The 42,399-nt window shown below is 45.6% G+C and carries 43 protein-coding genes and 2 tRNA genes; 21 read left to right on the top strand and 24 right to left on the bottom strand.

Going from position 1 to position 42,399, the window contains the following annotated elements; genetic code table 11:
- Positions 1 to 68 precede the first annotated feature (68 nt).
- A complete protein-coding gene (gene fdhE / locus B0187_RS08110; protein WP_078237365.1) occupies positions 69 to 983 on the top strand; it encodes a formate dehydrogenase accessory protein FdhE in 915 nt (304 codons plus the stop codon).
- A gap of 43 nt (positions 984 to 1,026) precedes the next feature.
- On the opposite strand, the gene B0187_RS08105 is transcribed toward fdhE, so the two are convergent.
- Positions 1,027 to 1,878, bottom strand: a complete 852-nt coding sequence (locus B0187_RS08105; RefSeq protein ID WP_078237364.1) for an acyl-CoA thioesterase — start codon at positions 1,876 to 1,878, stop codon at positions 1,027 to 1,029.
- 74 nt (positions 1,879 to 1,952) lie between these two features.
- Entirely contained in the window at positions 1,953 to 3,473 is a 1,521-nt protein-coding gene (locus B0187_RS08100) for a phosphoethanolamine transferase (RefSeq protein WP_078237363.1), read from the bottom strand.
- A 100-nt stretch (positions 3,474 to 3,573) separates the two neighbouring features.
- On the opposite strand from B0187_RS08100, the gene pyrH reads away from it, so the two are divergent.
- Complete coding sequence (gene pyrH, locus B0187_RS08095; RefSeq protein ID WP_078237362.1) at positions 3,574 to 4,287, top strand: UMP kinase; 714 nt, start codon at positions 3,574 to 3,576, stop codon at positions 4,285 to 4,287.
- Between the two features lie 78 nt (positions 4,288 to 4,365).
- Complete coding sequence (gene frr / locus B0187_RS08090; protein WP_078237361.1) at positions 4,366 to 4,923, top strand: ribosome recycling factor; 558 nt, start codon at positions 4,366 to 4,368, stop codon at positions 4,921 to 4,923.
- A 100-nt stretch (positions 4,924 to 5,023) separates the two neighbouring features.
- Here frr and metX read toward each other — a convergent pair whose 3' ends face one another.
- Positions 5,024 to 6,100 carry a homoserine O-acetyltransferase MetX gene (metX, locus tag B0187_RS08085; RefSeq protein ID WP_281247605.1) on the bottom strand — a complete coding sequence of 359 codons (1,077 nt, stop codon included), beginning with the start codon at positions 6,098 to 6,100 and terminating at the stop codon, positions 5,024 to 5,026.
- Positions 6,101 to 6,243: 143 nt separating this feature from the next.
- Between metX and B0187_RS08080 the strand changes: the two genes are divergently transcribed.
- The 4 genes from B0187_RS08080 (at position 6,244) to rng (ending at position 10,087) form a co-directional block, all read left to right on the top strand.
- Positions 6,244 to 6,969 (top strand): SanA/YdcF family protein, encoded by a 726-nt coding sequence (locus tag B0187_RS08080; RefSeq protein WP_425432443.1) that lies wholly within the window; start codon positions 6,244 to 6,246, stop codon positions 6,967 to 6,969.
- A 129-nt stretch (positions 6,970 to 7,098) separates the two neighbouring features.
- Positions 7,099 to 8,100 carry a nucleoid-associated protein YejK gene (gene yejK, locus B0187_RS08075; protein ID WP_078237359.1) on the top strand — a complete coding sequence of 334 codons (1,002 nt, stop codon included), beginning with the start codon at positions 7,099 to 7,101 and terminating at the stop codon, positions 8,098 to 8,100.
- A gap of 61 nt (positions 8,101 to 8,161) precedes the next feature.
- A complete protein-coding gene (bamE, locus tag B0187_RS08070; protein WP_078237358.1) occupies positions 8,162 to 8,503 on the top strand; it encodes an outer membrane protein assembly factor BamE in 342 nt (113 codons plus the stop codon).
- Between the two features lie 105 nt (positions 8,504 to 8,608).
- The gene (gene rng, locus B0187_RS08065; protein WP_078237357.1) at positions 8,609 to 10,087 is read left to right on the top strand and encodes a ribonuclease G; all 1,479 of its coding nucleotides are present in this window, start codon (positions 8,609 to 8,611) and stop codon (positions 10,085 to 10,087) included.
- A gap of 71 nt (positions 10,088 to 10,158) precedes the next feature.
- Here rng and B0187_RS08060 read toward each other — a convergent pair whose 3' ends face one another.
- From B0187_RS08060 to B0187_RS08030, 7 genes are all read right to left on the bottom strand, one after another.
- Complete coding sequence (locus tag B0187_RS08060; RefSeq protein WP_211272718.1) at positions 10,159 to 10,476, bottom strand: HigA family addiction module antitoxin; 318 nt, start codon at positions 10,474 to 10,476, stop codon at positions 10,159 to 10,161.
- Between the two features lie 14 nt (positions 10,477 to 10,490).
- Positions 10,491 to 10,796 carry a type II toxin-antitoxin system RelE/ParE family toxin gene (locus B0187_RS08055; protein WP_078237355.1) on the bottom strand — a complete coding sequence of 102 codons (306 nt, stop codon included), beginning with the start codon at positions 10,794 to 10,796 and terminating at the stop codon, positions 10,491 to 10,493.
- A gap of 195 nt (positions 10,797 to 10,991) precedes the next feature.
- Positions 10,992 to 11,843 carry a translation elongation factor Ts gene (gene tsf, locus B0187_RS08050; protein WP_078237354.1) on the bottom strand — a complete coding sequence of 284 codons (852 nt, stop codon included), beginning with the start codon at positions 11,841 to 11,843 and terminating at the stop codon, positions 10,992 to 10,994.
- Positions 11,844 to 11,948: 105 nt separating this feature from the next.
- Positions 11,949 to 12,659, bottom strand: a complete 711-nt coding sequence (gene rpsB / locus B0187_RS08045) for a 30S ribosomal protein S2 (RefSeq protein ID WP_078237353.1) — start codon at positions 12,657 to 12,659, stop codon at positions 11,949 to 11,951.
- A gap of 248 nt (positions 12,660 to 12,907) precedes the next feature.
- Positions 12,908 to 13,180: a GNAT family N-acetyltransferase gene (locus B0187_RS08040; protein ID WP_078237352.1), complete on the bottom strand. Its 273-nt coding sequence runs from the start codon at positions 13,178 to 13,180 to the stop codon at positions 12,908 to 12,910.
- A complete protein-coding gene (locus tag B0187_RS08035; RefSeq protein ID WP_078237351.1) occupies positions 13,170 to 15,164 on the bottom strand; it encodes an ABC transporter permease in 1,995 nt (664 codons plus the stop codon). The genes B0187_RS08040 and B0187_RS08035 overlap by 11 nt, the downstream gene beginning before the upstream one ends.
- Before the next feature lie 77 nt (positions 15,165 to 15,241).
- On the bottom strand, positions 15,242 to 16,276 hold the full coding sequence (locus tag B0187_RS08030; RefSeq protein ID WP_078237350.1) for an ABC transporter substrate-binding protein: 1,035 nt from the start codon (positions 16,274 to 16,276) through the stop codon (positions 15,242 to 15,244).
- A 241-nt stretch (positions 16,277 to 16,517) separates the two neighbouring features.
- Here B0187_RS08030 and B0187_RS08025 point away from each other — a divergent pair.
- Both B0187_RS08025 and B0187_RS08020 read left to right on the top strand, forming a co-directional pair.
- Positions 16,518 to 16,593, top strand: a tRNA-Gly gene (locus tag B0187_RS08025).
- Positions 16,594 to 16,608: 15 nt separating this feature from the next.
- Positions 16,609 to 16,682: transfer RNA gene (locus B0187_RS08020), tRNA-Cys, on the top strand.
- Positions 16,683 to 16,938: 256 nt separating this feature from the next.
- Here B0187_RS08020 and fbp read toward each other — a convergent pair.
- From fbp to msrB, 3 genes are all read right to left on the bottom strand, one after another.
- Positions 16,939 to 17,946: a class 1 fructose-bisphosphatase gene (gene fbp, locus B0187_RS08015; RefSeq protein WP_078237349.1), complete on the bottom strand. Its 1,008-nt coding sequence runs from the start codon at positions 17,944 to 17,946 to the stop codon at positions 16,939 to 16,941.
- A gap of 111 nt (positions 17,947 to 18,057) precedes the next feature.
- Complete coding sequence (locus B0187_RS10380; protein WP_245797022.1) at positions 18,058 to 18,294, bottom strand: excalibur calcium-binding domain-containing protein; 237 nt, start codon at positions 18,292 to 18,294, stop codon at positions 18,058 to 18,060.
- A gap of 247 nt (positions 18,295 to 18,541) precedes the next feature.
- Positions 18,542 to 18,937 carry a peptide-methionine (R)-S-oxide reductase MsrB gene (gene msrB, locus B0187_RS08005; protein WP_078237347.1) on the bottom strand — a complete coding sequence of 132 codons (396 nt, stop codon included), beginning with the start codon at positions 18,935 to 18,937 and terminating at the stop codon, positions 18,542 to 18,544.
- A 228-nt stretch (positions 18,938 to 19,165) separates the two neighbouring features.
- Between msrB and gap the strand changes: the two genes are divergently transcribed.
- From gap to B0187_RS07970, 7 genes are all read left to right on the top strand, one after another.
- Positions 19,166 to 20,185: a type I glyceraldehyde-3-phosphate dehydrogenase gene (gap, locus tag B0187_RS08000; RefSeq protein ID WP_078237346.1), complete on the top strand. Its 1,020-nt coding sequence runs from the start codon at positions 19,166 to 19,168 to the stop codon at positions 20,183 to 20,185.
- A gap of 86 nt (positions 20,186 to 20,271) precedes the next feature.
- Complete coding sequence (gene tgt, locus B0187_RS07995; RefSeq protein WP_078237345.1) at positions 20,272 to 21,420, top strand: tRNA guanosine(34) transglycosylase Tgt; 1,149 nt, start codon at positions 20,272 to 20,274, stop codon at positions 21,418 to 21,420.
- A gap of 55 nt (positions 21,421 to 21,475) precedes the next feature.
- Positions 21,476 to 21,988 carry a hemerythrin domain-containing protein gene (locus tag B0187_RS07990; protein WP_078237344.1) on the top strand — a complete coding sequence of 171 codons (513 nt, stop codon included), beginning with the start codon at positions 21,476 to 21,478 and terminating at the stop codon, positions 21,986 to 21,988.
- Position 21,989: 1 nt separating this feature from the next.
- The gene (locus B0187_RS07985; RefSeq protein WP_078237343.1) at positions 21,990 to 22,211 is read left to right on the top strand and encodes a sulfurtransferase TusA family protein; all 222 of its coding nucleotides are present in this window, start codon (positions 21,990 to 21,992) and stop codon (positions 22,209 to 22,211) included.
- A 171-nt stretch (positions 22,212 to 22,382) separates the two neighbouring features.
- A complete protein-coding gene (locus tag B0187_RS07980) occupies positions 22,383 to 23,000 on the top strand; it encodes a hypothetical protein (protein WP_078237342.1) in 618 nt (205 codons plus the stop codon).
- A gap of 31 nt (positions 23,001 to 23,031) precedes the next feature.
- Entirely contained in the window at positions 23,032 to 23,232 is a 201-nt protein-coding gene (locus tag B0187_RS07975; RefSeq protein WP_078237341.1) for a hypothetical protein, read from the top strand.
- Positions 23,232 to 23,612 carry a hypothetical protein gene (locus tag B0187_RS07970; protein ID WP_078237340.1) on the top strand — a complete coding sequence of 127 codons (381 nt, stop codon included), beginning with the start codon at positions 23,232 to 23,234 and terminating at the stop codon, positions 23,610 to 23,612. The genes B0187_RS07975 and B0187_RS07970 overlap by 1 nt, the downstream gene beginning before the upstream one ends.
- A 37-nt stretch (positions 23,613 to 23,649) precedes the next feature.
- On the opposite strand, the gene glnE is transcribed toward B0187_RS07970, so the two are convergent.
- The 5 genes from glnE to B0187_RS07945 form a co-directional block, all read right to left on the bottom strand.
- On the bottom strand, positions 23,650 to 26,514 hold the full coding sequence (glnE, locus tag B0187_RS07965) for a bifunctional [glutamate--ammonia ligase]-adenylyl-L-tyrosine phosphorylase/[glutamate--ammonia-ligase] adenylyltransferase (RefSeq protein ID WP_078237339.1): 2,865 nt from the start codon (positions 26,512 to 26,514) through the stop codon (positions 23,650 to 23,652).
- 335 nt (positions 26,515 to 26,849) lie between these two features.
- Complete coding sequence (locus tag B0187_RS07960; protein WP_078237338.1) at positions 26,850 to 27,146, bottom strand: YciI family protein; 297 nt, start codon at positions 27,144 to 27,146, stop codon at positions 26,850 to 26,852.
- 11 nt (positions 27,147 to 27,157) lie between these two features.
- A complete protein-coding gene (gene yciA / locus B0187_RS07955; RefSeq protein ID WP_078237337.1) occupies positions 27,158 to 27,598 on the bottom strand; it encodes an acyl-CoA thioester hydrolase YciA in 441 nt (146 codons plus the stop codon).
- Positions 27,588 to 28,136, bottom strand: a complete 549-nt coding sequence (locus tag B0187_RS07950) for a septation protein A (RefSeq protein WP_078237336.1) — start codon at positions 28,134 to 28,136, stop codon at positions 27,588 to 27,590. Before B0187_RS07950 ends, yciA begins: the two co-directional genes overlap by 11 nt.
- Positions 28,136 to 28,864 carry a hypothetical protein gene (locus B0187_RS07945; protein WP_078237335.1) on the bottom strand — a complete coding sequence of 243 codons (729 nt, stop codon included), beginning with the start codon at positions 28,862 to 28,864 and terminating at the stop codon, positions 28,136 to 28,138. The genes B0187_RS07950 and B0187_RS07945 overlap by 1 nt, the downstream gene beginning before the upstream one ends.
- A gap of 145 nt (positions 28,865 to 29,009) precedes the next feature.
- On the opposite strand from B0187_RS07945, the gene yfbV reads away from it, so the two are divergent.
- The gene (yfbV, locus tag B0187_RS07940) at positions 29,010 to 29,444 is read left to right on the top strand and encodes a terminus macrodomain insulation protein YfbV (protein WP_078237334.1); all 435 of its coding nucleotides are present in this window, start codon (positions 29,010 to 29,012) and stop codon (positions 29,442 to 29,444) included.
- Here the strand turns inward: yfbV and ubiG are convergent.
- Entirely contained in the window at positions 29,439 to 30,152 is a 714-nt protein-coding gene (ubiG, locus tag B0187_RS07935) for a bifunctional 2-polyprenyl-6-hydroxyphenol methylase/3-demethylubiquinol 3-O-methyltransferase UbiG (RefSeq protein WP_078237333.1), read from the bottom strand. The genes yfbV and ubiG overlap by 6 nt on opposite strands.
- 150 nt (positions 30,153 to 30,302) lie before the next feature.
- On the opposite strand from ubiG, the gene gyrA reads away from it, so the two are divergent.
- Entirely contained in the window at positions 30,303 to 32,993 is a 2,691-nt protein-coding gene (gene gyrA / locus B0187_RS07930; protein ID WP_078237332.1) for a DNA topoisomerase (ATP-hydrolyzing) subunit A, read from the top strand.
- Between the two features lie 105 nt (positions 32,994 to 33,098).
- On the opposite strand, the gene uvrA is transcribed toward gyrA, so the two are convergent.
- On the bottom strand, positions 33,099 to 35,927 hold the full coding sequence (uvrA, locus tag B0187_RS07925) for an excinuclease ABC subunit UvrA (protein WP_078237331.1): 2,829 nt from the start codon (positions 35,925 to 35,927) through the stop codon (positions 33,099 to 33,101).
- Between the two features lie 158 nt (positions 35,928 to 36,085).
- Here uvrA and ssb point away from each other — a divergent pair, with 158 nt between their 5' ends.
- From ssb to B0187_RS07910, 3 genes are all read left to right on the top strand, one after another.
- Positions 36,086 to 36,613, top strand: a complete 528-nt coding sequence (gene ssb, locus B0187_RS07920) for a single-stranded DNA-binding protein (RefSeq protein ID WP_078237330.1) — start codon at positions 36,086 to 36,088, stop codon at positions 36,611 to 36,613.
- A gap of 96 nt (positions 36,614 to 36,709) precedes the next feature.
- Complete coding sequence (yjgA, locus tag B0187_RS07915; RefSeq protein ID WP_078237329.1) at positions 36,710 to 37,240, top strand: ribosome biogenesis factor YjgA; 531 nt, start codon at positions 36,710 to 36,712, stop codon at positions 37,238 to 37,240.
- Positions 37,241 to 37,242: 2 nt separating this feature from the next.
- A complete protein-coding gene (locus B0187_RS07910; protein ID WP_078237328.1) occupies positions 37,243 to 37,590 on the top strand; it encodes a SirB2 family protein in 348 nt (115 codons plus the stop codon).
- Positions 37,591 to 37,655: 65 nt separating this feature from the next.
- Here the strand turns inward: B0187_RS07910 and rnc are convergent, their stop codons facing one another.
- From rnc to lepA, 4 genes are all read right to left on the bottom strand, one after another.
- Entirely contained in the window at positions 37,656 to 38,330 is a 675-nt protein-coding gene (gene rnc / locus B0187_RS07905; RefSeq protein WP_078237327.1) for a ribonuclease III, read from the bottom strand.
- A 199-nt stretch (positions 38,331 to 38,529) separates the two neighbouring features.
- Positions 38,530 to 39,405 carry a signal peptidase I gene (gene lepB / locus B0187_RS07900; protein WP_078237326.1) on the bottom strand — a complete coding sequence of 292 codons (876 nt, stop codon included), beginning with the start codon at positions 39,403 to 39,405 and terminating at the stop codon, positions 38,530 to 38,532.
- 217 nt (positions 39,406 to 39,622) lie between these two features.
- Positions 39,623 to 40,480 (bottom strand): DMT family transporter, encoded by an 858-nt coding sequence (locus B0187_RS07895; RefSeq protein ID WP_078237325.1) that lies wholly within the window; start codon positions 40,478 to 40,480, stop codon positions 39,623 to 39,625.
- Between the two features lies 1 nt (position 40,481).
- Entirely contained in the window at positions 40,482 to 42,275 is a 1,794-nt protein-coding gene (gene lepA / locus B0187_RS07890) for a translation elongation factor 4 (RefSeq protein ID WP_078237366.1), read from the bottom strand.
- Positions 42,276 to 42,399 lie beyond the last annotated feature (124 nt).

Genomic DNA, 42,399 nt, shown 5'->3' with positions numbered 1-42,399 from the left:
TAATATACAAGGGGGCAAACAAGCGGTAAAATTTCCGCAAAAATTCACTAATCAAAAAAGAACAAAAAATGAGCATAAAAATCCTTCCCGAAAACGAAATCAAACAGAAAGCCAGTTCCTTTGAACATCCGCCTTTGCTGTTTGCCAACCCGAAAAACCTCTACCACCGCCGTGCTAAACGCCTGCGTGAGTTGGCGAAAGAGAATCCCTTTGGCGATTATCTCGAATTTTGTGCCAATTTGGTTGAGGTGCAACTGGATCTATTACAAACCCCGATTGCGGATTATTCGGCGGAAATCACCGCTTGCGTGGCTCAGTCGGGTGGACACAAACCGCTCAATGCGAAAAACTTCAAGCGGTCTGATGAGTGGCGAAAATTGCTGTTTGCGTTGATCGAGAAATTTAAACCTTACGCCAACGATCAAGTGCTAATTAGCTTGGAAACCCTTGAAAAATGTTCCGCCAGCGAACTCAACGCCTACGCCGATGATCTGCTGCACGAGCGTTTTGAACTCGTGCCGACGGATAAAGCGGTCTTTATTTGGGCGGCTCTCTCGCTCTACTGGACGCAACTCGCCCAGCAGCTACCTCGCCAGACCCAAACGGAAATCGGCGAACGCCACACCTGCCCTGTGTGCGATGCTGCCCCGATTGTGAGCGTAGTGCATTTCGGCGAAACCCAAGGGCTACGCTATTTGCATTGTGCCTTGTGCGAAAGTGAGTGGAATATGGTGCGAGCCAAATGTTCCAACTGCGAACAGTCGGGCAAGTTGGATTATTGGTCGCTCGATAGCGTGGAAGCCGCCGTCAAAGCGGAAAGCTGCGGCGATTGCGAAAGCTACCTCAAAGTGCTTTATCAAGATAAAGATCCCCACGTTGAGCCAATCGCAGACGACCTCGCCACCCTGTTCCTCGATGCGGAAATGGAACAAAAAGGCTTGGCGAGAAGTGGGTTAAATCCATTTTTATTTAGCGTTGCATAAACAAAAAGGGCGAATGTCGATTCGCCCTTTCGCTTTTTGCCGATTAACGTTCTTCCCGAATCAAGCCCTCTTGGGCGTAACTCGCCACCAAATTTCCTGTGGAATCAAAGGCTTCCCCTCGCACAAAGCCCCGTGCATTGCTTGCCGAACGGTTTTCCACTGCACAAAGTAGCCACTGATTAAAATCAATCGGACGATGAAACCAAATGCTATGATCGAGGGAAGCAATCCGCATTTTCGGCTGTAAAAAGCCCCGTGCGTGGGGGTGCAAGGCGGTCGGCAAGCTATGAAAATCAGAAAAATAAGCAAACAGACATTGTTGCATTTGCGGATCAGCCACCTCGCCATTCGCTTTCGCCCACACCACTTGTTCCGCTGGCAATTTCTGCCCGAAAAACGGATTATTCGCATATTTCACCCGCACATCAAAGGGGCGAGGCTGGCTAAACTTCTGTTGCAGTTCAAGGGGTAGCTTTTCCGCTAATTTTTGTAGTAACAGATCTTCCGAAATCAACTGCTCGGGTGGATCAACTTGTGGCATTTCCGCCTGATATTCAAAGCCCTGCTCTGCCCCTTGAAAAGAGATCATCGCCCGAAAAATCACCTGCTCGCCCTGCATCGCATCTACATTGACAAGACTAAAACTACGCCCCTCTCGCAACAGTTGCGTGCGATATTCCACAGGTTGAGCCAAATCCCCCGCTTGCAAAAAATAGCCGTGCATTGAGTGAGCCAACCGCCCCGCTTCAACGGACTGCCCCGCCGCCGACAACGCCTGCCCCAGCAACTGCCCCCCGAAAATATGCGACAACCCCAAATCTTGGTTCTGCCCAATAAAACAGCTATCCGCCACTTTTTCCAAACGCAATAAATCCATCAACTTTTGTAACGCCATTTGCTTTCCTCTCTCATAAAATAATGTAATTTTTCAACAACAAGCGGTCAGATTTCTCAAAATTTTTGGGGATCTTACCGCTTGTTTGGAACCACCACCGCAGGGTCAAGTGGGGTGTCGATTTTGTCGATGAAGCGATTTAATCCGTAATCATCGGGATCGGATTGGTTGCTGAATAGATCGGCGGTTGGGTTTAGGTGTGGGTTTTGAATGCCGATCCAGTTGGCGATGCCGTCCGTGAAATTTAGCCCTGATTTGAACACCTTATAGTTTTTGCGTTCCGTATCATCGCTGGATGTTTTAAACAGGGGAATATCGTAATGCAGCTTACTTTTGCCGCTATTTTGCAGCACGATATTATCTTCGCTGATTTGGTGGGATAAGCCGTGATCCCCCACATAAATCATCGAAAATGACCGCTTGTTTTGACGAAGTTCGGCATAGAGTTTCGCCAACATTTCATCGGTTTTTTTGATCGAGGAAATGTAACAATTCAAATTGTAATATTTTTTGTCGATCTGGCTTTCGTCAAAGATTTTTGGATAATCTGATACCCGATCACAGGTAATCGGGTGCGAGCCGTAAAGATGCACCACAATAAAGCGTTTGCCGTTGGTGGGCTGTTTTAGCACTTGGGCGAATTTCGGCAACAGGGCGAAATCGCTGATGTTTTGGTTGAGGGAATCCCCCGCTTTGGTAAAGATTTTTTCATCGCTTTTGTTTGCCAGCGAGGAAATTGGGGTGTCAAACTCGCCCAAATAGCCTTGGTTGGAAAGCCAAATGGTTTTGATCCCTGCGGATTTGATTAAATCCACCAATGCCATTTCATAATTGCCCTCCCATTTTTCGGTGTTGGGTTTAGTGAGCATTAGTTTAAGCGAGGCAATAGTATTTGTGCCACCTGCTTTCAAACCGTCAATCAAAACGCCGTTTGCCGAACTCATAAAAGGGGTGTTTTCAATCGGGTAGCCATAGGCGTGGTGGTAATCTTTTCTGGCACTTTCGCCGATCACTAGCACATAATCATCATAGCGAGCTTGTGCCGAAAGGGTGGATTTGCCCCATTTGGATTCGATGGTTAAATTGTTGAGTACCGCTAACTCTTTTTTAACTTTCATTCCCTCACTGTATAGGGTGCGGGGCAATTCCCCTGTGGCGGAAAAGGCAAAATAAAAAACGCCACAAGCCAATACAAACAATGGCAATAATGAGGATTTCGGGGCAATGCCCTTGCCAAATTTTCGACAAAATCCGACCGCTAGCAAGATAGCAATCGCTGCCACATAATTTTTCAAGGGTAATTGGGTTAGAAATTCTCTACTTTCTAATAAATCCGTAGCAAAAATTGAGGCGATGTAGGCGTAGGTCGGTTGCCCGAAAGTTAAGCCGACTGGGGCGTAAAAGGCGTGAATGATCGAAATCGGCAATAAAATGCCCCAAAAGGTCAATCTAAATTGAGAGAGGACGATAATCATTACCGCAAAAAGTAAGGTGTCGAAATAGTTCGGCTTGCCAAAACCTGTGCCGAGTAACATCAAATGACTTGCGATCAACGCAAGCACAAACGCAAAAATAAAGGTGAGAGATTTTTTCATTTTGTTGGTCTTTTCGCCAAATAGTAAGAAATTATTTATAGAAAGGGGAAGTTTCCTCTATAATAACGCAATTTTGTTTTTATCCAAACAGGGGAAATCTATGAGTCAGCCAATTTACAAACGAATTTTATTAAAATTAAGCGGTGAAGCCTTGCAAGGCGAGGAAGGTTTTGGGATCGATCCAACCATTTTGGATCGTATGGCTCAGGAAATTAAAGAATTAGTCGAAATGGGCGTGGAAGTGGGCGTGGTGATCGGTGGCGGTAACTTATTCCGTGGGGCGAAACTCGCCAAAGCAGGAATGAACCGTGTGGTCGGCGACCATATGGGAATGCTCGCCACCGTAATGAACGGCTTGGCGGTGCGTGATGCCTTATTCCGTGCCGATGTGAACGCAAAATTGATGTCGGCGTTCCAATTAAACGGCATTTGCGACACTTACAACTGGTCGGAAGCGATCCGTATGTTGCGTGAAAAACGTGTGGTGATCTTCTCGGCGGGTACGGGTAGTCCGTTCTTTACCACCGATTCGGCAGCGTGCTTGCGTGGGATTGAAATTGAGGCGGACGTGGTGTTAAAAGCGACCAAAGTGGACGGCGTGTATGATTGCGATCCAGCCAAAAATCCAGATGCGAAACGCTACAACAGCCTTTCTTATGCGGAAGTGATCGAGAAAGAGTTGCAAGTGATGGATTTGGCGGCGTTTACGTTGGCACGCGATCACAATATGCCGATCCGTGTGTTCAATATGGGCAAAGCTGGGGCGTTGCGTAACGTAGTGCTTGGTACGGACGAAGGCACAACAATTTCTTAATTTTTAGGCTAGGAAAAATCGGGGGATTTCGGTACAATTCCGCCCGATTTTTCTGTTTTTATCTTGAAAGGAACGACAATGATCAACGAAATTAAAAAAGATACGCAAGAGCGTATGGAAAAAAGCCTTGAAGCGTTCAAGGGACACATCTCAAAAATCCGCACAGGGCGTGCACAACCGAGTTTGTTAGACGGTATTCAAGTGGAATACTACGGCTCGCCAACCCCACTTCGTCAAGTGGCGAACGTGGTGGCGGAAGACGCACGCACCCTTGCGGTTTCAGTGTTCGACCGTTCGCTCATCGGTGCGGTGGAAAAAGCGATTTTAACCTCTGATTTAGGTTTAAATCCGTCATCGGCTGGCACGACTATTCGTGTACCACTTCCACCATTAACGGAAGAACGCCGTCGTGATTTAATCAAAATCGTAAAAGGCGAAGGCGAGCAAGGCAAAGTGGCAATTCGTAACGTCCGCCGTGATGCTAACGACAAAATCAAAGCCTTGTTAAAAGATAAAGAAATCAGCGAAGACGAAGAACGCAAAGCACAAGATGAAATCCAAAAAATCACCGATGCTTTCATCAAAAAAGTGGATGAAGTCTTAGCGGATAAAGAAAAAGAGTTGTTAGAGTTCTAATCAATTTTCAACTCATATCCAACTCAAATAAAAAGCCTGAATTTTTCAGGCTTTTTATTTTTCTAAAGTAAGAGGGTAGATCTTAAAATTTTCCCCCTTGCTATTCCACCAACGCCTTTTTAATCATCGGCTCAAAAAAATCATAATCCACCAAAAAGGAATCGTGGCCGAAGTTGGAATAAAATTCGTGATAATCCACCGCTACCCCTGCGTTTTCAAGGCGTTGGCGGCTTTTGTGTAGGTCAATTTGTTTGAATAGTTGATCGCTAGTTACCCCAACGAGGGTGTATTTGGCTTTAATCCGTGCCAATGCCGTTTGTTCGTTGGGGTAGCCGAGGGCGGGATCGTAAAGATCCAAGGCTCGCAATAAACGCAAATAGCTGTTGGCATCAAAGCGATCCAAAAATTTTAGCCCTTGATAGCTGAGGTAGGATTCCACTTGAAAATAATCGCCCCACACGTCCGTTTGTTGTTTGGTTTCCCGCCCAAAAGCACGAGCCAGCTGCACATCGGTGCGATAAGTGAGCATTCCCAACATTCGGGCGATTTTTAAGCCGTTGGACGGCGGTTGACGATCATAATAGTCGCCACCATAAAAATGAGGATCGTTGATAATCGCCTGCCGCATCACGTGGTTAAAGCCAATCGCTTCGGCACTCAACGTTAAGGAAGAACAGAGATTGATGATCCGCTCAACTTGATCGGGGTAGCTAATCCCCCATTGGGTGGCTTGCATTCCGCCAAAAGAACCGCCCACCACCGCATACAAATGGCTAATCCCCAGATGATCTAACAGGGCTTTTTGCACCTGCACAATGTCTTGCACCGTAATGGTTGGAAATTGGCTGCCGTAGGGCTGTTGGGTTTGCGGATTGATCGAGGCAGGGCCTGTCGTGCCTTTACAGCCGCCCAACACGTTGGAACAGATAAAGAAAAAGCGATCCGTATCAAACGCCAATCCCGACCCAATAAAATCCTGCCACCACCCTTTTTCGCCACCCGCCAGATAGGGTTCGGCATCGCCCGTTAAAGCGTGGCAGAGCAAAATCGCGTTGCTTTTATCGGCGTTTAACGTGCCGTAGGTTTGGTAAGCAACGTCAATCGGCGAGAGCGATCCACCCAAGGCTAATTCAAGGGGGAAATCGGTAAAGAGGGTTGCCAGTTGAGCCATTGAGATCCTTGTGCTTGCGAAATTTTGCGAAATCTAACCGCTTGTTATCATATAGCCACAAGTTTACGAATGTGATCCGCTTTGTCAAGCAAAATTTAGACGGCTAGACGGCTAAAAATTTAACGCTTGCAATTTTTGCTAACTTCGCTATGCTTGACACGTTTTTAGCTCGTAAAAATCATTCTCACTTAATGACCGATCAAACGCCACAATCTTTATCTTCCTCTCGTTTTACCAAATGTAAAAAGATCAGCCTATGGTTGATGAAATGGGGATTTTTTGCGGTTTGTGGGCTATTTATCACGATGCTGTTGATCGACCAAATTACCAGTTATTTAGTACGAGATAAAATTTACACCGATATTGAAAAACTTCCCACCAACAAATATGCCGTGGTGCTAGGCACGGCGAAATTCTATACGCAAGGCTCGCCGAATCTCTATTACAAATATCGCCTAGAAGCCGCCCACCGCTTGATGAAAGCGGATAAGGTGGAATATCTGCTCGTGAGCGGCGACAACCGCACCCCTTACTACAACGAACCGAAAACGATGACCAATGATCTTCGCCGAATGGGGATTGAAAATCGCCTTATCAAGCAAGATTTTGCGGGCTACCGCACCCTTGATTCGATTGTGCGAGCGGATAAAGTTTATCAAGTGCAACCCTTTACCATTGTCAGCCAAAAATTCCATTGCGAACGTGCCTTATTTATCGCCAAATACCACAACATCAACGCCGTTTGCTATGTGGCGGAATATCCGCAGGGCTACATCAAAGTGCGGTTGAGAGAATTTTTCGCCCGCACGGGAATGGTGCTGGATTACCTACTCGGCACCAAACCTGAAACCCTAGAAGATCTCAAATCGAAATAAATACAAAAAAGGACGCCAGCGTGGTGTCCCTACGGTAGGGACGCGATGTTCGCGTCCCAATGCAAGGGGTAGGATTCTGAAAAATTTCGCCCTACCCAACCATTTATCTTTATTACTTTAATTAAAACTATGAGCATCAACGTTACTGAAATTGTTTTACACCAACTACACCAAACCAACAGCGAAACGCCTGAACTCAACACGGTGCTACGCGAAAATCTACTCACGGTAAACCACGAAGTTGAGCAGATGATGTTGCAACTTCATCAGGCTTACCAAAGCAAAGCCAAAGCCTATGGGGTGTTTAAGGAAGAATCTGTGTTCGCCCAGCAGCTTAACCGCCTGTTGGAACAAGAGACGGATTTCCTGCCGTTCAGCCATAGTTGTGCCAAGATGTTGGCGACAGAATTGGCGAAATATCCGTTCGCATCGGGCGGCACTTTTATCCTCTGTCGTTACAACTTTTTGGCAACGGATTACCTCTTTATCGCCTTGATCGACAGCCGTGCCTCAATGTTGGTGGACGAAAAATTAGAAATTCAACGCACGGAATATCTCGATATTGCACAATACGATATTGCCTGCCGAATCAACCTCACGGAATTGAAAATTAACGCGCAATCTAACCGCTATCTCACGTTCATTAAGGGGCGTGTGGGGCGGAAAATTGCCGATTTCTTTATGGATTTTTTAAGTGCCGAAGAGGGTTTTAATCCACAACTGCAAAACCAAACCTTGTTGCAAGCGGTGAGCGATTATTGCGAGCAAGGCGAGCTAAACGCCAGCCAAACCCAAGCGGTGAAAAAACAGGTGTTTGATTATTGCAAAGGGCAAATCAACAGTGGCGAAGAAATTGCGTTGAGCGAACTTTCGGAAAACTTGCCGACCTTAAACGAGCAAAATTTTGCGGATTTTACCCAATCGCAAGAATATGGTTTGGAAGAAAACATTCCCCCTGTTCGCAACGCCCTGAAAACTTTAACCAAATATTCAGGCTCGGGCAAAGGGGTAACGATCAGCTTTGACGCAGAATTATTAAGCCAACGTATCATTTGGGACGAACTAAATGACACTTTGACAATCAAAGGATTGCCTGCGAATTTGCGTGATCAACTCGAACGTAATAAATAATGGTATTTTGGGGCGAATTTCGGTATGATTCGCCTAATTTTTATTAACAAAAGGTTAATTTATGAAAAAGAAATCATTACTGGCAATCGCCCTACTCGCCCTTAGCGTAACGGGCTGTTCCACCGTGAAAAAAGTGGTTTACCGCATTGATGTGCCACAAGGCAACTACCTCGAACAAGATCAAATCGATCAAGTGAAAGTGGGAATGACCCGTGAGCAAGTGCAATACTTACTCGGCACGCCTGTTCTCAAAGATATGTTTGAACAAAACCGCTGGGATTACGTTTTCATCAAACGAATCGGCTACGAAAATCCTGTTCAACACACTCTTTTTATCTACTTTGATAAAAAAGGGTTAGTAAGCGACATTCAATTAGACAAGCCGATCACCCCTGCCAACTAATTTGAGGCAACCACAAGCGGTCTGATCAGCGTGATTTTTATAAATTTTCGCTTATCAGACCGCTTGTGTTTATCTATTTTCTACCCTTTGGTAAAAGGACAAAAAATGTGTAACTGCACGGAATTGTTGGTTAATGTTACCCCGAGCGAAACACGGGTGGCGTTGGTCGAAAATGGCATTTTGAAAGAACTTCACATCGAACGAGAAGCGAAGCGAGGGATTGTCGGCAACATTTACAAGGGCAAAATTACCCGTGTGCTACCCGGTATGCAATCCACCTTTGTCGATATTGGGCTGGAAAAAGCCGCCTTTTTGCACGCTTCCGACATTGTTTCCCACACCGAATGTGTCGATGAAAACGAGAAAAAGCAGTTTGTCGTCAAAGACATCAGCGAATTAGTGCGAGAGGGGCAAGATATTGTGGTGCAAGTGGTGAAAGATCCCCTCGGCACCAAAGGGGCGAGGCTCACCACCGACATTACTCTACCCTCTCGCTACCTCGTGTTTATGCCCGAAAATAGCCACGTTGGGGTGTCGCAACGGATCGAAAGCGAGCAAGAACGCAACCGCCTCAAAGCTCTCGTTGAGCCTTATTGCGATGAATTGGGCGGTTTTATCGTGCGAACCGCCGCCGAAGAAGTGAGCGAAGAAAGCCTCTATCAAGACACGGTTTTCCTCAAACGTCTTTGGCGAAAAATTATGGAACGCAAGGCAAAATACCCTTCCAAATCAATGCTTTATGGCGAGCTTGCCCTCGCTCAACGGGTGTTGCGAGATTTTGTCGGCACGCACATCAATGCGGTGCGGATCGATTCCAAAATGACCTTTGAACAGGTGCGGGAATTTCTCAACGAATTTATGCCCGAATTGACCGATAACGTCTATTTATACAGCGGCACGCAACCGCTGTTTGACGCTTACGGCGTGGAAGAGGGCATTCAAAAAGCCCTTGATAAACGCGTGAATTTGAAATCGGGCGGTTATTTGATTATCGAACAAACCGAAGCGATGACCACCATTGATATTAACACGGGGGCTTTTGTCGGGCATCGCAACCTCGCCCACACGATTTTCAACACCAACATTGAGGCAACCCAAGCTATCGCCCACCAGCTACAACTGCGGAATTTAGGCGGCATTATCATTATTGATTTTATTGATATGCAAGAGGAAGAACACCGCCAGCGGGTGTTGCAATCCCTGCAAGAAGCCTTGAAAGGGGATCGGGTCAAAACCAACGTAAACGGCTTTACCCAACTCGGCTTGGTTGAAATGACCCGCAAACGCACCCGTGAAAGCCTTGAAAGAGTGCTTTGCTGCGACTGCGAAGCCTGCAAAGGACGTGGCACAATCAAAACCTTGGAAACGGTTTGCTACGAAATTTTACGCGAAATCGTGCGAGTGCATCATCTATATAGCACCGAAAAAATCCGTGTTTACGCCGCCAAAAACGTTGCCGAATACCTGATCAACGAAGAACGCCACGCTTCCCTCGCAGAGCTGGAAGTCTTCATCGGCAAAAAAGTCGAAATCAAAATCGAACCCGACTATCATCAAGATCAGTTTGATGTAGTGGTAATGTAAAAACAAGCGGTGAGATTCTGAAAAATTTTCATTATCTGACCGCTTGTTATTATATTGAGCGTAGAGGGAATTTATGCAAAAGTAGGGAAAGCAACTTGGTGGGCAATCTTCACTTTTGCAAGGCTTTGCTGAAAGCGTGAATTGTGGCTGAGTTCCCACATATCCACCGCCGTTTGCAGATTGAGCCAAAATTCAGGTGTGGTATCAAACGCCTTCGCCAATTTAAGCGCCATTTCGGGGGTAAGGCGTGTGTTGTTGTTAATAATGGCACTTGCCGTATTGCGATGTACATCAAGAATTTCGGCTAATTCACCAATTTTCAGGTTAAGCGGTTCAAGAAATTCCGCTTGTAAGATTTCACCAATAGGGGTGGGTTTACGTTGGGTGATGTTCATTGTTACCTCTATAAATCGTAATTGTGTGGGTCAAGGTATAAATCTGACAGTTGATTCTCTTCAAACTTGAAGATTAACCGATACTGCTTATTCACTCGGATTGAATAGTATTTGTTCTCTTTGGGTTCGAGTAATTCGAGCCGATTAGCTGGCGGTGAACGTAAGTCATTCAGGTTTTCCGCTGCGTTAATCATATCGAGTTTTCGAGCGAGAACATTGGTGAGATTTGTCGGAATCATTCGACTGATTTCACCGTATTGATAGAAACGGTAAAGGGCTTCGTCTCGAAAATGTTTGACAGTGAGGTTAAACATTGGGTTGATTACAGAGTAAAAGATGGTTTTATTTTAGTGTAAATGGTTGCATAGTGCAAGTGTGCAAAAACTTTAAATTTCCCTTCGTGTGAGGTGGATACTGGATTGTGGGAATGGATGCTTGTTTGTTCAAAAATGAGGCAATAAAAAAGCAGGCATTCGCCTGCTTTTTTGGTCTTTCAATGAGAGAAAGAATTAAGCGTTTCCGCCAGTGATTTTCGCTACTTCTGCGGCGAAATCTTCTTCCACTTTCTCGATACCTTCGCCCACTTCTAAGCGGATGAAGTTAGACACAGAGGTGTTTACTGATTTTAAGTAGCTGCCTACTGATTGTGATGGATCCATTACGAACGGCTGACCCGTTAATGAAACTTCGCCAGTGAATTTCGCCATACGGCCTTCAACCATTTTCTCTGCGATTTCTTTTGGTTTGCCAGAGTTCATTGCGATTTCGATTTGGATTTCACGCTCTTTTGCCACCACTTCCGCAGAAACGTCTTCTGGGTTTACGAATTCAGGTTTAGAAGCCGCAACGTGCATTGCCACTTTTCTTAACTCTTCTTCTGAACCTTCACCAGCCACTAATACACCGATTTTCGCACCGTGTAAGTATTGTGCGATCACGTTGCCTTCTAAGAATTTCACACGGCGAATGTTCATATTTTCACCGATTTTCGCCACTAATGCGACACGTTTTTCTTCAAATTGTGCAGCTAATGCTTCGATTGAAATATCTTTGTTTGCTGCTGCGTAATCTGCAACTTCGTTCGCTAATTCTAAGAAACCAGCGTCTTTTGCTACGAAGTCAGTTTGGCAGTTCATTTCAACTAATACGCCGAAACCGTTTGCCACGCGCGCTAAGATCACGCCTTCTGCGGCGATGTTACCAGCTTTTTTCGCTGCTTTTGCTTGACCCGATTTACGCATATTGTCGATAGCTAATTCGATATCGCCATTCGCTTCTACTAACGCTTTTTTACATTCCATCATACCAGCGCCAGTACGCTCACGAAGTTCTTTTACGAGAGATGCTGTAATTTCAGCCATTTTTTATTCCTCAAAGAGTTGAATTTAAAGATAAATGAAAGCAGGGACATTTCCGCCCCTGCCTCACAAATGATGAATTGTGTTAAGGGCGAGCCTTAATAACGATTATTCCGCTGCTAATTCAGCTTCAACGTTCGCACCTTTACCTTCTTTGATTGCAGCTACTGCTGAATCTAAGTAAAGTTGGATTGCACGCGTTGCGTCATCGTTACCCGGAATGATGTAGTTTACGCCATCTGGGTTAGAGTTAGTATCAACGATAGCAAATACAGGGATACCTAAGTTATTTGCTTCTTTGATTGCGATGTGTTCGTGATCCGCACCGATAACGAAGATCGCATCTGGAAGACCTGCCATATCTTTGATACCGCCAAGGCTTAACTCTAATTTTTCGAGTTCACGAGTACGCATTAACGCTTCTTTTTTCGTGATTTTATCGAAAGTACCGTCTTGGGTTTGTGCTTCTAAATCTTTTAAGCGTTTGATTGATTGACGAACGGTTTTCCAGTTGGTGAGCATACCACCTAACCAGCGGTGGTTTACATAGAATTGTTGGCAATCTACTGCTGCTGCTTTAACTGCATCAGACGCTGCACGTTTTGTCCCTACGAAAAGGATTTTACCGTTGTTGCTTGAAATGCGTGTCAATTCTGCTAATGCTTCATTGAAAAGTGGTAACGTTTTTTCAAGGTTGATAACATGAACACCGTTACGCGCACCGAAAATGAATGGTTTCATTTTTGGGTTCCAGTAACGAGTTTGGTGACCATAGTGAACGCCTGCGTTAAGCATATCGCGCATAGAAGCTTGTGCCATAAGAATTTTCCTTTTTTGGTTGTTTGTTCTGCCACTTATGAAAGACAGAACGGGGTTTAGCCTCCACATATCCTAAGACAATCAACTGAAAATCAGCACCCCGATGCTTAGTGAGTGATATGTGTGTGTTTTAGTGTTAAAAGATAAATGTGAATGTTTTTTAGCCACAATCAATTTGAGGCAAAAAACGGTGCGTTTTATACCAAATTTCACGGTTAAAATCTAGCATTTTTTGTAGAATTTCATATTTAAGCGATTAAATCGGGGTGTGAGCGTTCCATTCGTTTTTCAATGTAGCTACAACTCGGTTTTACTTTGCATTGCTGTTGTTGCACGAATGCAATCATCGCCGCATATAATTCACCCGCAATCCCTTTGCCTTGAAAGGCTGGCTCAACCACCGTAGAAAAAACGTCAATTTTATCCGCTGAAATAAAACGATAACGCAATCTACCCGCTTGCTGCCCTGCTTCATTCACATATACAAAAAGTTGCTGTTCAGGATAGTGTTCAATCTTCATTTTTTCGCCCCAGTAATAAATGAAAAAGCCCGATGATAAGCATCATCACCACAATTAAAGTTGCCCCATAAGCCACCGCTTGCCCGTAGTCGCCGTCTTCCACCCGATTTAAAATAAAAGAGGTTGCCACCCTTGTGCTGGGGGTAACGAGGAAAATAATCGCACTAATGGTCGTCATCGAACGCACGAAACTGGTTACCAACGCCGACAATAACGCCGATTTGAGCAACGGAAAAATAACCCCTCGCAGGGTTTGGAAACTGTTGCCTTTCAAGGAAAACGAGGCTTCGTCAAGGGCTTTGTCGATCTGCTCTAAGCCTGCTACGCAAGCCCTCATTCCAATCGGCATATTTCGCATTACCATTGAAAGCACAATAATCGCCCCCGTTCCCGTCAAATAAAGGGGGGCGTGGTTAAACGCCACCACATAGGAAAGCCCCGCCACCGTACCCGGTACGGCAAAACAGAGCAAGGCGATAAATTCAATCCCCTGCCGCCCCCAAAATCGTTTTCGCTTTAACAGATAAGCCAACAGAAAGCCGAAAATGGCAGTGAGCGGTGCGGCAATCAAGGCATACAGCACCGTTTGAATTAAAGAGGGAAACGCCCCTTGATTTAGCCCCTGCCCGAATAATTTGAGGTAATTTTTGAGAGTGAACGTGTGATCCACTCCCCAGTTTACGGTGAAACTGCCGTAAAAAATTGAGCCGTACAGCAACAGGGTAAAACCGCCCCAGAGGATCAACAAGGCAAAAATCAGCCAAATCATACCCCTTGCAAGGGGTTGCATTTTGCCCCGATAACCTCGCCCCGAGACGGTAACGTAGGATTTCCGCCCGATCCAATAATATTGAATCAGAAAAATCATCAACGAAAACGCCAACAAAATCGTGCCGAGCAGACTTGCCGAAGCGTAATCCAGTTGCGTTCCCACCAGATAAAAATAGATTTGGCTTGCCAGCACATCAAAATTCCCCCCAAGCACAAAGGGGGTGCTGAAATCCGCCAAGGATTGCACCGAAACCACCAAAAACGCATTAGCCAAGGCAGGTTTGAGTAACGGAAAAATGATCCCTTTAAAGGTTTGCCAACGGCTGGCTCGCAGGCTATAACTCGCTTCTTCGAGGGTGGAATTCATTGCGCGTAACGCTCCCTCTAACATCATAAACGCCATTGGTGTGAGGGCAAGGGTGTGGGAAATCACAATCCCATTAAAACCGTAAAGCCAATTTTGGCTAAAACCGAAATAATCGACCAAAAACGGGGTGAGATAGCCCGAACGCCCAAGCATTAAACTCACGCCCAGCCCCACCACAAAGGGTGGCGTAACCATTGGCAAAATCGACAAAAATTTGCCCACCCAACGCCCGCGTTTGGCAATGCGAGTGGTATAAAGGGCGAAAGCAAAGCCGAAAAAAGTGGCGAAAACGCCCACCGTGGCGGAAACGCTAAGGGAATTAAAAATCAAACGTAACAAGTAATATTGTTGCAAAATCGCCCAAGGCTCGCCCTCAAACAGGGTAATCAACACCGATAAAATCGGATATAAAATCGCCCCGCCGACCAACAGCGACACTAACAAGAAAGTGGATAGTAGAAAGCGATCACCACCTAAAAAAGACAATCTCGCTAACGCATTTACCGCCACCACCCCGAGGGCGATCAGCAGAAAAATCACCGCATAACCAAGAGGAAAATTCGCCCATTTTGCCGAGCCGAACAGCCACAAGGCAATCACGCCGACCAGAGCTAATTCAATCCAACTGCGTTTTTTGAGGGAAGCAATGCGAGGGGAAAAGCAAAATAACGCCAACGAGCCGAACCACGACCACGCCAGCCCTGCCCCGTTCCAGCCCATTGCCTGCCAGCGTTCAGCAGGGGTAGATTCCGCCCAGCCATAATGCAAGGCTTGCGAGGGCAACACCGCAAACGCCAGCCACGCAAGGGCAATCCAAAAGGGGGAACGAGTCAAAAATGTGAGCATAAACAAAAACAAGCGGTCAGATTCCGTAAAATTTTGCGAATTTTAGCAAGAATCTGACCGCTTGAAAGGGATTTTCTTTATTTGGTTAATTTAATCTCGGCAAGCCATTTGTCGATCAAACGTTTACCCTCTTCTTTTGAGCCAAATTTGGCGAAATCAAAATCGATTAAATCTAACTTTTTCGGATCAACGGATTTCGGCGAGGCTTCCGCATTCACGTTGGTTGGAATTTGGTAAACCCCATTTTCACGCCACGGAATTTCTTGGGCTTCTTTGCTCAACACATAATCCATAAATAATTTGGCATTATCGAGGTTACGAGCGTTTTTGATAATGCTTGCCCCACCCAATGCGTAGCCCACTTTGCCCGCAGGAATAATCGCCTCAACTGATGCCCCTTTATCCTTTTCGGTGGCATAAGCGTGCACAAAACCGACACTTGCCGCACTTTCGCCACGGGAAAGATTGGCGGTAACGAGGTTACTTTTCACATATTGCGACACGTTTTGGTCAAGTTTTTTCAGATATTCAAAGGCTTTTTCTTCGCCCCAAAGCTGAATTAAAGTCGCCATTAGGGTGTAAGTTGTGCCAGAAGAACGCGGGTCAGGCAACTGAATTTCGCCTTTGAGTTTTGGGTCAAGCAAACTTTCCCACGTTTTCGGTGGCTCAACGCCTAATTTCGCCAATTTTTCCGTGTTCGCCCCAAAGCCCAACACCAACATATAAACGATTGAGGTGAGATCGCCTTTTTCGTCCATCAATTTTTTAAATTGAGGCAAAATTTCCGCCTGTTTTGGCGAGCGGTAAGATTCGAGCAAGCCCATTTCCCCCGCTTGCAGATGTGGCTCAATCGTGCCACCAAACCAAAAATCCGCTTGCGGATTATCTTTTTCCGCCTGAATTTTGCCGAAAATCGTGCCAGTGCCACCCTGCACAAACTGGGTTTCGACATTATATTTCTTGGCAAATTTTTGGGTGATGTTCTCACACACTTCATTTTGAACCGTGCAATAAACCGTCAAACGCCCCTCTGCTTGTGCTACATTCGCCCCAAACAAAAAGCCCCCAGCCAGCCCCAAGGCGGCAACCCAAGATTTTAATTTTTGTTGCATTGCATATTTCCTTTTGTGTGTGAAAAAACGAGCGAAAGTGTAGCACCTCACGCCCAGAGTGCAAGCCGATTTCCAATTTTATTAAGAGATCGGAACACTTTATCGCCAATCCTAACAACTCTCAAAAAATCAACATTATGCACTTTTTTTCAACAAACGAATTTTTTTTGCGAATTTCAGTTTGACAGCGAAATAAAAATCCGTAGAATACGCCCCGTTCTTTCCGAACAACCTTTCCAAAGCGGGAATAGCTCAGTTGGTAGAGCACGACCTTGCCAAGGTCGGGGTCGCGAGTTCGAGCCTCGTTTCCCGCTCCATTTTTTCTTACCAAAGGCGTGTTAGCAAAGCGGTTATGCACTGGATTGCAAATCCATGTAGCTCGGTTCGACTCCGGGACACGCCTCCATTAACTCATCTCATAAACTTCAACAATCTCTAATAAACTCTAAAAAATCTAGCATTTTCAACTGTTTTCAGTAAAATTGAACTCTAATAAGATCTAAAAAAATCTTAGAGTATCTCATTTTTTTAGCAGGTGATTTGGAGGTGTTTGGAGATGGCGAAAATTATCAAAAATTTAAATGTTGGAAGTTTGATCTGTGTATACTAAATTAGAATCCTCTCTTAGACAAAAAACCGCACTAATGTGCGGTTTTTTATTGTTAGGCATTTTCAAATTTTTGCATAAATCCAACCGCTTGTTGCACCATTGCGGTTGAGCCAACGAAGAATGGCACACGTTGGTGTAATTCTGTTGGTTTGATGTCAAGAATGGGATTGAAGCCGTCCGTTGCCATTCCGCCTGCTTGTTCTGCAAGGAATGCCATTGGGTTTCCTTCATAAAGCAAGCGAAGTTTGCCTTTTGGATAGACCGTTGAAGTTGGGTAGATATAAATGCCGCCTTTTAATAAATTGCGGTGGAAATCCGACACCAACGAGCCGATATAACGGGAAGAATAAGGGCGTTTGGTGGCAGGATCATTTTCTTGGCAGTATTTAATAAATTGCTTCACGCCTTGTGGGAACGTAACGTACTGCCCTTCGTTGATCGAATAGTATTTGCCTTCAAACGGCATTTTCATATCAGGGTGAGAAAGGATAAATAAGCCTAAGGACGGATCATAAGTGAAACCATTCACGCCGTTTCCTGTGGTGTAAACCAACATTGTAGAAGATCCGTAAGTAACATAGCCTGCGGCAATTTGTTTACGCCCTTCTTGCAAAAAATCTTCCATTGTAACGGGCGTGCCGATTGGTGAAATACGTTTGTAGATTGAGAAAATCGTGCCAACAGATACGTTCACATCAATGTTTGATGATCCATCGAGGGGATCGGTCATCAGAATATATTTGGCGTTACGCCCACGTTCCGTATCAAACGCGACAAAACAATCATCTTCCTCTGAGGCAAAGCCTGCGATATCTTCACGGGCGATCAGGGCTTTTTTCATTGTTTCATTAGCGAAAACGTCCAATTTCATTTGAGCTTCGCCCTGCACATTTTCGCTACCCGCCACGCCTAAAATATCTTGGCTCAACCCTGCTCGGTTAATTTCTCGGTGGATAATTTTTGCCGCAAGGCGAATGGACGACAAAATGCCACTCAATTCGCCTTTTGCTTCTGGGTAATCCGCTTGTTTTTCGATAATAAATTCGCCCAATGTTTTCATTTTGTCTCCTTTTATTTTGTTGAACATCGTGAAAACATTGTAATGGATGAATGTTCAGTTTTCTAACGGCAAATGTTAAGTTTGTGAACTCGATCACAAAAAATTTAACGATTATCCACAAAGACTTTCACAAGGCACACCATCGCCATCTCGATCTAAACGGCGTAATCCACATTGTCTAAGATAAAACTTAGCTTCTGCACAACTATTCATATCACTACAATAACGTTTGCCACCACATTTCAAATTTGAATTTTGCGGTTTAGCCGCTTTTTTAGAGGGATTACTGCTTTTGCGATATGACGAAGTTGTTGAATATACTGAGTTCGTATTTTCCTTACGATATATTTTTTGTACTGCTTTCGATGTCTGCTCTGTTTGAGGTGTAACATCAGAAATAATGCGTTGATGCGTATCTTCTTTGATTGGCGTAGCATTTTGTTCCGCGATCTTTGGAAAACCTAAATATCCCCCAAAAGTCGAAATACTGGCAAATTCACTCGAACAACCAGCGACTAATCCGCATAACAAAACACTTAAAACTCGACTAGATTTCATTGAAATTGGAAAAACTCTCATCGTAATCCCCTATTTTTTAACCATCAATCTCTTCGCCCGTTTCGTCCCATTTAAAATTGAGTGCTAGGGAATTAAGGCAGAAACGCAATCCCGTTGGTTTTGGGCCGTCATTAAAAACGTGTCCTAAGTGGGAATCGCAATTACCGCAACGGATTTCCGTGCGGTGGCGACCTAAACTGTAATCGTCCAAATAGCGTAATGCGGTTTCGGAAATAGTTTCGTAAAAACTCGGCCAGCCACAACCTGCGTCAAATTTAGTATCAGAACGGAACAAAGCATTATGGCATCTGGCACAGCGGTATGTGCCGACACGATCTTCATTCAGAAATTTGCCCGTAAACGGCAATTCTGTGCCGTGATTGATTAAAATTTCTACTTGTTCTTCGGTTAATTCGCTAATTTCTTTAATCATTTTGTACCTCGCATTAAAAACTTGCTATTTCTAGCACTTTTTCCGCTTTTGCGTAAGCTGTTCAGCTAAGAAATTTCAAAAATTTGACCTAGATCACACAAAATTTATCTGTTTTACTGCTTTTTGTGCTTTTGGTTGTTCGATCTCAATAACTCTATGCTATAATCGCACCACTTCCAACAAGCGGAAGAACAATTTTGTTTAACTTTAATATAGGTAGAAAAATCTATGGCAATTAAAATTGGTATTAACGGCTTCGGTCGTATCGGTCGTATCGTTTTCCGTGCAGCACAACAACGTGATGATATCGAAGTTGTGGGTATCAACGACTTAATTGATGTTGAGTATATGGCTTATATGCTTAAATACGACTCAACACACGGCCGTTTCAACGGCACTGTTGAAGTGAAAGACGGTCAATTAGTGGTAAACGGTAAAGCAATCCGTGTAACTTCTGAGCGTGATCCTGCAAACTTAAAATGGAACGAAATCGGCGTTGATATCGCAGTTGAAGCGACTGGCTTATTCCTTGATGATGCAACTGCACGTAAACACATCGAAGCAGGTGCGAAAAAAGTGGTTTTAACTGGCCCATCAAAAGATGCTACCCCTATGTTCGTTAAAGGCGTAAACTTCAACGCTTACGCAGGTCAAGACATCGTTTCTAACGCTTCTTGTACAACAAACTGTTTAGCACCGCTTGCACGTGTTATCCACGAAACTTTCGGTATCAAAGACGGTTTAATGACCACCGTTCACGCAACCACAGCAACCCAAAAAACCGTTGATGGTCCATCAGCGAAAGACTGGCGTGGCGGTCGTGGAGCTTCACAAAACATCATTCCATCATCAACTGGTGCAGCGAAAGCAGTAGGTAAAGTATTACCAGCATTAAACGGTAAATTAACAGGTATGGCGTTCCGCGTACCAACTACTAACGTTTCTGTGGTTGATTTAACCGTAAACTTAGAAAAACCAGCTTCATACGAGCAAATCAAACAAGCGATCAAAGACGCTGCGGAAGGTAAAACATTCAACGGCGAATTAAAAGGCGTGTTAGGTTACACAGAAGATGCAGTGGTTTCTACTGACTTCAACGGTGCAACTGAAACTTCTGTATTTGATGCAGACGCTGGTATCGCATTAACTGATACGTTCGTGAAACTCGTATCTTGGTACGATAACGAAGTGGGCTACTCAAACAAAGTATTAGACTTAGTTGCTCACGTTTACAACTACAAAGGTTAATTTTAGCCTTTAATGAAGACGCCACGCATTGCGTGGCGTTTTTGCTTATCTTATACTCTCTACGAACTGTTTATTTGTAGGATTTTATGAAATACGAACTTTTAACTCAAAGTGGCAACGCTCGCCGTGGGCGTTTAACTTTCTCTCGCCCGAAAGGCGAATACACGGTAGAAACCCCAGCCTTTATGCCCGTTGGCACTTATGGCACGGTAAAAGGAATGACACCCGAGGAAGTGGCACAAACAGGGGCAGAAATTCTGCTCGGCAACACTTTCCACTTGTGGCTACGTCCAGGACAGGAAATTATGCGTCAGCACGGCGATTTGCACGATTTTATGCAATGGCACGGTCCAATCCTCACCGATTCTGGCGGTTTCCAAGTGTTTAGCTTAGGCAAATTACGCAAAATCAAAGAAGAAGGCGTAACATTCCAGAATCCAATCAGTGGCGAAAAAATCTTCCTTTCGCCCGAAAAATCAATGGAAATTCAATACGATCTCGGCTCAGATATCGTAATGATTTTTGACGAATGTACCCCTTACCCAGCCACTTTCGACTACGCCAAACAATCAATGGAAATGTCGCTTCGCTGGGCGAAACGTAGCCGTGATCGCTTTGACGAATTGCAAAATCCAAACGCTCTATTCGGCATTATTCAAGGGGGTGTTTACGAAGAATTACGCAAAGTTTCGGTGGAAAAATTGGTCGAAATCGGCTTTGACGGCTATGCGGTCGGTGGTTTAGCCGTAGGCGAACCAAAAGAAGATATGCACCGCATTTTGGAATATGTTTGCCCGCAAATCCCTGCGGATAAACCTCGCTACCTAATGGGCGTGGGTAAACCCGAAGATTTAGTAGAGGGCGTTCGTCGTGGGATCGATATGTTCGACTGCGTAATGCCAACCCGCAACGCACGCAACGGGCATTTGTTCGTCAGCAACGGCATTGTGAAAATCCGCAACGCCAAATACCGCAACGATCTCAGCCCTCTCGATCCCGAGTGCGACTGCTACACCTGCAAAAATTACACCAAAGCCTACCTCTACCACCTCGACAAATGTGGCGAAATTTTAGGGGCAAGATTGAACACCATTCACAATTTGCGTTACTACCAACGCCTAATGGCACAAATCCGTGAAGCCATCGAGCAAGATCGCTTCGACCAATTTGTGATTGAGTTCTACCAAAAAATCGGCAAAGAAGTGCCGCCGTTACAATCAGAAATCAACGACTAACCAATAAGGCATAAGTGTAACGCTTATGCCTTTTACTCATATCAAGGAAATCATTATGCAACAACTTGAACCACAAAAATTTGTCAGCTGGGAAGAGCCGATCGAAATGCTCTACGCCTGCCACGCCAACGTGAAACGCTTTTGCAAACAACTGACAATGCTACCCAACTACCTCGCCGAAAACGGGGTAAATCAAGCGGTCAAAAACGACGTGCAACAAATTATCAACTATTTCAACCTCGCCGCACCGTTACATCATCAAGATGAAGAGTGCGATTTTTTCCCAGCCTTGCTTGAAGTGCAACCCCAAGCACAATCGGCGGTCGATCAGCTTGAAAATCAGCACGAACAGCTACACCAAAATTGGGCATTGCTTTCCGCCCAATTAGCCGAATTGCTCGCCAATCAGCGAAATAGCCTCGATCCCGAATTGATCGCCCAATTTGTGGCAGGCTACGATAACCATATTGCGATTGAAGAACCGCTGTTTGAACTCGGTCGAACCCATTTAGCCGAAACCCAACTTACCCAAATGGGCAAAGTAATGGCGGATCGCCGCAAGATCTAACGTGAAATATCAACTCGATCTGACCGCTTACCGTTGCCCGCTACCGCTGTTAATGGCAAAAAAAGTCCTCGCCACCCTCACTGCTGGGGCGGCCGTTGAGCTTGTTCTCAACCAAGCCACCAGTTTGAGTGATTTCAAATTACTTTGCGAACAGCAAGGTTATCAGTGGGAAAGTTGTCATCAAGAAGCGGAACGCTATATTTTAACTCTCAAAATTCGCTAAATCGGGTAAAGAAATTTACCCAAATCCTACCGCTTGCTATCCTCTGAAAATAATTTCAGGGGATTTTTTATCTCAGATTGTTTAAAAATTACACTCTCACGCCCCTACGATTTTCATTGAAAATGCTCAACAACATTTTATAATTCAAACCATTTTAAAAAGGAAGTAAAAATGTGGACGATATTCACCCTTGCCGAAAAAGAAAGAGCTTCATTATTAAAAAAGTATTATCTTTCATTTAAATTGAAAAAGGAAATCAAGTTAGAATCTATGCAAGACATAAAAAAATCCGCTTATCAACTACCTAATTTTGACAAAGAATTTGATACTACAATTAAATTTTGGATTCCTAACATTGTATTCCATTGTATAAATCAAGAAGCAGAAAACAATTTTAAAACAAATTCCATTGCTCATACCATTCGTGAAATTTTATTGATCCATTGTTACGGAATGAGTGCGGTTATTTATTTTCGAGAAAAATACCGTAACAAATCAACCGAATTAGAAAAAATTCCAGAACTTAATACTCGCTTTTCGATTTCTGCTCTTGCAAACAAAAGGAAAAGACAATCTCTTGGCAAAAATATTCAAGATATAAAAATTGCTTGTCATCACAAACTTAAGGAAGATTTAACCACCCTAGCAAACCTTGAAAAATTATCTCTTTCAGAATACTTACGCCGAGAAATAACCAAACATTACTTAGGTAATGGATTTAACCCTGAAATAATCTTAACCGATGAAGAAGAACAAAATATTAAGCAGTTTTTAGAAGAAAATGATTAACCATTCTATCTCATTTTATAGGAGTTTATTTATGCGAGATTTTTTAGAAGATGTTTTAAGTGGATTCGTTGGAATTATATTCTATATAATCTACACACTAGGTGGAATTTTACCTTTTTATGCTGCATTTAAAGATTTCCAAGCGGATAATTTATTTTGGGCAGCATTAGATATTTTTACTATCGTTGTTGGTGTAATTCGTGGCTTAATGTTTTTCTTTGGGTGGTTATAATGAAAAAGTCTTATTATTTACTCTTTTTATTAGGTAGTACTTTACTTCTTGGTTGTGAAAAACAAAAAGTAGCAACATTAGAGCAGACAAAAGCCTATTACGATAGTTTGACGGATAGTCAAATTAGCGAAAATTATAAAAATATGGCAAAAAAGATCTGTCTAGCACAAATCAAACAATTACCAGCCCAAATAAAAGATCGTATCAATATTGACCAAAGCTGTAATTGTTATGCAGAAAATTTGAGCAATGAAATGGGTATTGATATGGTTAGACTAGCTTCTTTGCCTGAGGAAGGATTATCTTCCGAGCAAAAAAGAAATATCCAAATCTTGACTTCTCAGCTTACGGAAAAATATCTTCCAAGTTGTTTAAACTAATATCATTCAAAACGGCGTTTCCCAACGCCGTTTTTATTTAACCAAAAATTCCCCGCCAAATTTCGCTGATAGCGGCACGTTCTGTTTGAAATTTTGCACTTTCGACTACGCTATCTTGCCCGAGCAAATTCAGGTGATGAATTTGGTTGCGTAAGGTGGTGTAGCAGTGTTTGAGGGTGTCGGCGGTGGCGGGCGGTAAAATGCCACATTCAGCACTGCTGTCGAAAATGCGGACGTTATCTGACCAAATCGCCATTTTCGGCTGTTGGTGGGCGTGTTCCAGCACGAGGCATTGGGCGATAAATTCAATGTCGGTAATGCCCCCCTGATCGGTTTTGAGGTGGAATTTGTCCACCGAGGATTGGGCGAGATGTTGATACATTTTGGCTCGCATTTCGCGAATTTCTTGGCGTAACTGACCGCTTGCACGGGGTTGGGCGAGGGTGCTTTGGCGGATTTGCTCAAATTGCGTCCGCAAGGCTGGCGAGCCGTAAACGCATCTGGCTCGCACCAACGCTTGGCTTTCCCACGTCCACGCCTCGTTTTTTTGATAATCCTCATAGGCGGCAAAGGTGCTAACCAAAAGCCCTGCTTCGCCTGACGGTCTCAACCGCATATCCACCTCATACAGCACGCCAGCACTGGTGTTGAGGTTAAAAATCGCAATGATTTTTTGGGCGAGTTTGAGGTAGAACTGGTGGCTGGAAATCGATTTTTTGCCCCATTTCGTTTCGCCGTTAGCAGGGGCTTGGTGCAGGAATACCAAATCCAAATCGGAATTATAGCCCAGCTCAATTCCGCCTAATTTGCCGTAGCCGATCACGGCGAAATCCTGCTCGCCCTCAGCGAGATGATCAGGCGTGCCGAACCGTTGTGCCACTTGTCGCCACGCCATTTTGACCACCGCCCCAATAATCGCTTCCGCCAGATAAGTGAGATGATCGCTGATTTTCATCACGGGCAACACGCCCAAAATATCCGCCGCCGCAATCCGCAATAATTGGCTCTGTTTGAACTGGCGAAGCCCGTCAATCAAGGCTTCTTCATCGTCTTCGGGAATACGAATTAAATAATCCTGCAATGCCTGCGGATAATCTTCGAGGGCAATCACTTGGCTCAAACTGTTCTCAAAAATCAGCTCGTCCAGCAACATCGGGTGGCGAGCGATTTGGTCGGCGATCATCACCGATTGGCTACACAAGGTGAGCAACTGCGGTAGGATCTGCTCTTTTTCGAGCAACAATTCAAGGTAAGTGGTGCGAGTGGTGATTTTATCCACAATGTTCAGCAAACGCGGTAACAGCACCTCATAATCGGCACGTTGGAAAATTTCGTGCATTATGCGAGGCAACAGCTGGCGTAGCACATTCCGCCCCCTCACCCCAATCGGGCGTTTCACCCAATCTTGGAAAGTGTCGGCAAGCAGGCGGAAAATCCCCTCGTAAGCGGTCGGTTCAACGGGATAATCCGCCAGCACGCTCGCCAAATCTTCGGGGGTAATTTGGTAGTGCAAAATGTCCTGCCACAAAGCAAATTGCTCGTTTTGTGGTTCGTTTTCGTCCTGTTCTTCCTCGCCGATTAGCTCGTTGAATATGGTGCGGACGTGGGTTTGGTGGCTATGCAACAGAGCGAGGAAGTCGTCCCAGTTTTGCAATTCTGTCGCCGCAAAAGGTTGGCTAGCAAAAATTAGCCGTGATCTATCCGCTTGATCGGTGGGTAGGGTTTGGGTTTGTTTGTCGTCAATCGCTTGTAGCACATTTTCCACATTGCGTAGGAAAAGGTAGGCGTGGCGAAGTTGCTCGGTTTGGGTTTCGCTCAATAATTTTAGGTTGGCGAGTTCAGGCAACACGGCGAGCAGGCTTCGTTGTTGCAGGATTTTATCTCGTCCGCCACGCATTAGCTGGAACATCTGCACGATAAATTCCACCTCACGAATACCGCCCGCCCCGAGCTTGATGTTGTCGCTCAACTGACGGCGAACCACTTCACGGCTGATTTTTTGCTTCATTTCTCGCAGGGATTGAATCGCACTAAAATCCAAATAACGGCGATAAACGAAAGGTCGTAAGAGCTGTTTGAGGTAGCGATGATTGAGGTTTTGCGGATCTTCGCCAAGAATTTTCGCCTTGATCATCGCATAGCGTTCCCAATCTCGCCCTTGCTCTTGGTAATAATCTTCCATTGCGGAAAAACTCAGCACCAACGCACCGTTTTCGCCGAACGGACGCAGCCGCATATCGGCGCGATAGACAAAGCCGTCAAGGGTAATTTGATCCAACGCCTTGATTAAACGCTGCCCCAGCCGTGTGAAAAATTTGCTGTTTTCGATCGGCTTTCTTGCCCCAACCGTTTCCCCCTGATCGGGATAAGTGAAAATCAGATCGATGTCGGATGAAAAATTGAGTTCCCGTCCGCCCAGTTTACCCATTCCCAAAATCAGCAATTCCTGCACCTCGCCCTGTGGATTTTGCGGCGTGCCGTATTCCTCACAACAACGGGCAAACAGCCAATCCCTCGCCCCTAAAATCAAACTTTCAGCGAGATCGGAAAGTCGCTCAAACACAAATTCGACACTAGCCAAACGGTTAGATTGCACAAAACTCAACGTTGCCATTTCCCGATGCCGAAACAGTCGCAACGCACGGTGGAAATCCTCTTCATTTTCTACGCGAAAAAGCACCGCTTGCAGGCGTTCGGTGTAGTTACCACAATCTTCCGATGTCGGCAATTTAGCTAACCACGATCGCAATAAATCAGGCTGTTTTTGTAGCGTATCTGCCACAAAATTGGACATTGCGATTGCCGTTACAAGCGGTTGGTTTTCGGGAAATTTCGCTAAATTAAGATCGGTAATCAGATTTTGTAGTTTTTGTTGAGCAATAGGGTATAGCGTTGTTTGCATAGGAATATCTGGGAAATCTAACATTATAAAATTGAAGGAATATCATCGTTCGTATTGATCTACTTTTCTTTGCTTGTGCAAAGAAAAGTAGCAAAAGAAAGCACACCCAAGCATTTTGCTTTGTTTCGCTTGTTGCTAATTTCTACGGTCGATTTGTAAACTCGCTTGCTTCGCAAGCTCAAACAGTACAAATCGCCCTTGAAATTGACGCAACCACTCAACGCAAAATGATGGGGAATTACAACCTCAATCTTCAACCAAAGGACACCACGGTTTAGCATCCAAAAACAAGCGGTTAGATTTCACAAAATTTCGCAAAATCTAACCGCTTTCAATTAAAAGACTTTTTTAAACGGCTTGACGATCACCTCGCCATACACACCCGCTTCCACATAAGGATCTTGGCTCGCCCACTGTTTCGCGGATTCGAGGCTGTCGAATTTGGCAATCACCGTTGAGCCAGTGAAACCTGCTTCGCCAGGGTTTTCATCGTCAATCGCAGGGTTTGGGCCTGCGGTTAAGAGACGATCTTCTGCTTGTAAGGCTTTCAAGCGTTCCAAATGTTTTTCACGCACCGCAAGGCGTTTTTCAAGGGTGTTTGGAATGTCTTGGGCAAAAATGACATAGTACATAATGTTATCCTTTAAGGGTTGATTAACGACATCGCTAAATCTAATTCAGGGTTGTTTTCACGCGGCACGGCACGAGGTCTGCCCTCTTTGTCAATCGCCACATAGGTGAAAATTGCTTCGGTAACGCAATGGCGATCACGCACGCCGTCATAAACTTGCTTGATCCACACTTCCACTTTGACTTGCATTGACGAACGCCCGATATGGGTCAATTTGCCGTAACAGCAAACCACATCGCCCACGGAAATTGGGCGAAGGAACGACATTTTGTCCACCGAGACGGTAACCACTCGCCCTTTGGCAAGCTCTTTGGCGAGAATTGCCCCGCCCATATCCATTTGCGACATAATCCAACCGCCGAAAATATCGCCGTTGGCATTGGTGTCGGACGGCATTGCAAGGGTGCGAAGAATCAGAGAGCCTTCTGGCTGACGATTTTGTTTAATTTCCATTTTTTTCCTCTAACTGCTTTAAATAAGGATATAAAAAAACACCAGTAGCAAGGGTGGCGGCTAAACTTAATCCTGTTAAGCCAAATACTTTAAAGTTATACCACGCATCGTCTGACATAAAATAGCTAATATATAAATTAACCAACATACAGAAAATAAAGAACATCGCCCAGCCAAAATTTAATTTCGCCCACACATTATCAGGCAATTTAATTTCTTTACCGAGCAGATGTTTAATTAACGGATTTTTCAGCACAAATTGGCTCACTAATAATGCCAAAGCCAACAAACCGTTAATAATGGTTACTTTCCATTTTAAAAAGGCAACATCATCAAAATAAGCGGTCAGCAAACCAAAAATAATTACAAAGCCTGCCATAAAAAGCTGCATTTTTTCAATTTTTTGGTAAAGCACTTTAAAGGCGATTAGCTGAATAAAGGTGGCAACCACTAATACAATCGCTGCGGCTTGCGTGCCGTATAATTTATACACCACAAAGAATAAAATCAGCGGAATAAATTCTAATAACTGTTTCATTAGGCTTGTCCTTGCTGGCAAATGGCTTGATAAAAGCGGAAACTAAAAATAGTTACAAACAGTGAAATAATCGCACTTACAATTAACGATAAGGCAATTACGGCAACGTTATTGCCTAATTTTAAAAGCAAATTAGAAATCACTAACGGCATAAAATAAGCGATAATCACAAATAACATCATCGGCAACATTTTGCCACGGGTTAATTGCCACGAAAATTTAACGCTATCCATTACCCCTTGACGATTATCAATCACGTAAGCGTAAACGGATAAACATAATTTTAAAAAGATCCAACAGCCCGTAACTAATAATGGTAACGCTACTAATCCGCCACCACTTAAATAAAATGCCGCCCCCATTGAGATTGGGAAAATCATCAATAAATGTAAACCGATGGCAGGGAAAATTTTGGCTAACGCACCGCTTACATTTTTAAAAAATGATTGATATGTACCTTGATTGATCTCTTTAATGTTTAAAATAAATAATAAATTAAAAAATAAATTTAAACAGACCAACAACATTGTCGGCACAACGCCGAATAACGAGACTTGATCGGGCGAGGTCTGCGGTTGCGGCTGCGGTTCGGCGGTGTGCGATCCCACCACCAACACGCTGAGGACTTGGCTAGTCAGCAGCAAACTTAATGCAAACAGGGTAAATTGACGCTGATTTTGCATAAAATTCCAGCTTTCTTGCAATAATTGCGGAAATTTAATCGGCATTCGATATCCTTTTAAAACGTAAAAATAAGGTTAAAAAACGGGGTGCAAGTATAGCAAAGAGTTGAGCCAAACCGCACCTTTTTTATGCCCCTTGTTGAAAAGCAGATTTTCAAGCAAAATAGCCGAATTGAATAAAGGGGGATTTATGTATAACACGCTACTTGCGGGGCAACGCTACCTCGAAACCTATCCAAATCAGAAAAAACTTGCCCTATTTATGCCCGATTATCGTTTGATTCGGCTGATTAAATTCGCCAGCCGTGTAATGCCTGCCTTTGCGTGCTTTGCGATTGTGTGGCAATACTTTTTTGTCGATCCCGATCAATCCATTTTAGTCAATGCGATCATCACCGCCCTGTTTGCGTTAAGCATTCCCTATCAAGGGCTGTTTTGGCTCGGCAGACGAGCCAGTTCGCCGTTATCCCTTTCCCTGCTGAAATGGTATGAAGAATTACGCCAAAAATTAGTGAGCGAACAGCTTAACATTGCTGATCAAGCCGTGCCGACTTATCAAGATTTCGCCAATTTGCTACAACTTGCCGAAAAAACGTGGGGCAAAGCCTACTTTGACGAGTTATGAAGCAATCCGCAAAGTCGCAATATAATTGGCACTCACATCGTTATTTAGCCAGAATTTTTGGGTAAGCAGATTGTAATGATAGCCGACCATTTCGCTGCATTGCAGATCCGCCTGATCGCACCACGCCAACAGTTCGGCAGGTTTGATAAATTTTTCAAAATCGTGCGTGCCTTTCGGCAACATTTTTAGCACATATTCCGCCCCGATAATCACGAGGGCATAGGCTTTGAGCGTGCGGTTAATCGTGGAAAAAAACAGCACGCCGTTCGGTTTTAGTAAGGCTTTGCAACTTTGAATGATCGAAAGCGGATCGGGGACGTGTTCCAGCATTTCCATACAGGTGATCACATCAAATTTTTCACCCTTGCAAGCGGTATGATTTTCCAAAAATTTTTCAATGGTGGTTTGCTGATAATCAATTTGAACGCCACTTTGCTCGGCGTGCTGTTTTGCCACGATAAGGGGTTCGGTGGTCATATCGATGCCTGTAACGATTGCCCCCTGCTTCGCCATTGCTTCGCTTAAAATGCCGCCACCACAGCCGACATCCAGCACCCGTTTGCCAAATAAGCCGTTCGCTTTTTCACTGATATACGCCAAACGAAGGGGGTTGAGCAGGTGGATCGGCTTGAAATCGCCCTCTAAATCCCACCACGTTTTTGCCATTTTTTCAAATTTAGAGAGTTCTTGTTGATCTACGTTATTCATTTTTGCTTGTTGTTAAGGAATTTGAACGCAGAATATACCGACTTTTTCACGAATTTCCATTCTTTTTATGCTATAATCTCGCCACTTTTTCGCCCAATGCGATCCCAACGTGCTGGGCGGTTATTTTTTAAACGTGATTAGGAAATTTCAATGAGCGAATTAGCCAAAGATATTACCCCTATCAGCATCGAAGACGAGCTAAAAACTTCTTATCTCGACTATGCGATGTCGGTAATTGTGGGGCGTGCCTTGCCTGATGTGCGAGATGGTTTAAAGCCGGTGCATCGCCGTGTGCTTTATTCAATGGATCGTAATAATAACGTCTATAACAAGCCTTATGTGAAATCAGCGCGTGTGGTGGGCGATGTGATCGGTAAATACCACCCGCACGGCGATAGTGCCGTTTACGACACCATTGTGCGTATGGCTCAACCATTCTCACTTCGCTATATGTTGGTGGACGGGCAAGGTAACTTTGGTTCGATTGACGGCGACTCGCCAGCGGCAATGCGTTATACCGAAGTCCGTATGCAAAAAATCACGCAGGAATTATTGACCGACCTTGACAAAGAAACGGTGGATTTCTCGCCAAACTATGACGGCAAAGAGATGATTCCTGATGTGCTGCCAACCAAAATTCCTAACTTGCTCGTCAATGGTTCTTCGGGGATTGCGGTGGGTATGGCAACCAACATTCCGCCCCACAATATCAACGAAGTGCTAGACGGCTGTTTAGCCTATATCGAGAACGATCAAATCTCGATTGCCGAGTTAATGCAATATATCCCTGGCCCTGATTTCCCAACGGGGGCGATTATCAATGGTCGTTCAGGCATTGAAGAAGCCTATCGCACGGGCAAAGGCAAGGTGTATGTGCGTGCCAAAGCAAGCGTAGAGCTTGATGATAAAGGGCGTGAGCAAATTATCATCACGGAAATTCCTTACCAAGTAAACAAAGCGAACTTGATCGCAAAAATTGATGAATTAAGTGCCGAGAAAAAAATCGAGGGCATTTCTGATATTCGTGATGAATCGGAAGAGTTCCCCGATGTTCGCATTGTCATCGACATCAAACGTGATGCGGTGGGCGAAGTGGTGTTAAACCACCTTTATGCCCTCACGCAAATGCAAGTTACGTTCGGGATCAATATGGTTGCCCTTGATCAAGGTCAGCCTAAGTTGCTCAACCTCAAACAGATCATCGAAGCCTTTATCAACCACCGCCGTGAAGTAGTTACCCGCCGCACCATTTACGAATTGCGTAAAGCCCGTGAGCGTAGCCATATTTTAGAGGGCTTAGGCATTGCGTTGGCAAACATTGATGAAATGATCGAGATGATCCGCTCATCACGCAACGCCGAAGAAGCCACCCAAAAATTACTTTCAAAAGATTGGGATATTGGGCTTGCTTCATCGTTACTCTCATTAGAGGGGGCTGGCAATGCACGCCTCGCTGATCTCGCCGCGGAATTAGGGGCGAACAACGGCAAATATCGCTTATCCGAAGTGCAAGTGAAAGCGATCTTAGATTTACGCCTCTACCGTTTAACAGGCTTGGAATACGATAAAATTGTTGATGAATACACCGCGTTATTGGTGGAAATCGGCGAATTATTGCACATTCTCAACAGCTACGAACGCTTAATGGAAGTGATCCGCGAGGAATTAGAGCAAATCCGTGCCGAATTTGGCGACCAACGCCGTACCGAAATCACTGCTAGCTCGGCAGACATCAACCTTGAAGATTTAATCGCCCAAGAAGATGTGGTGGTAACCCTTTCCCACGCTGGCTATGTGAAATATCAGCCGTTGTCCGATTATGAAGCCCAACGCCGTGGCGGTAAGGGCAAATCGGCGACCAAGATGAAAGAAGAAGACTTTATCGAACGCTTACTCGTGGCAAACACCCACGACACCATTCTCTGCTTCTCAAACGCAGGCAAAGTGTTCCAACTCAAAGTGTATCAACTGCCACAAGCCAGCCGAGCAGCACGAGGGACACCAATCGTCAATATCCTACCGCTGGATAAAGACAAAAACGAACGGATCACCGCCATTCTGCCGATTCCAAACGGCGAATTTAGCCAAGATAAATTTATCTTTATGGCGACCGCTGGCGGAATCGTGAAGAAAGTATCCCTTGACGCATTCAGCAATATCCGCACCAACGGTTTGATTGCGGTGAACTTGCGTGAGGGCGATGAGCTGATCGGGGTCGATATTACCAACGGCGAAAGCGAAATTATGCTCTTCTCGGCACAAGGTCGTGTGGTTCGCTTTGCGGAAAAAGCCGTTCGCCCAATGGGTCGTACCGCCACAGGGGTGAGAGGGATTAAACTTTCTACCGTAGAAATCTCAAACGAAGAGATTGAAGAAGCGGAAATTGTCGAAATTGAAAACGAGGAAGCCGAAGATACCGCCGTGGATCTCAACACCGATAAAGTGGTTTCCCTCGTGATCCCACACAACGAGGGCGAAATCCTGACCGTTACCCAAAACGGCTACGGCAAACGGACCAAGTTGGTGGAATATCCAGCCAAATCCCGTAACACCAAAGGCGTGGTTTCGATCAAGGTGAACCAACGCAACGGTAAAGTGGTGGCTGCAGTGCAAGTGGAAGAAAGCGATCAAATTATGTTGATCACGGATGCTGGCACGCTGGTTCGCACCCGCGTGAATGAAGTCAGCCTCGTGGGGCGTAACACCCAAGGCGTCCGCATTATCCGCACCGCCGACAGCGAAAGCGTCGTCAGCCTCGAACGCATCGCCGATTTTGACGAGGACGAAGAAACCTCAACCGAAATCGACAATCTGGAAAATACAGAAAATAGCGAAGCATAAAAAACAAAAAACCACTTCTAAATGAAGTGGTTTTTATTTGCACACATACAAGGGGTAGGATTTTATGAAATTTCGGAAAATCCTACCCCCTGCTATCGATTAGCTCTAGCCCTTCGCCAAAATCCCTTTCAAGAACCTTGCGGTGTGGGATTTTTTGTCTTTGGCGACTTGCTCTGGGGTGCCTTGGGCGATGATTTGGCCGCCACCACTGCCACCCTCTGGGCCGAGATCGACAATCCAGTCGGCGGTTTTGATTACGTCTAAATTATGCTCAATCACCACAATCGTGTTGCCTTGATCCCGTAAGCGGTGTAGCACGCTCAAAAGCTGTTTGATGTCGGCAAAGTGTAAGCCTGTGGTTGGTTCGTCCAAAATGTAGAGGGTTTTGCCCGTGTCTCTTTTGGACAGTTCCGCCGCCAGTTTGACCCGTTGAGCCTCGCCCCCCGATAAGGTGGTAGACGACTGCCCCAATCGCACATAGGAAAGCCCCACGTCAATCAGGGTTTGCAGTTTGCGAGCGATCATCGGCACAGGGTCGAAAAATTCCCTCGCCTCTTCCACCGTCATATCCAGCACTTGATGAATGGTTTTGCCTTTGTAGCGAATTTCTAGGGTTTCACGGTTGTAGCGTTTGCCTTTACAGTGGTCGCACGGCACATACACATCAGGCAGGAAGTGCATTTCCACCTTAATCACGCCGTCCCCTTGGCAAGCTTCGCAACGTCCACCCCGCACGTTAAAGCTGAAACGCCCCACGTTATAGCCCCTCGCCCTCGCCTCTTGCGTGCCAGCAAACAGCTCACGGATCGGAGTGAATAAGCCCGTGTAAGTGGCTGGGTTGGAACGTGGCGTGCGTCCGATCGGGCTTTGGTTGATGTCGATGACTTTGTCGAAATGCGCCAAGCCGTCAATGCTCTCGTAAGGGGCGACATCGCTATTTTCCGCTCGGTTGAGGGCATTTTGGGCAATCGGGAACAGGGTGTCGTTAATCAAGGTCGATTTACCCGAGCCAGACACCCCCGTGATACAGGTAAACAAGCCGACTGGAATTGCTAAATCCACTTTTTTAAGATTGTTGCCACTCGCCCCTTTGAGGGTCAGCATTCGGCTCGGATCGCAAGGGGTACGATGTTGTGGAATTTCGATCTTCTCACGCCCCGACAGGAATTTACCCGTGATCGAATGTTCGTTCTGCATAATCTCTTGTGCCGTGCCTTGGGCGATCACTTGACCGCCGTGCACGCCCGCCCCTGGTCCAATATCGACAATATGATCGGCGGCTAAAATCGCGTCTTCATCGTGTTCCACCACAATCACCGTGTTGCCGAGGTTGCGAAGATGCACGAGGGTGTTGAGCAGGCGTTCGTTATCTCTTTGGTGCAAGCCGATAGACGGCTCGTCCAGCACATACATCACGCCGACCAGCCCTGCCCCGATTTGGCTGGCAAGGCGAATACGTTGAGCCTCGCCCCCCGACAGGGTTTCCGCCGAACGTGAGAGGGAAAGATAATTCAAGCCAACATTGACGAGGAATTGCAACCGCTCACGAATTTCTTTCAGAATCTTTTCGGCGATTTGGGCTTTTTGCCCCGTGAGATTGAGGCTGTTGAAGAAGTCCAACGCCTCGCCGATACTCTTTTCTGATACGGTCGGCAGGTTGGTTTTTTCCACGAAAACGTAGCGAGCCTCTTTGCGTAAGCGTGAGCCCTCGCAATCCACGCAAGCTCGGTTGTTGATATATTTGGCGAGTTCTTCTCGCACAGAGTTGGATTCCGTCTCGCGATAACGGCGAGCCATATTGTTTAGCACGCCCTCGAACGAGTGTTTGCGTTTGATTTTGTCGCCACGGTCGTTGGTGTAAACGAACTCGATTTCCTCTTTTGAGCCGTGCAAAATGATCTGCTGAATTTTTTTCGGCAATTTTTCAAAGGGCGTTTCAAGGTCGAAATCGTAATGTTTGGCGACCGCTTGCAACAGGCTGAAATAGTAGAAACTGCGGCGATCCCATCCCTTGATCGCACCGCTTGCAAGGGAAACTTCGCCGTTTTGAATCACTTTGCGTTCGTCAAAATACTGCTGAACGCCCAAGCCATCGCAGGTCGGGCAAGCCCCTGCTGGGTTGTTGAATGAGAATAAGCGTGGTTCGAGTTCGCTTAACGCATAGCCACAATGAGGGCAGGCGAAGCTGGCGGAAAAGACGATTTCTTCGGCGGTTGGATCGTCCATATTGGCGATAATCGCGGTCGAACCCGATAAATCAAGGGCGGTTTCAAAAGATTCCGCCAAACGCGTGGCAAGATCAGGGCGAACTTTGAAGCGGTCGATCACCACTTCAATCGTATGTTTTTTCTGCAATTCGAGCTTTGGCGGATCGGAAAGATCACAAATTTCGCCATCAATTCTCGCCCGAATGTAGCCCTGAGCGGTGAGATTTTCCAATAGTTTTGCGTGTTCGCCCTTACGCTCTTTGACCACAGGGGCAAGCAACATCAAACGGCTACCCTCTGGCAAACCCAAAACGTGATCGACCATCTGCGAAATAGTTTGCGCCGCCAACGGCACATCGTGATCGGGGCAACGCGGCTCGCCCACGCGAGCGAATAACAAACGCAAATAGTCGTGGATTTCTGTTACCGTCCCCACCGTCGAACGTGGATTGTGCGAGGTGGATTTTTGCTCAATCGAAATCGCTGGCGACAAGCCCTCAATATGATCCACATCGGGCTTTTCCATTAACGACAAAAATTGGCGAGCGTAAGCGGAAAGGGATTCCACATAACGGCGTTGCCCCTCGGCATAGAGCGTATCAAACGCCAACGAAGATTTGCCCGAGCCAGACAGCCCCGTAATCACAATAAATTTATCTCTCGGCAGGATTAAATTGATGTTTTTAAGATTGTGGGTTCTCGCCCCACGGATATCGATATGTTGCATTTTTAATTCTCAAAAAAGTAAAGCGATTTTTCCGAAATTGTCGATCATTATCGCATAATTTTAATAACTGTACAAAATATCAGTTTTCACACTGGTAATTTTTAAATTTTCGGGTAAAATACCCGCCGATTTTAACCGTTTATTACAGAGGAATTTTTATGGCAGGTGTTAATAAAGTGATTATTGTTGGGCGTTTAGGTAACGACCCTGAAATGCGTACAATGCCAAACGGCGATGCGGTGGCGAATATCAGTGTAGCCACCAGCGAAGTGTGGAACGATAAAAACACGGGCGAACGCCGTGAAGTTACCGAATGGCACCGCATTGTGCTATTCCGCCGCAATGCAGAAGTAGCGGGGCAATACTTACGCAAAGGCTCACAAGTTTACATTGAGGGCAAACTCAAAACCCGTAAATGGCAAGATCAAAACGGACAAGATCGCTACACCACCGAAATTCAAGCAGACAGCCTCACAATGTTAGGCGGTCGCAACGACAACGGCGGCGATTTCGGCGGACAAAGTGGCTGGAACCAAAATAACAACGCAGGCGGTGGCTACGATCAAAGTGCAAACTACGGCAACAACAGCTACGCCCAATCTGCACCAAAACCACAAGCCAAACCAGCACCTGCACCACAACCAGCCCCAGTAGATAACTTCTCGGATGATGATATTCCATTCTAAACAAGATAACCCTGCGAATGCAGGGTTTTATTTTATTTGAATGGACGAATCTGCTAAACTACGCCCCATTTTGAAAATTCAAGAACGAGGAAAACAATGGCGAAACGGGCTAAAAATGAGATTGACTGGACAGATGAGGACGAGGAAATCATTTGGGTCAGTAAGAGTGAGATTAAACGTGATTCCGAGTATCTGAAAAAATTAGGGGCAGAATTGATTGAACTCACGCCGCAGAATTTGGAAAAAATCCCCCTTGATGAGGATTTGAAATATGCGATCAAACAGGCACAGGGCTTTAAATTAGAGGCGAAACGTCGTCAGATTCAATATATCGGTAAATTGTTGCGAAACCGTGATCCCGAGCCGATTCAAGAGGCGTTGGATAAGGTCAAAAATCGCCACAATCAGCAGCAGGCGTTGTTGCACAAGCTGGAATTGGTGCGTGATCAATTGATTGAAATGGGCGATGCTTCCCTCAATCATTTGTTGGAAGAGTATCCGCAGTTGGATCGCCAACATTTACGCACCCTAATTCGTGGGGCGATTAAAGAGCGTGAGGCGAACAAGCCCGCCAAAAATTATCGTGAGATTTTTCAATATCTTAAAACGGAAATTGCAGAGGCATAATGATGCAAAATTTATTTTTCGCCCATATTGGGTTGGCTTATGTGAGCTTGGCACTGTTGCTAGTGCGTGGGGTGTTGTCGGCAAAGCAGGTCGATTGGCGACAATATAAAATGTTAAAAATCGCACCACATTTGGTGGATACCTTATTGCTAGCTTCGGGTGTGGCGATTTTCTTCCTGTTCGGCTTTTCCTTTGGCGAAAGCTGGATTTGGGCGAAGTTGATGTTTATCGGCATCTACGTTTTCTGTGCGGTCAAAGCCTTTAAGAAAAACGCCCCGTTCTCGCTTAAACACTTTTTGTTGGCGGTGGTCAGTTTTATGATGGTAATGGTGGTAGCGACCATTAAATAATCGCCATTTTTTACAAAAGCAAGCGGGTAGATTTCTGGAAATTTCTGAAAATCTACCCGCTTGTTTTATTTCTTCTCGGTTAATTTTGCCAACGCTTGCTCGGCGGCGTTTTGTTCGGCTTTGCGGCGGCTGGTGCCAATGCCGACAAAGATTTCATCAAGGATTTCCACCTTGCAACTCACTTTGAACGTTTGGTTATGCGCTTGCCCTTTGATGTCTAGCACCTCGTAATCAGGCAAGCGGTGCTTTCTGCCCTGCAAAAATTCTTGCAGGCGGGTTTTCGGATCTTTTTGAGCCTCGCCTGGTTGCATTTCGTTGAGCAAATCTTGATACCAAATCATCACGCGTTCAATCGCACGTTCCATTCCGTTATCAAGGTAGATCGCCGCAATGATCGCCTCAACGCAGTCGGACAAAATCGACTCACGGCGATAGCCCCCACTTTTCAGCTCGCCCGCCCCTAATTTGAGGTATTCGCCAAGATCAAATCGGCGTGCGATAATCGCCAACGTCTGCTCTCGCACAAGGGTCGCACGCATACGGCTCAATTCGCCCTCGTTCGCTTTCGGAAATTTCTCGTACAAGGCACGCCCAATCGCAAAATTGAGGATCGAATCCCCCAAAAATTCAAGGCGTTCATTATTTTTCGCCCCCGCACTTCGGTGCGTCAGGGCGGTTTTTAGGTAATCAAGGTTATCAAATTGATAACCAATGGTTTTTTGTAGGCGGTCTAGGTGCATTTTCTTTGTGTATATTTGAACTGTAACATAGCCCTCGCCCATTTATGGGATAGGGACAGATTTTTCTTCGTTGAGAAGAAAAATCAGGGAGAGGGCAAAAATTTGCAGAAATCCTACCGCTTGTATCCCTCTCTCTGCTTGAAATACTAAACGTATTTCAAGCGGTCTCTCTCCCACAAGTGGGCGAGAGTTTTTTTCGCTATTGAATAGCAGTAAACATTCGACTAAACCGAACCCCCGTTGGGTATTCGTTTGGTTTTTTATCGAGGCTGAGCCAAATGTAGCTGGCTTTGCCGACCACGTTTTTCTCTGGCACGAAGCCCCAGAAACGGCTGTCTTCGCTGTTATCGCGGTTGTCGCCCATTACGAAGTATTGCCCAGCTGGCACAATCCATTCGCCTGCTTCCAAGCCCTCTTGTTTGAAGAAGTAAGGGGCGTAGTTAAACGGTTGCGGATTGTTCAAAATTTGGTGGCTCACGCTGCCGATTTCGGTGCGTTCGATCTGCATTTCGCCGTGATAATAGAAGTCTGGATTTGGCGTGCCTCCCTCGTATTTGAACACCACTTTTTTGCCGCTATCGCCCTCAATTAGGGTTAATTCACGGGTTCGCATATCGTATTTAATGCGGTCGCCGCCCACGCCCACCACGCGTTTGATGTAGTCCACGTTCGGCTGCTTTGGGGCTTTGAACACAATGATGTCGCCCCGTTGCGGTTTGCCGACTTCAATTAAGGTATTTTGGAAAATCGGATCTTTGATCCCGTAGCCGAATTTATTGACCAACAGAAAATCCCCCACTCGCAAGGTTGGTTCCATTGAGCCACTTGGGATTTGGAACGGCTCAAATAAGAATGAGCGGATCATTGTGATCACAAACAGAACGCCGAACAGTGAGCCGAAAAATTCGGTAACGCCATTTTTTCGCCCTCTTTTGACCAGTACCCAACAAATCCCACAAATCGCCACCAGCGACACGAGCAAAATCGAAATGCTGTTCGGCAGTTGCATTGAATCCAGCCATTTCCAAATGCCGTAAAGCACGCCGATAAACAGAATCGAAATTAAATTTCCCATAAATTTTCCTTTAAGATAAATAAACAAGCGGTCGGTTTGACTGAAATTTTTGCGGAAAATTCCGCTTATTGCCCCCTTCGGTTTCGCTTCGCTCAACCACTTCCCCCGCAAGCGGGGGCAGATCTGATCTTCCCCCGTTTACGGGGGAAGTACCCTACGCAGTAGGGGGAAGGGGGCTATAATGTAAAATTTGCGAAAATCCCACCGCTTGCAACCGTTATTTTTTGAGCGAGAACAGTAGCCCTGCCATAATTAACCCTGCCCCGAGCATTCCGAGTGGGGCGAGGAGGTCGCCGAAAATCAGGAATGCAAACAAGGCGGAAAAGAGCGGATCGGTGGTTTCGATGATTTGCACTTTGCCTGCTTCGCCTTTTTCCACCGCTTTGGTGGTGCAATAAAATCCGCCGATACTTGGCAATAACACGAGGGCGAAGATCATCAACCACGAAGTTGTATCAGGTACGCTTAATCCTGTAAAAGCAAATGGCACGAATAGGTAGATCGAGCCAAATCCAAACAGCCACACCAACAATGGCAAGCCACTCGGTAAGTTGAAGAACTTGCTGAAAAAGATAAACAGGGCGTAGCCCAAACCGCCGAGAATCGCCAATAAAATGCCGAAATAAGAGCCTGACACCGATCCCTCAAACAGAAACAGCAAGCCAACACCCGCAAAAATCAAGGCGAAAGCGGTGGCTTTGTACCACGTCATTTTCTCGTTCAACACCCATACCGAGAGCAAAATCGTGATGACCCCAGCGGCGTAAGTGAGGAACGACACCAGCGGAATACTCGCTTCGCTAAACGCCCAGGTTTCAAAAAAGTAGAGGGCGAAAATACCGAGAAAGGCGAGAAACGCCAAGGGTTTCCAACGCCCCGCGAGGGCTTGGGTTTGCTGGCGTAATGGGGCTTTGGCGAGGCAAATCGGCAACAGCACCAAAAACGCCACAAAACATTTCCAAAACGCAATGGCGAACGGCGAGCTGTTTTCTAAGCCAAATCGGGTAAAGACCCCGATGGTGCCGTTCAGCCCTGCGGCGGCGAGGGCGAAAAATTCCGCGGGGATTTTCTGCATTTTAATCCTTGCCAACGTGCAGAATCGCCAAAAATGCCTCTTGCGGTACGTCCACGTTACCGAGGGATTTCATTCGTTTTTTACCCTCTTTCTGTTTCTGCAAGAGCTTTTTCTTACGGCTCACATCGCCGCCGTAACATTTCGCGAGAACGTTTTTACGCAACTGTTTCACGGTGGAACGGGCAATAATATGGTTGCCGATTGCCGCTTGGATCGCAATGTCGAACTGTTGGCGAGGGATTAGATCTTTCATCTTCTCAACCAATTCACGCCCACGGTAAGGCGCGTTCGCTTTATGCACAATCAGGGCTAACGCATCCACGCGGTCGCCGTTAATCATAATATCCACACGCACCATATCCGCCGCTTGGAAGCGTTTGAAACCGTAATCGAGGGACGCATAACCCCGTGAGGTTGATTTCAAGCGGTCGAAGAAATCTAACACCACTTCGCCCATTGGAATTTCGTAGGTTAAAGCCACTTGGTTGCCGTGATACACCATATTGGTTTGCACCCCACGTTTTTCGACACACAGGGTAATCACGTTGCCGAGATATTCCTGCGGCACGAGCATATTACATTCCGCAATCGGCTCACGAATCTCAGCGATATTGTTGATCGCAGGCAGTTTAGACGGGCTGTCCACATAGATCACTTCGCCGTTGGTCTGTTCCACTTCGTAAACTACGGTCGGGGCGGTGGTGATCAAATCGAGATCGTACTCACGCTCTAATCGCTCTTGGATAATTTCCATATGCAACAAGCCCAAGAAACCGCAACGGAAACCAAAGCCGAGGGCGGTCGAATTTTCTGGCTCGTAGAATAGGGAAGCATCGTTCAAGCTCAATTTGCCGAGGGCATCGCGGAAGGCTTCATAATCGTCTGAACTGATCGGAAACAAACCTGCGTAAACCTGCGGTTTGACCTTTTTAAAACCAGGAAGCGGTGCGATTGCAGGGGTATTATGCGAGGTCAGGGTATCACCCACTGGTGCGCCCAAAATATCTTTGATCGCACATACCACCCAGCCCACTTCGCCCGTTTTCAATTCGGTGGTATCCACCTGTTTTGGGGTGAAAATCCCGAGGCGATCCACGTTGTAAGATTGCCCCGTGGACATCACTTTGATCTTGTCGCCTTTTTTGATCGAACCATTTTTCACCCGCACCAACGACACCACGCCAAGGTAGTTATCGAACCACGAGTCGATAATCAAGGCTTGCAACGGGGCATCAGGATCGCCCTCGGGGGCAGGGATCGATTTCACAATTTCCTCTAAAACCAAATCCACGCCCAAGCCTGTTTTCGCCGAACAACGCACTGCGTCCATTGCATCAATCCCGACAATATCTTCAATTTCCTCGGCGACACGCTCTGGATCGGCGGCTGGCAGGTCAATTTTGTTCAGAATTGGCACAACTTCCAAATCCATTTCAATCGCCGTGTAGCAGTTGGCAAGGGTTTGGGCTTCCACCCCCTGCCCTGCATCCACCACCAACAACGCCCCTTCACAAGCGGCTAACGAGCGTGAAACTTCATAGGAAAAGTCCACGTGTCCTGGGGTGTCGATAAAGTTGAGCTGATAGGTTTCGCCGTCTTGGGCTTTGTAATTGAGGGTAACGCTTTGGGCTTTAATGGTAATGCCACGCTCTTTTTCCAAATCCATTGAGTCAAGCACTTGGGCTTCCATTTCCCGATCCGACAAACCGCCACAAGTTTGGATCAAGCGGTCAGAAAGGGTGGATTTTCCGTGGTCAATGTGAGCAATAATCGAAAAGTTACGAATGTTCTTCATTTTCATAAGGGCAACGAATGTCCTGTTTTAAGTAAGGTATAACAAAAAGATAATCGGCGGATTTTACTTGAAATTGCAGAGGTTGGAAAGGCGAAAATGCCAGATGTAGCAACTGTGTTCCCTA

The sequence above is a fragment of the Haemophilus paracuniculus genome, assembly GCF_002015115.1.
Taxonomy (GTDB): Bacteria; Pseudomonadota; Gammaproteobacteria; order Enterobacterales; family Pasteurellaceae; genus Haemophilus_E; species Haemophilus_E paracuniculus.
This window is presented reverse-complemented; position numbering and strand designations above follow the sequence as displayed.

Bases quoted from the DNA above. Each gene is read 5' to 3' on its own strand.
- B0187_RS07960 (WP_078237338.1), bottom strand. From the start codon at position 27,146: ATGTACTATGTCATTTTTGCCCAAGACATTCCAAACACCCTTGAAAAA.
- ssb (WP_078237330.1), top strand. From the start codon at position 36,086: ATGGCAGGTGTTAATAAAGTGATTATTGTTGGGCGTTTAGGTAACGAC.
- rng (WP_078237357.1), top strand. From the start codon at position 8,609: ATGTGTAACTGCACGGAATTGTTGGTTAATGTTACCCCGAGCGAAACA.
- frr (WP_078237361.1), top strand. From the start codon at position 4,366: ATGATCAACGAAATTAAAAAAGATACGCAAGAGCGTATGGAAAAAAGC.
- tgt (WP_078237345.1), top strand. From the start codon at position 20,272: ATGAAATACGAACTTTTAACTCAAAGTGGCAACGCTCGCCGTGGGCGT.
- bamE (WP_078237358.1), top strand. From the start codon at position 8,162: ATGAAAAAGAAATCATTACTGGCAATCGCCCTACTCGCCCTTAGCGTA.
- B0187_RS08105 (WP_078237364.1), bottom strand. From the start codon at position 1,878: ATGGCGTTACAAAAGTTGATGGATTTATTGCGTTTGGAAAAAGTGGCG.
- B0187_RS08030 (WP_078237350.1), bottom strand. From the start codon at position 16,276: ATGCAACAAAAATTAAAATCTTGGGTTGCCGCCTTGGGGCTGGCTGGG.
- gap (WP_078237346.1), top strand. From the start codon at position 19,166: ATGGCAATTAAAATTGGTATTAACGGCTTCGGTCGTATCGGTCGTATC.
- pyrH (WP_078237362.1), top strand. From the start codon at position 3,574: ATGAGTCAGCCAATTTACAAACGAATTTTATTAAAATTAAGCGGTGAA.
- B0187_RS08055 (WP_078237355.1), bottom strand. From the start codon at position 10,796: ATGTTTAACCTCACTGTCAAACATTTTCGAGACGAAGCCCTTTACCGT.
- fbp (WP_078237349.1), bottom strand. From the start codon at position 17,946: ATGAAAACATTGGGCGAATTTATTATCGAAAAACAAGCGGATTACCCA.
- B0187_RS07980 (WP_078237342.1), top strand. From the start codon at position 22,383: ATGTGGACGATATTCACCCTTGCCGAAAAAGAAAGAGCTTCATTATTA.
- lepB (WP_078237326.1), bottom strand. From the start codon at position 39,405: ATGGGAAATTTAATTTCGATTCTGTTTATCGGCGTGCTTTACGGCATT.
- B0187_RS07975 (WP_078237341.1), top strand. From the start codon at position 23,032: ATGCGAGATTTTTTAGAAGATGTTTTAAGTGGATTCGTTGGAATTATA.
- B0187_RS07990 (WP_078237344.1), top strand. From the start codon at position 21,476: ATGCAACAACTTGAACCACAAAAATTTGTCAGCTGGGAAGAGCCGATC.
- tsf (WP_078237354.1), bottom strand. From the start codon at position 11,843: ATGGCTGAAATTACAGCATCTCTCGTAAAAGAACTTCGTGAGCGTACT.
- yciA (WP_078237337.1), bottom strand. From the start codon at position 27,598: ATGGAAATTAAACAAAATCGTCAGCCAGAAGGCTCTCTGATTCTTCGC.
- B0187_RS07910 (WP_078237328.1), top strand. From the start codon at position 37,243: ATGCAAAATTTATTTTTCGCCCATATTGGGTTGGCTTATGTGAGCTTG.
- ubiG (WP_078237333.1), bottom strand. From the start codon at position 30,152: ATGAATAACGTAGATCAACAAGAACTCTCTAAATTTGAAAAAATGGCA.
- B0187_RS08100 (WP_078237363.1), bottom strand. From the start codon at position 3,473: ATGAAAAAATCTCTCACCTTTATTTTTGCGTTTGTGCTTGCGTTGATC.
- rnc (WP_078237327.1), bottom strand. From the start codon at position 38,330: ATGCACCTAGACCGCCTACAAAAAACCATTGGTTATCAATTTGATAAC.
- lepA (WP_078237366.1), bottom strand. From the start codon at position 42,275: ATGAAGAACATTCGTAACTTTTCGATTATTGCTCACATTGACCACGGA.
- yjgA (WP_078237329.1), top strand. From the start codon at position 36,710: ATGGCGAAACGGGCTAAAAATGAGATTGACTGGACAGATGAGGACGAG.
- B0187_RS08040 (WP_078237352.1), bottom strand. From the start codon at position 13,180: ATGAAGATTGAACACTATCCTGAACAGCAACTTTTTGTATATGTGAAT.
- B0187_RS07945 (WP_078237335.1), bottom strand. From the start codon at position 28,864: ATGCCGATTAAATTTCCGCAATTATTGCAAGAAAGCTGGAATTTTATG.
- rpsB (WP_078237353.1), bottom strand. From the start codon at position 12,659: ATGGCACAAGCTTCTATGCGCGATATGCTTAACGCAGGCGTTCACTAT.
- B0187_RS07970 (WP_078237340.1), top strand. From the start codon at position 23,232: ATGAAAAAGTCTTATTATTTACTCTTTTTATTAGGTAGTACTTTACTT.
- glnE (WP_078237339.1), bottom strand. From the start codon at position 26,514: ATGCAAACAACGCTATACCCTATTGCTCAACAAAAACTACAAAATCTG.
- uvrA (WP_078237331.1), bottom strand. From the start codon at position 35,927: ATGCAACATATCGATATCCGTGGGGCGAGAACCCACAATCTTAAAAAC.
- B0187_RS08035 (WP_078237351.1), bottom strand. From the start codon at position 15,164: ATGCTCACATTTTTGACTCGTTCCCCCTTTTGGATTGCCCTTGCGTGG.
- yejK (WP_078237359.1), top strand. From the start codon at position 7,099: ATGAGCATCAACGTTACTGAAATTGTTTTACACCAACTACACCAAACC.
- B0187_RS07895 (WP_078237325.1), bottom strand. From the start codon at position 40,480: ATGCAGAAAATCCCCGCGGAATTTTTCGCCCTCGCCGCCGCAGGGCTG.
- fdhE (WP_078237365.1), top strand. From the start codon at position 69: ATGAGCATAAAAATCCTTCCCGAAAACGAAATCAAACAGAAAGCCAGT.
- B0187_RS07950 (WP_078237336.1), bottom strand. From the start codon at position 28,136: ATGAAACAGTTATTAGAATTTATTCCGCTGATTTTATTCTTTGTGGTG.
- yfbV (WP_078237334.1), top strand. From the start codon at position 29,010: ATGTATAACACGCTACTTGCGGGGCAACGCTACCTCGAAACCTATCCA.
- msrB (WP_078237347.1), bottom strand. From the start codon at position 18,937: ATGATTAAAGAAATTAGCGAATTAACCGAAGAACAAGTAGAAATTTTA.
- B0187_RS08080 (WP_425432443.1), top strand. From the start codon at position 6,244: ATGCTTGACACGTTTTTAGCTCGTAAAAATCATTCTCACTTAATGACC.
- gyrA (WP_078237332.1), top strand. From the start codon at position 30,303: ATGAGCGAATTAGCCAAAGATATTACCCCTATCAGCATCGAAGACGAG.